General features: G+C 69.6%; 59 protein-coding genes and 1 riboswitch (1 of these 60 only partly in view). Of the genes, 55 read left to right on the top strand and 4 right to left on the bottom strand.

The genetic code is table 11. The annotated features are described in order from the left end of the window. The 45 genes from ABZV06_RS24180 to truA all read left to right on the top strand — a co-directional run. On the top strand, positions 1-208 hold the 3' end of the coding sequence (locus tag ABZV06_RS24180; RefSeq protein WP_355624349.1) for an ABC transporter ATP-binding protein. Its footprint begins 632 nt before the window's first position; the window shows 208 of its 840 coding nt (coding positions 633-840); the start codon falls outside the window, past its left edge; its stop codon occupies positions 206-208. Then, positions 205-894: a hypothetical protein gene (locus ABZV06_RS24175; RefSeq protein ID WP_355242188.1), complete on the top strand. Its 690-nt coding sequence runs from the start codon at positions 205-207 to the stop codon at positions 892-894. Before ABZV06_RS24180 ends, ABZV06_RS24175 begins: the two co-directional genes overlap by 4 nt. Positions 895-1231: 337 nt before the next feature. Beyond that, positions 1232-1780 carry a 50S ribosomal protein L10 gene (gene rplJ / locus ABZV06_RS24170; RefSeq protein ID WP_355242184.1) on the top strand — a complete coding sequence of 183 codons (549 nt, stop codon included), beginning with the start codon at positions 1232-1234 and terminating at the stop codon, positions 1778-1780. 54 nt (positions 1781-1834) lie between these two features. Continuing rightward, a complete protein-coding gene (gene rplL / locus ABZV06_RS24165; RefSeq protein ID WP_355624346.1) occupies positions 1835-2221 on the top strand; it encodes a 50S ribosomal protein L7/L12 in 387 nt (128 codons plus the stop codon). A 571-nt stretch (positions 2222-2792) separates the two neighbouring features. Then, positions 2793-6224 (top strand): DNA-directed RNA polymerase subunit beta, encoded by a 3432-nt coding sequence (locus ABZV06_RS24160; protein ID WP_355242178.1) that lies wholly within the window; start codon positions 2793-2795, stop codon positions 6222-6224. 80 nt (positions 6225-6304) lie between these two features. Further along, positions 6305-10192 carry a DNA-directed RNA polymerase subunit beta' gene (locus ABZV06_RS24155; protein WP_355242175.1) on the top strand — a complete coding sequence of 1296 codons (3888 nt, stop codon included), beginning with the start codon at positions 6305-6307 and terminating at the stop codon, positions 10190-10192. Positions 10193-10285: 93 nt separating this feature from the next. Further along, the gene (locus ABZV06_RS24150) at positions 10286-10654 is read left to right on the top strand and encodes a hypothetical protein (RefSeq protein WP_355242172.1); all 369 of its coding nucleotides are present in this window, start codon (positions 10286-10288) and stop codon (positions 10652-10654) included. 772 nt (positions 10655-11426) lie between these two features. Continuing rightward, positions 11427-11807 (top strand): hypothetical protein, encoded by a 381-nt coding sequence (locus ABZV06_RS24145; RefSeq protein ID WP_355242360.1) that lies wholly within the window; start codon positions 11427-11429, stop codon positions 11805-11807. Between the two features lie 510 nt (positions 11808-12317). Beyond that, the gene (gene rpsL, locus ABZV06_RS24140; RefSeq protein WP_007465318.1) at positions 12318-12692 is read left to right on the top strand and encodes a 30S ribosomal protein S12; all 375 of its coding nucleotides are present in this window, start codon (positions 12318-12320) and stop codon (positions 12690-12692) included. A 1-nt stretch (position 12693) separates the two neighbouring features. Continuing rightward, positions 12694-13164 (top strand): 30S ribosomal protein S7, encoded by a 471-nt coding sequence (gene rpsG, locus ABZV06_RS24135; protein ID WP_030489583.1) that lies wholly within the window; start codon positions 12694-12696, stop codon positions 13162-13164. A gap of 76 nt (positions 13165-13240) precedes the next feature. After that, a complete protein-coding gene (gene fusA / locus ABZV06_RS24130) occupies positions 13241-15337 on the top strand; it encodes an elongation factor G (protein ID WP_355242168.1) in 2097 nt (698 codons plus the stop codon). A gap of 214 nt (positions 15338-15551) precedes the next feature. Continuing rightward, the gene (gene tuf / locus ABZV06_RS24125) at positions 15552-16745 is read left to right on the top strand and encodes an elongation factor Tu (protein WP_355242165.1); all 1194 of its coding nucleotides are present in this window, start codon (positions 15552-15554) and stop codon (positions 16743-16745) included. A 350-nt stretch (positions 16746-17095) separates the two neighbouring features. After that, on the top strand, positions 17096-17404 hold the full coding sequence (rpsJ, locus tag ABZV06_RS24120) for a 30S ribosomal protein S10 (protein WP_007073037.1): 309 nt from the start codon (positions 17096-17098) through the stop codon (positions 17402-17404). A gap of 11 nt (positions 17405-17415) precedes the next feature. Next, the gene (rplC, locus tag ABZV06_RS24115; RefSeq protein WP_355242162.1) at positions 17416-18081 is read left to right on the top strand and encodes a 50S ribosomal protein L3; all 666 of its coding nucleotides are present in this window, start codon (positions 17416-17418) and stop codon (positions 18079-18081) included. Next, positions 18078-18728, top strand: a complete 651-nt coding sequence (rplD, locus tag ABZV06_RS24110) for a 50S ribosomal protein L4 (RefSeq protein WP_030329890.1) — start codon at positions 18078-18080, stop codon at positions 18726-18728. Before rplC ends, rplD begins: the two co-directional genes overlap by 4 nt. After that, a complete protein-coding gene (gene rplW, locus ABZV06_RS24105) occupies positions 18725-19027 on the top strand; it encodes a 50S ribosomal protein L23 (RefSeq protein WP_088998352.1) in 303 nt (100 codons plus the stop codon). Before rplD ends, rplW begins: the two co-directional genes overlap by 4 nt. 12 nt (positions 19028-19039) lie before the next feature. Then, positions 19040-19879: a 50S ribosomal protein L2 gene (gene rplB / locus ABZV06_RS24100; protein ID WP_355242158.1), complete on the top strand. Its 840-nt coding sequence runs from the start codon at positions 19040-19042 to the stop codon at positions 19877-19879. A gap of 12 nt (positions 19880-19891) precedes the next feature. Then, the gene (rpsS, locus tag ABZV06_RS24095) at positions 19892-20173 is read left to right on the top strand and encodes a 30S ribosomal protein S19 (RefSeq protein ID WP_007465299.1); all 282 of its coding nucleotides are present in this window, start codon (positions 19892-19894) and stop codon (positions 20171-20173) included. 42 nt (positions 20174-20215) lie between these two features. Continuing rightward, a complete protein-coding gene (gene rplV / locus ABZV06_RS24090; protein WP_007465297.1) occupies positions 20216-20674 on the top strand; it encodes a 50S ribosomal protein L22 in 459 nt (152 codons plus the stop codon). Beyond that, a complete protein-coding gene (gene rpsC / locus ABZV06_RS24085; protein WP_007465294.1) occupies positions 20674-21543 on the top strand; it encodes a 30S ribosomal protein S3 in 870 nt (289 codons plus the stop codon). Before rplV ends, rpsC begins: the two co-directional genes overlap by 1 nt. Before the next feature lie 3 nt (positions 21544-21546). Then, entirely contained in the window at positions 21547-21972 is a 426-nt protein-coding gene (gene rplP, locus ABZV06_RS24080; protein WP_053653940.1) for a 50S ribosomal protein L16, read from the top strand. Further along, positions 21972-22208 (top strand): 50S ribosomal protein L29, encoded by a 237-nt coding sequence (gene rpmC / locus ABZV06_RS24075; RefSeq protein WP_007465283.1) that lies wholly within the window; start codon positions 21972-21974, stop codon positions 22206-22208. The genes rplP and rpmC overlap by 1 nt, the downstream gene beginning before the upstream one ends. Further along, positions 22205-22483 (top strand): 30S ribosomal protein S17, encoded by a 279-nt coding sequence (gene rpsQ, locus ABZV06_RS24070; protein WP_355242152.1) that lies wholly within the window; start codon positions 22205-22207, stop codon positions 22481-22483. The genes rpmC and rpsQ overlap by 4 nt, the downstream gene beginning before the upstream one ends. A gap of 93 nt (positions 22484-22576) precedes the next feature. Continuing rightward, positions 22577-22945: a 50S ribosomal protein L14 gene (rplN, locus tag ABZV06_RS24065; RefSeq protein ID WP_007465279.1), complete on the top strand. Its 369-nt coding sequence runs from the start codon at positions 22577-22579 to the stop codon at positions 22943-22945. Next, a complete protein-coding gene (gene rplX, locus ABZV06_RS24060) occupies positions 22942-23262 on the top strand; it encodes a 50S ribosomal protein L24 (RefSeq protein WP_355242147.1) in 321 nt (106 codons plus the stop codon). The genes rplN and rplX overlap by 4 nt, the downstream gene beginning before the upstream one ends. Continuing rightward, positions 23262-23828, top strand: coding sequence for a 50S ribosomal protein L5 (rplE, locus tag ABZV06_RS24055; RefSeq protein WP_355050758.1), 567 nt, complete (start codon positions 23262-23264; stop codon positions 23826-23828). Before rplX ends, rplE begins: the two co-directional genes overlap by 1 nt. Before the next feature lies 1 nt (position 23829). After that, positions 23830-24015: a type Z 30S ribosomal protein S14 gene (locus ABZV06_RS24050; protein WP_007073023.1), complete on the top strand. Its 186-nt coding sequence runs from the start codon at positions 23830-23832 to the stop codon at positions 24013-24015. A 115-nt stretch (positions 24016-24130) separates the two neighbouring features. Then, the gene (gene rpsH / locus ABZV06_RS24045; RefSeq protein WP_007465270.1) at positions 24131-24538 is read left to right on the top strand and encodes a 30S ribosomal protein S8; all 408 of its coding nucleotides are present in this window, start codon (positions 24131-24133) and stop codon (positions 24536-24538) included. A 16-nt stretch (positions 24539-24554) separates the two neighbouring features. Beyond that, a complete protein-coding gene (gene rplF / locus ABZV06_RS24040; protein WP_355242142.1) occupies positions 24555-25097 on the top strand; it encodes a 50S ribosomal protein L6 in 543 nt (180 codons plus the stop codon). Beyond that, positions 25094-25483 carry a 50S ribosomal protein L18 gene (gene rplR / locus ABZV06_RS24035; protein WP_030329901.1) on the top strand — a complete coding sequence of 130 codons (390 nt, stop codon included), beginning with the start codon at positions 25094-25096 and terminating at the stop codon, positions 25481-25483. The genes rplF and rplR overlap by 4 nt, the downstream gene beginning before the upstream one ends. A 33-nt stretch (positions 25484-25516) precedes the next feature. Next, positions 25517-26131, top strand: a complete 615-nt coding sequence (rpsE, locus tag ABZV06_RS24030) for a 30S ribosomal protein S5 (protein WP_007465263.1) — start codon at positions 25517-25519, stop codon at positions 26129-26131. Next, positions 26131-26313: a 50S ribosomal protein L30 gene (gene rpmD, locus ABZV06_RS24025; protein WP_030329904.1), complete on the top strand. Its 183-nt coding sequence runs from the start codon at positions 26131-26133 to the stop codon at positions 26311-26313. The genes rpsE and rpmD overlap by 1 nt, the downstream gene beginning before the upstream one ends. After that, positions 26313-26756, top strand: coding sequence for a 50S ribosomal protein L15 (rplO, locus tag ABZV06_RS24020; RefSeq protein ID WP_355242137.1), 444 nt, complete (start codon positions 26313-26315; stop codon positions 26754-26756). The genes rpmD and rplO overlap by 1 nt, the downstream gene beginning before the upstream one ends. A gap of 232 nt (positions 26757-26988) precedes the next feature. Then, positions 26989-28317 (top strand): preprotein translocase subunit SecY, encoded by a 1329-nt coding sequence (gene secY / locus ABZV06_RS24015; protein ID WP_355242134.1) that lies wholly within the window; start codon positions 26989-26991, stop codon positions 28315-28317. After that, positions 28318-28971 (top strand): adenylate kinase, encoded by a 654-nt coding sequence (locus tag ABZV06_RS24010; protein ID WP_088950228.1) that lies wholly within the window; start codon positions 28318-28320, stop codon positions 28969-28971. It begins immediately after the preceding gene. Positions 28972-29059: 88 nt separating this feature from the next. Then, positions 29060-29911: a type I methionyl aminopeptidase gene (map, locus tag ABZV06_RS24005; protein WP_355242131.1), complete on the top strand. Its 852-nt coding sequence runs from the start codon at positions 29060-29062 to the stop codon at positions 29909-29911. A gap of 193 nt (positions 29912-30104) precedes the next feature. Continuing rightward, positions 30105-30680 (top strand): DUF1707 domain-containing protein, encoded by a 576-nt coding sequence (locus ABZV06_RS24000; protein WP_355624352.1) that lies wholly within the window; start codon positions 30105-30107, stop codon positions 30678-30680. Positions 30681-31028: 348 nt separating this feature from the next. Beyond that, positions 31029-31250, top strand: a complete 222-nt coding sequence (infA, locus tag ABZV06_RS23995; protein WP_007073013.1) for a translation initiation factor IF-1 — start codon at positions 31029-31031, stop codon at positions 31248-31250. A gap of 91 nt (positions 31251-31341) precedes the next feature. Next, a complete protein-coding gene (rpmJ, locus tag ABZV06_RS23990) occupies positions 31342-31455 on the top strand; it encodes a 50S ribosomal protein L36 (RefSeq protein ID WP_043965539.1) in 114 nt (37 codons plus the stop codon). A 261-nt stretch (positions 31456-31716) separates the two neighbouring features. After that, the gene (rpsM, locus tag ABZV06_RS23985) at positions 31717-32097 is read left to right on the top strand and encodes a 30S ribosomal protein S13 (protein ID WP_007465236.1); all 381 of its coding nucleotides are present in this window, start codon (positions 31717-31719) and stop codon (positions 32095-32097) included. An 87-nt stretch (positions 32098-32184) separates the two neighbouring features. Then, positions 32185-32592 carry a 30S ribosomal protein S11 gene (gene rpsK, locus ABZV06_RS23980; RefSeq protein WP_030329919.1) on the top strand — a complete coding sequence of 136 codons (408 nt, stop codon included), beginning with the start codon at positions 32185-32187 and terminating at the stop codon, positions 32590-32592. A gap of 13 nt (positions 32593-32605) precedes the next feature. Further along, a complete protein-coding gene (gene rpsD / locus ABZV06_RS23975) occupies positions 32606-33232 on the top strand; it encodes a 30S ribosomal protein S4 (protein WP_007465229.1) in 627 nt (208 codons plus the stop codon). A gap of 98 nt (positions 33233-33330) precedes the next feature. Further along, complete coding sequence (locus ABZV06_RS23970) at positions 33331-34353, top strand: DNA-directed RNA polymerase subunit alpha (RefSeq protein ID WP_007465227.1); 1023 nt, start codon at positions 33331-33333, stop codon at positions 34351-34353. Positions 34354-34387: 34 nt separating this feature from the next. Next, positions 34388-34948, top strand: coding sequence for a 50S ribosomal protein L17 (gene rplQ / locus ABZV06_RS23965; protein ID WP_355242124.1), 561 nt, complete (start codon positions 34388-34390; stop codon positions 34946-34948). A 70-nt stretch (positions 34949-35018) separates the two neighbouring features. Then, entirely contained in the window at positions 35019-35849 is an 831-nt protein-coding gene (gene truA, locus ABZV06_RS23960) for a tRNA pseudouridine(38-40) synthase TruA (protein ID WP_355242121.1), read from the top strand. Positions 35850-35953: 104 nt separating this feature from the next. Here truA and ABZV06_RS23955 read toward each other — a convergent pair whose 3' ends face one another. Continuing rightward, positions 35954-37006, bottom strand: coding sequence for a hypothetical protein (locus ABZV06_RS23955; RefSeq protein ID WP_355242118.1), 1053 nt, complete (start codon positions 37004-37006; stop codon positions 35954-35956). Between the two features lie 102 nt (positions 37007-37108). On the opposite strand from ABZV06_RS23955, the gene ABZV06_RS23950 reads away from it, so the two are divergent. Genes ABZV06_RS23950 through ABZV06_RS23940 form a run of 3 tightly spaced genes read left to right on the top strand, consistent with a single transcriptional unit; the run spans position 37109 to position 40435 of the window. Beyond that, on the top strand, positions 37109-37714 hold the full coding sequence (locus ABZV06_RS23950) for a methyltransferase (protein ID WP_355624342.1): 606 nt from the start codon (positions 37109-37111) through the stop codon (positions 37712-37714). A 41-nt stretch (positions 37715-37755) separates the two neighbouring features. After that, complete coding sequence (locus ABZV06_RS23945) at positions 37756-39435, top strand: ATP-binding cassette domain-containing protein (RefSeq protein ID WP_355624339.1); 1680 nt, start codon at positions 37756-37758, stop codon at positions 39433-39435. Between the two features lie 37 nt (positions 39436-39472). Next, complete coding sequence (locus ABZV06_RS23940; RefSeq protein ID WP_355242109.1) at positions 39473-40435, top strand: aldo/keto reductase; 963 nt, start codon at positions 39473-39475, stop codon at positions 40433-40435. Between the two features lie 129 nt (positions 40436-40564). On the opposite strand, the gene ABZV06_RS23935 is transcribed toward ABZV06_RS23940, so the two are convergent. Together ABZV06_RS23935 and ABZV06_RS23930 are read right to left on the bottom strand one after the other, a co-directional pair. Next, positions 40565-41116: a hypothetical protein gene (locus ABZV06_RS23935; RefSeq protein WP_355242106.1), complete on the bottom strand. Its 552-nt coding sequence runs from the start codon at positions 41114-41116 to the stop codon at positions 40565-40567. A 69-nt stretch (positions 41117-41185) separates the two neighbouring features. Beyond that, positions 41186-47041, bottom strand: a complete 5856-nt coding sequence (locus ABZV06_RS23930) for a ThuA domain-containing protein (RefSeq protein ID WP_355624336.1) — start codon at positions 47039-47041, stop codon at positions 41186-41188. Between the two features lie 290 nt (positions 47042-47331). After that, positions 47332-47441: riboswitch (TPP riboswitch) on the top strand. Between ABZV06_RS23930 and thiE the strand changes: the two genes are divergently transcribed. From thiE to thiC, 7 genes are all read left to right on the top strand, one after another. Then, positions 47436-48059 carry a thiamine phosphate synthase gene (gene thiE / locus ABZV06_RS23925; RefSeq protein ID WP_355242099.1) on the top strand — a complete coding sequence of 208 codons (624 nt, stop codon included), beginning with the start codon at positions 47436-47438 and terminating at the stop codon, positions 48057-48059. (Overlaps the previous riboswitch by 6 nt.) Continuing rightward, on the top strand, positions 48056-49150 hold the full coding sequence (gene thiO / locus ABZV06_RS23920) for a glycine oxidase ThiO (protein ID WP_355242096.1): 1095 nt from the start codon (positions 48056-48058) through the stop codon (positions 49148-49150). Before thiE ends, thiO begins: the two co-directional genes overlap by 4 nt. Beyond that, positions 49150-49350 (top strand): sulfur carrier protein ThiS, encoded by a 201-nt coding sequence (gene thiS / locus ABZV06_RS23915; protein WP_355242093.1) that lies wholly within the window; start codon positions 49150-49152, stop codon positions 49348-49350. Before thiO ends, thiS begins: the two co-directional genes overlap by 1 nt. Then, complete coding sequence (locus ABZV06_RS23910; RefSeq protein ID WP_355242090.1) at positions 49347-50126, top strand: thiazole synthase; 780 nt, start codon at positions 49347-49349, stop codon at positions 50124-50126. The genes thiS and ABZV06_RS23910 overlap by 4 nt, the downstream gene beginning before the upstream one ends. Then, a complete protein-coding gene (locus tag ABZV06_RS23905) occupies positions 50123-50797 on the top strand; it encodes a thiamine phosphate synthase (RefSeq protein WP_355624333.1) in 675 nt (224 codons plus the stop codon). Before ABZV06_RS23910 ends, ABZV06_RS23905 begins: the two co-directional genes overlap by 4 nt. Continuing rightward, on the top strand, positions 50794-51579 hold the full coding sequence (thiD, locus tag ABZV06_RS23900; RefSeq protein ID WP_355242084.1) for a bifunctional hydroxymethylpyrimidine kinase/phosphomethylpyrimidine kinase: 786 nt from the start codon (positions 50794-50796) through the stop codon (positions 51577-51579). The genes ABZV06_RS23905 and thiD overlap by 4 nt, the downstream gene beginning before the upstream one ends. A 17-nt stretch (positions 51580-51596) precedes the next feature. Continuing rightward, positions 51597-53189 carry a phosphomethylpyrimidine synthase ThiC gene (thiC, locus tag ABZV06_RS23895; protein WP_355242081.1) on the top strand — a complete coding sequence of 531 codons (1593 nt, stop codon included), beginning with the start codon at positions 51597-51599 and terminating at the stop codon, positions 53187-53189. Between the two features lie 106 nt (positions 53190-53295). Here the strand turns inward: thiC and ABZV06_RS23890 are convergent, their stop codons facing one another. Further along, the gene (locus tag ABZV06_RS23890) at positions 53296-56322 is read right to left on the bottom strand and encodes a hypothetical protein (RefSeq protein WP_355624330.1); all 3027 of its coding nucleotides are present in this window, start codon (positions 56320-56322) and stop codon (positions 53296-53298) included. Positions 56323-56427 lie beyond the last annotated feature (105 nt).

The raw sequence follows: 56427 nt of genomic DNA, 5'->3' as shown, positions 1-56427 counted from the left end.
CATCGCGGTGGTCGAGGTCGCAGTGCCGGCCGCGCGGGTCGCCGGCACCGTCGCCCGCCTGCGGGCCGAGGGGCATCAGATTCTTCGGGTACGCGCCGACGCCTCCACCGCAGCACCCCAGGCGCAACGACCCACCCCGTCGACGTCGACGGCGCGACCGGGAGCGGCCGACGCGGTGGTCGAGCCGACCACGGGGGAGGGCCGGTGAGCGCCCTGGTGCGGATGCGCCTGGCCGGCTTCCTGCGTACCGGGCGAGCGTTGGCACCCCTGCTCGCGGGCCTGGTCGTACTCGGCACGCTCTACGGCGGCGGCCGGTCCCAGCCGGCGGAGGCGTACGGCGTCTCTGCCGTGGTGCTCTTCCCGGTGCTCGCGTGGCAGACCAAGATCCTGTTGGACATCGAGCCGGACGTACAGCGCCGGCTCGCCCAGGTGACCGTCGGGGTGGCCCGGGAGCGGCTGTCCGGCCTCCTGGCGGCCGGTGTGGCGGCGCTGGTCGCGGTGGCCGTCGCGCTGGCCTTTCCGTGGCTGGTGGGCGGGGTCACCGGCCCGGTCGAGCCGGGGGACCGGTCGGTGCTGGTCGGCGTCGCGCTGGGGTTGTGGGCGCACCTGCTCGCCGTACCCGCCGCTGTCGCTCTCGGCGCGCTGGCCAGCCGGGCGTCGGTGGGCGGTGCCGCGTACGGCGTCGCGGTGCTGGCGCTCGGCGGTGTCGGCGCGGTGGCGCTCGGCCTGCGCGGCTCGGTCGCGCCCTGGCTGGTACCGCCGATCATGGCGACCGCACGGACGACCGCGGGCGACGCCGCCGCGCTGACCCTGCTCGGGCTCACGGTCTGGGCGTTGGCGTGGAGCACGGCGGTCACCGTCGCCTACCTGTGGCGGCGCCGGGCCCAGGGTTGAGCGGCACCGGTGACGTGACCCGGCTCACCGGGGGCGATTTGGCGCTGGTGGTGCCGGCGCGTAGTCTTCAGGTGTCATCCGTGTTGTTGCGGATGGAGAACCACCCAGAGACCGCTGGTCACCGTGTTTTGGCACGGTCGAAGGTCCCGCGACATCGGGCGACCCGCGTAGGGCGGCAAGCGTAACTCGGCAGTGAGCATGGTCCGCCGACCATGACGATCCGCCGGCCCTCGCCCCGTGCGCCCTGCGCCGGGGCTTTTCGTTGTCGTGCTGCCTCCGCCCCCGCTTCGGCTTCGGCCGGTCGGGGACCAGCCTCGAGTAACGAGAGAGGAGGGACATGGCGGACAAGCCGATCCGAGCCGACAAGGCCACGGCCGTCGCTGAGCTGACCGAGAGCTTCCGCAGCGCGGGCGCCACCGTGCTGACCGAGTACCGCGGTCTGACGGTTTCCCAGCTCACCCAGCTGCGGCGCTCGCTCGGTGCCGAGACCAGCTACACGGTCGCGAAGAACACGCTGGCGAAGCGTGCCGCGACGGACGCGGGCATCACCGGCCTCGACGAGCTGTTCACCGGTCCTACCGCGCTGACTTTCGTTTCGGGCGACGTCGTCGAGGCGGCGAAGGGGCTTCGTGATTTCGCGAAGGCCAACCCGAAGCTCGTCATCAAGGGCGGTGTCTTCGAGGGCAAGGCCATTTCCGCGGCCGAGGTCACGAAGCTTGCCGACCTGGAGTCCCGCGAGGTGCTGCTGGCCAAGCTGGCCGGCGCGATGAAGGGCAACCTGAGCAAGGCCGCGGCCCTGTTCCAGGCCCCGCTCGCCAAGGCCGCCCGTGCGGCGGCCGCCCTGGCGGACAAGAAGCGCGAGCAGGAGGGCGCCGAGGCGGCCTGAGGCCCTCCCGGCGCACACGTTCTTACTTAACAGATTCAGGAAAGGACGCCAGACATGGCGAAGCTCAGCACTGACGAGCTGCTCGACGCGTTCAAGGAGATGACGCTGATCGAGCTCTCCGAGTTCGTGAAGCAGTTCGAGGACACCTTCGAGGTCACCGCTGCGGCTCCGGTCGCGGTCGCCCAGGGTGGCGGCGGCGGTGCCACCGCGGCTCCGGTCGAGGAGGAGAAGGACGAGTTCGACGTCATCCTCGAGGCTGACGGCGGCAAGAAGATCCAGGTCATCAAGGTCGTGCGTGAGCTGACCGGCCTGGGCCTCAAGGAGGCCAAGGACGCGGTCGAGTCCGCGCCGAAGGCCATCCTGGAGAAGGTCAACAAGGAGACCGCCGAGAAGGCGAAGACCAAGCTCGAGGGTGAGGGCGCCAAGGTCACCCTCAAGTGACCTGACGTTCCACAGGCGCGTACCCGGCTCGGTGAGCTGGGGCACGATCGCGTCGCGGCGGGCGGTGATCCGACACGGGTCACCGCCCGCCGTGTTTCGTGGATCCGGCGACAACCGTCCTGAGCTGGGCACCGATGGTCGTCGACGGGCCAGGAGGACGAGCGTCCGGATCGCCCTCAGGTGGGAAAGAACCGACGACCCGGATACCGGCCCTTGACGTGGCACCGGCCTGCCAGGCACGCTGACACCAGCAAGACACCGCGCTTGCGACGGCCACGATGTGGGTAATGGCAGCGACGGCACCATCGGTCGCGGTCACCCGAGCGGCCCAGTGGGGAGTTGCGTTCTGAGCGGCCCGGCAGACCCCGGTTCACGGGGGCCGAGGCGCGTTCCGCGAACGACCTGCGGGGTGGGCTGGACAGCGGTTAGCCTCTCGGCTACACTGCTAGTTTGCGCTGCCTTCCGACTTGACCCCTGCTCGGAAATGTCCGTTTACGGATAATTCTGGTGGGGTCATTGGAGTGCACGCGTACCAGCCGTTCTGCAGCACCGGTCCTCGGAAGGACGCATCTTGGCAGCTTCCCGCCCTGCGAAGACCAGTCGTACGTCGAGCGCATTCGCTCCCCGCCGAGTTTCATTCGGCAGGATCACCGAACACCTCGAGGTCCCCAACCTCCTTGCCATCCAGAACGAGTCCTTCGACTGGCTCGTCGGCAACGAGGCTTGGCAGGGCCGGTCGGCGGACGACCCGCACGCACGCTCGGGTCTCGCGGAGATCCTTGAAGAGATCAGTCCCATTGAGGACTTCTCCGGCACCATGTCACTCTCCTTCTCGGCGCCGCGCTTCGACGAGGTCAAGGCCTCGATCGAGGAGTGCAAGGAGAAGGACCTGACCTACTGCGCTCCGCTCTTCGTGACCGCGGAGTTCACCAACAACACCACTGGCGAGATCAAGAGCCAGACGGTGTTCATGGGTGACTTCCCGATGATGACGCCCAAGGGCACCTTCGTCATCAACGGCACCGAGCGCGTCGTGGTCAGCCAGCTCGTCCGGTCTCCGGGCGTGTACTTCGACAAGCAGCCGGACAAGACCTCCGACCGCGACCTCTCCAGCGTCAAGGTCATCCCGAGTCGGGGTGCCTGGCTGGAGTTCGACATCGACAAGCGCGACACGGTCGGCGTACGTATCGACCGTAAGCGCCGGCAGGCCGTCACGGTCCTGCTCAAGGCCATCGGATGGTCGGCCGAGCGGATCCGTGAGAAGTTCGGCTGGTCCGAGCTGATGATGACCACGCTCGAGAAGGACCACATCGCCGGCGCCGACGAGGCCCTGCTAGACATCTACCGCAAGCTGCGCCCTGGCGAGCCGCCGACGCGCGAGAACGCCCAGACCCTGCTCGACAACCTCTTCTTCAACCCGAAGAGGTACGACGTCGCCAAGGTCGGGCGCTACAAGTTCAACAAGAAGCTCGAAGTCAACGTGCCGATCACCACCGGCACGCTGACCGAGGACGACATCGTCGCCACCGTGGAGTACCTGTGCCGGCTGCACGCCGGTGAGGACAGCTACGAGGCCGACGACATCGACCACTTCGGCAACCGGCGCCTTCGTACCGTGGGCGAGCTGATCCAGAACCAGGTTCGGGTCGGCCTCTCCCGGATGGAGCGTGTCGTCCGCGAGCGGATGACCACGCAGGACGTCGAGGCGATCACGCCGCAGACCCTGATCAACATCCGCCCGGTGGTGGCGGCGATCAAGGAGTTCTTCGGTACGTCCCAGCTGTCCCAGTTCATGGACCAGACCAACCCGCTGGCGGGCCTGACCCACCGGCGTCGGCTGAGCGCGCTCGGCCCGGGTGGTCTGTCCCGGGAGCGGGCCGGCTTCGAGGTCCGCGACGTGCACCCGTCCCACTACGGCCGGATGTGCCCGATCGAGACGCCGGAAGGCCCGAACATCGGCCTGATCGGCGCGCTGTCCACCTTCGCCCGGGTCAACCCGTTCGGCTTCATCGAGACGCCGTACCGGAAGGTCGTCGAGGGTCGGGTCACCGACCAGATCGACTACCTGACCGCGGACGAGGAGGACCGGTTCGTCAAGGCCCAGGCCAACGCGCGCCTGAAGGCGGACGGCACGTTCGCCGAGGAGCGGGTGCTCTGCCGTCGTAAGGGCGGCGAGACCGAGGACGTCGTCCCCGGTGCCGTCGACTACATGGACGTCTCGCCCCGGCAGATGACCTCGGTCGCGACCGCCATGATCCCGTTCCTCGAGCACGACGACGCCAACCGGGCACTGATGGGCGCGAACATGCAGCGCCAGGCGGTGCCGCTGGTCAAGGCCGAGGCGCCGCTCGTGGGTACGGGCATGGAGTACCGGGCCGCGGTCGACGCTGGCGACGTGGTGGTCGCCGAGGTCGGCGGTGTGATCGAGGATCTCTGCGCCGACTACGTCACCATCCACCAGGATGACGGCCACCGCCGGACGTACCTGCTGCACAAGTTCCGCCGCTCCAACGCCGGCTCCTGCGTCAACCAGAAGCCGGTCGTCTTCGAGGGCGACCGCGTCGAGGCCGGTCAGGTCATCGCCGACGGTCCGTGCACCGACGAGGGCGAGATGGCACTCGGACGCAACCTGCTGGTGGCGTTCATGTGCTGGGAGGGTCACAACTACGAGGACGCGATCATCCTGTCGCAGCGCCTCGTGCAGCAGGACGTGCTCACCTCGATCCACATCGAGGAGCACGAGGTCGACGCCCGGGACACCAAGCTCGGTCCGGAGGAGATCACCCGCGACATCCCGAACGTCAGCGAGGAAATGCTCGCCGACCTCGACGAGCGCGGCATCATCCGGATCGGCGCCGAGGTCGTCCCCGGCGACATCCTGGTCGGCAAGGTCACGCCCAAGGGTGAGACCGAGCTGACCCCGGAGGAGCGGCTGCTCCGCGCGATCTTCGGTGAGAAGGCGCGTGAGGTTCGGGACACCTCGCTGAAGGTGCCGCACGGCGAGACCGGCACGGTCATCGGTGTGCGCACGTTCTCCCGCGAGGACGGCGACGAGTTGCCGCCGGGTGTCAACGAGCTGGTCCGGGTCTACGTCGCCCAGAAGCGCAAGATCCAGGACGGCGACAAGCTCGCCGGCCGGCACGGCAACAAGGGCGTCATCTCCAAGATCCTGCCGGTCGAGGACATGCCGTTCCTCGAGGACGGCACTCCGGTCGACATCGTGCTCAACCCGCTCGGTGTGCCGAGCCGGATGAACATCGGCCAGGTTTTGGAGACCCACCTCGGTTGGGTCGCCAAGACCGGTTGGAAGGTCGAGGGTGACGACGCCGAGTGGAAGCGCCAGCTCCGCTCGATCGACGCGCACGAGTCCGAGGGTGACACCAACGTGGCCACCCCGGTCTTCGACGGTGCCCGCGAGGAGGAGATCTCCGGTCTGCTCGAGTCGACCCTGCCCAACCGGGACGGCAAGCAGCTGATCGGTCGTACCGGTAAGGCGCAGCTGTTCGACGGTCGTTCCGGTGAGCCTCTGCCGGACCCGATCGCGGTCGGTTACGTCTACATCCTGAAGCTCAACCACCTGGTCGACGACAAGATCCACGCTCGGTCGACCGGCCCGTACTCGATGATCACGCAGCAGCCGCTGGGTGGTAAGGCGCAGTTCGGTGGTCAGCGTTTCGGTGAGATGGAGTGCTGGGCGATGCAGGCGTACGGCGCTGCCTACGCCCTGCAGGAGCTGCTCACGATCAAGTCCGACGACGTGCTCGGCCGGGTGAAGGTCTACGAGGCCATCGTCAAGGGCGAGAACATCCCGGAGCCGGGCATCCCGGAGTCGTTCAAGGTGCTGCTCAAGGAGCTGCAGTCGCTGTGCCTCAACGTTGAGGTGCTCTCCAGCGACGGTGTGGCCCTGGAGATGCGCGAGACCGACGACGAGGTGTTCCGGGCCGCGGAGGAGCTGGGCATCGACCTGTCCCGGCGCGAGCCGAGCTCGGTCGAAGAGGTGTAAGTGGTGCGGGTTGGGGGTCCTCCGGGGCCCCCAACCCTCGCCCGTGATCTAGCTGTAAAGACGACGACATAGGGGACATAGTGCTCGACGTCAACTTCTTCGACGAGCTGCGCATTGGTCTCGCCACGGCCGACGACATCCGTCAGTGGTCGCATGGCGAGGTCAAGAAGCCTGAGACGATCAACTACCGCACCCTGAAGCCGGAGAAGGACGGACTCTTCTGCGAGAAGATCTTCGGTCCGCAGCGGGACTGGGAGTGCTACTGCGGTAAGTACAAGCGCGTCCGGTTCAAGGGCATCATCTGCGAGCGCTGCGGCGTCGAGGTGACCCGCTCCAAGGTCCGTCGTGAGCGGATGGGGCACATCGAGCTCGCCGCTCCGGTGACCCACATCTGGTACTTCAAGGGCGTTCCGAGCCGGCTGGGCTACCTGCTGGACCTCGCCCCCAAGGACCTCGAGAAGATCATCTACTTCGCCTCGTACGTCGTGACGAGCGTGGACGCCGAGTCGCGTCACCGCGACCTCTCGACGATCGAGAACGAGATCCTCGCCGAGAAGCGGCAGTCCGAGAACAGCCGCGACTCGGAGATCGAGAAGCGGGCCGCCAAGCTCGAGGCCGACCTGGCCGAGCTGGAGGCCGAGGGTGCCAAGGCGGACGTCCGGCGCAAGGTCAAGGAGGGCGGAGAGCGCGAGATGCGCCAGATCCGCGACCGGGCCCAGCGCGAGATCGACCGCCTGGACGAGGTGCTGGACACCTTCCGCAAGCTGGAGCCGAAGCAGCTGGTCACCGACGAGCTGCTCTACCGCGAGCTGCGCGACCGGTTCGCTGAATACTTCACCGGCTCGATGGGTGCCGAGGCCATCAAGGCGCTGGTCCAGAACATGGACCTCGACGCGGAGGCCGAGAGCCTGCGCGAGACCATCCGGTCCGGTAAGGGCCAGCGGAAGATCCGGGCGCTCAAGCGGCTCAAGGTCGTCGCGGCGTTCCTGAACACCCGCAACTCGCCACTCGGCATGGTGCTGGACTGCGTTCCGGTCATCCCGCCGGACCTGCGCCCGATGGTGCAGCTCGACGGCGGCCGGTTCGCGACCTCGGACCTCAACGACCTGTACCGCCGCGTGATCAACCGGAACAACCGCCTCAAGCGACTGATCGACCTCGGTGCTCCCGAGATCATCGTCAACAACGAGAAGCGGATGCTCCAGGAGGCCGTCGACGCGCTGTTCGACAACGGCCGTCGCGGCCGGCCGGTCACCGGTCCGGGTAACCGTCCGCTCAAGTCGCTGTCCGACATGCTCAAGGGCAAGCAGGGCCGGTTCCGCCAGAACCTGCTGGGCAAGCGCGTCGACTACTCCGGCCGTTCGGTCATCGTGGTCGGCCCGAAGCTCAAACTGCACCAGTGCGGTCTGCCCAAGCAGATGGCGCTGGAGCTGTTCAAGCCGTTCGTGATGAAGCGGCTGGTGGACCTCAACCACGCGCAGAACATCAAGTCCGCCAAGCGGATGGTCGAGCGTCAGCGCCCGGTCGTGTGGGACGTGCTGGAAGAGGTCATCGGCGAGCACCCGGTGCTGCTCAACCGGGCGCCGACCCTGCACCGCCTGGGCATCCAGGCCTTCGAGCCGCAGCTGGTCGAGGGCAAGGCCATCCAGATCCACCCGCTGGTCTGCACCGCGTTCAACGCCGACTTCGACGGTGACCAGATGGCGGTGCACGTGCCGCTGTCCGCCGAGGCGCAGGCCGAGGCGCGGATCCTGATGCTGTCGTCGAACAACATCCTCAAGCCGGCCGACGGCAAGCCGGTCACCATGCCCACCCAGGACATGGTCATCGGTCTGTACTACCTCACCCACCTCACCCCCGGTGAGAAGGGCGAGGGCCGGGTGTTCAGCTCGGACGCCGAGGCGCAGATGGCCTTCGACAACGGTGAGCTGGGCCTGCAGGCGCCGGTGAAGATCCGCCTGCGTGGCGTGGTCGGCGTCGACAACGGCTCTGGCGCCGAGGCGTGGACCGCCCCGGAGGGCTGGGTCGAGGGTGACCCGCTGACCGTGGAGACCACCCTGGGCCGGGTGCTGTTCAACGAGACGCTGCCGCAGGGCTACCGCTTCGTGAACTACGAGATCCGCAAGGGTCAGCTCTCCGCGATCGTCAACGACCTCGCCGAGCGCTTCCCCAAGGTGGCGCTGGCCGCCACCCTGGACGGGCTCAAGGAGGCCGGTTTCCACTGGGCCACCTGGTCCGGCGTGACGATCGGCATGGAGGACGTCATCGCTCCGCCGCGCAAGGCGGAGATCCTGGCGAAGTACGAGAAGGAAGCCGACCGGATCGACAAGCAGTACCAGCGTGGTCTGATGACCGCCGAGGAGCGTCGCGGCGAGCTCATCGAGATCTGGACCAAGGCGACCAACGAGGTCGCCAAGGAGATGGACACCGCGCTGCCGCAGGAGAACCCCCTGTGGGTAATGATCAACTCGGGTGCTCGCGGTAACCTGCTCCAGCTCCGGCAGATCGCGGCGATCCGTGGTCTGGTGGCCAACCCGAAGGGCGAGATCATCCCGCGGCCGATCAAGGCCAGCTACCGGGAGGGTCTGTCCGTGCTGGAGTACTTCATCTCCACGCACGGTGCCCGTAAGGGTCTCGCCGACACCGCGTTGCGGACCGCCGACTCGGGTTACCTGACCCGTCGTCTGGTGGACGTCTCCCAGGACGTGATCATCCGCGAGGAGGACTGCGGCACCGACCGGGCAATCCCGATGCAGATCGGCGAGAAGCTCGACGGCAAGCTCGTCGTCCACACCCACGCCGAGACCAGCGTGCACGCCCGGACCCTGGCCGACGACATCAAGGGGCCGGACGGCACCGTGGTGGCCGAGCGCGGCCAGGACATCAACTCCATTGGGGTCGACAAGATCGTCGCCGCTGGTGTGGAGACGGTCCGGGTGCGCAGCGTGCTCACCTGCGAGTCGAAGCTGGGCGTCTGCGCGGCCTGCTACGGCCGTTCGCTGCCGACCGGCAAGTCGGTCGACATCGGTGAGGCCGTCGGCATCATCGCTGCCCAGTCCATCGGTGAGCCGGGTACGCAGCTGACGATGCGTACCTTCCACACCGGTGGTGTCGCGGGTGAGGACATCACCCAGGGTCTGCCGCGTGTGCAGGAAATCTTCGAGGCCCGGGTCCCGAAGGGTAAGGCGCCCATCGCCGACACCCCCGGTCGGATCCGCATCGAGGACGGCGAGCGCTCGCGGAAGATCATCGTGGTGCCGGACGACGGCAGCGAAGAGATCGTCTACGACAAGATCTCCAAGCGCGTCAAGCTCCGGACCCACGACGGCGGCCACGTCGCGGTCGGCGAGAAGCTGACCGAGGGCACCATCGACCCGCACGAGCTGCTGCGGATCATGGGTCCGCGGGCGGTCCAGGTCCACCTGACCAGTGAGGTCCAGGAGGTCTACCGCTCGCAGGGTGTGCTCATCCACGACAAGCACATCGAGATCATCATCCGCCAGATGCTCAAGCGGGTGACGGTCATCGACTCCGGCTCGACCGAGTTCCTGCCGGGCGTGCTGGTCGACCGGGCGCTGTTCGAGTCGGAGAACCGCCGACTCGTGTCGGAGGGTGGCGAGCCCGCCGCCGGCCGTCCGGTGCTGATGGGTATCACCAAGGCCTCGTTGGCCACCGACTCCTGGCTCTCCGCGGCCTCCTTCCAGGAGACCACGCGGGTGCTGACCGACGCTGCGATCAACTCGCGCAGCGACTCGCTGGTCGGCCTCAAGGAGAACGTGATCATCGGTAAGCTCATCCCGGCCGGTACGGGCATCAGCAAGTACCGCAACGTCCGGGTCGAGCCGACCGAGGAGGCCAAGGCCAAGGTCTACTCGATGACCGGTTACCCGGAGACCGACTACGGGTTCGGGCCGGCCAGTGGGCAGGCTGTGCCGCTGGACGACTTCGACTTCGGGTCGTACCGCTAAAGCACCGATACCGACGAGGCCCCCGGCAGCCGCCGGGGGCCTCGTCGTGTGCGGACCGCCCTGGCAGCGGTCCGGGTTGGGCATGATGGAGACATGACGACCGCATCCGGGCAGGTGTCCGTCGCCTCTTCGGGCCTGCGCCACCCGCTCGACCCGGACCCGGCCCGTGCCACCAAGGCGCGGGCGGTCTTCGCGCTGGGGCTGCTCGGCATGCTGACCGGGCTGTTCATCGGTGGGGTGGTACCCGCGACGGTGGCGCTCCAACTGGCTCGGCAGGCCCGGCGGGAGGCGTACGCCTCGGGGGGTTTCCTGACCGGAAGCGTCTGGCTGCGACGGGGGGAGCGGCTGGCCTGGACCGGTCTCGTGCTGGTCGCGGTCAGCGTGGTCGTCGTCGTGGTGATCGGCGTGGTCCGGCTGGCCGGCGCGCCGTTGGGCCACGACTACCCGGCGAACATGGACTGACCATCCGGCGACCGCGCCCGGCGCGGACGGCGCCGTCTCCGGCGGTAGCCTGGCCGGTGTCCGCCGCGCGCGCTGGCGGCCCTCTCGACAGGAGAATTTCGTGACGGAACCGGCGCGGCCCCCGGCGGACGAACCAGCCGGGCATCCTGGCGAGCCGGCTCCGGACGCGGCTTCCCGCACGCCGGCTCCGGACGCGACTCCCTCTGCGCCGGCTCCGGATGCGCCGTCGTCCGTGCCGGTGTCAGGCGCGGCGTCCTCCGAGCCGATCTCGGACGCGGCTTCCTCCGCGCCGGCTTCCTCCGCGCCGGCTTCGTCGGCCGGTAGTGCGTGGGTGCAACCCGAAGCGGGTGGGCAGGCGGCCCCGAGCGTGGGCGACCCCGACCCGGGTGCACCGCCCTCGGGATGGGGTCCGCCGCCCTCGCCGGCGTGGGGTCCGCCCACGGCCCAGTGGGGCGGGGTCTATCCGCCCGGTTACGGGCAGCCCCATCCCGCCCCCGGAACACCGCCGCCGTACGGCTGGGCCCAGCCACCGTCGCAACCGGCCGTGCCGCACGGCTGGGGCCAGCCGTGGTCGGGGCCCGGTGCGCCCGCCGGTTGGGGGCACCCGCCGTCGCAGCCTGCCGTGCCGCACGGCTGGGGCCCGCCGTCGTCCGGGCCGGGCACGCCCGGCGCCTGGGGGCAGCCGGCGCCGGGGCAGTTCCCGGGTTGGGGTACGGCCGTGGCGCGGCCGGTGCCGCCGCCCACCGACGATCAGCGGCGGCCGCCGAAGCGGGTGGAATCGGTGCCCGGCACCCCGTTCGGCGTGGTGCACCTGGACGTGCCGCCGGTCACCGCCGGGTTGGCTACCGGGTCGCTGGTGGCCGGCATCGCCTCGATCCTGGTCTCGCTGCTGGTGATCTGCATCGGTGTGGCCTTCGGGGCCGACGGTGGTGTGTGGGTCTCCGGTGCCTTCACGGTGCTGGGGGTGCTGGCGGGGGTGGCGGCGATCGTCACCGGCCTGCTCGGTCGGCGGCAGATCCGCCGGCCGGCTGCCCCGTCGGGGGTGCGGTTCACCGGCCGAGGGCTCGCGGTGGCCGGCATCAGCTGTGGCGCGGCGGGCGCGCTGCTCAGCCTGTTGGGTCTGGGGCTGGGGTTGCTGATCAGCCTGACGTGACTTCGGGCCACCGGGCCGCAGCCATGGCGCCGGTGGGGGCGTGGGGCCCTGGGTGCCTGCCCGGGGGCGACGGGTGCTTCGGTGGGGAAGCCGGTACACTTGTATCGGTAGGTGCCCATCGCGGGCGACGAGGCGGGACGCGATCCGGCCGGCGAGTGTGAGACGTTCGCCGACCCATTCCGTTTTGACCTGGGCGGCTGTGGTAGGTACTCTTTCCCCTTGTGCCCGGGCGTGCCCGGGCAACTCGTGCGTGCGCTGGTTCCGGAGTCCGGACGGCGGCACGACAAGCCAAAGATCCGGAGCGGGGCGATCCGCGTGCCGGTGACAGAAATCCGGTACGCCCGCGACAGCGTCCGTACCGGAACCGTGAGTTGGGCGACACGCCCGACCGCGGGTGCCGGGGCCTCCGCAAGGTGACCCTGGCTGGAATGTAGGAGAGCCGGTCATCAGGCCGGCTAACGAGCAGACGGCGCGGCCGCAGACAGCGGCCGAAGGGAGCGGAGAAACCCGGTGCCCACCATTCAGCAGCTGGTCCGAAAGGGCCGTCAGGCCAAGACGACCAAGACCAAGACCCCTGCGCTCAAGGGGTCTCCCCAGCGGCGCGGCGTGTGTACCCGCGTGTACACCACCACCCCGAAGAAGCCGAACTCGGCGCTGCGCAAGGTCGCTCGTGTCAAGCTCAGCAGCCAGATCGAGGTAACCGCGTACATCCCGGGTGTCGGCCACAACCTGCAGGAGCACTCGATCGTGCTCGTGCGTGGCGGCCGCGTGAAGGACCTCCCCGGCGTGCGTTACAAGATCGTCCGCGGCTCGCTGGACACCCAGGGTGTCCGCAACCGCAAGCAGGCGCGCAGCCGTTACGGCGCGAAGAAGGAGAAGAGCTGACATGCCGCGTAAGGGACCCGCTCCGCGGCGGCCACTGGTCGCTGACCCGGTGTACAACTCGCCGCTGGTCACCCAGCTGGTGAACAAGATCCTGCTGCGCGGCAAGCGTCAGCTCGCCGAGACCATCGTGTACGCGGCCCTCGAGGGCTGCCGCGAGAAGTCCGGCACCGACCCGGTCGTCACCCTCAAGCGGGCGATGGACAACGTCAAGCCGACCCTCGAGGTGCGCAGCCGTCGAGTCGGTGGCGCCACCTACCAGGTTCCGGTCGAGGTCCGTCCCACCCGGGCGACCACCCTGGGCCTGCGCTGGCTGGTGACCTACTCCCGCGCCCGCCGCGAGAAGACCATGGTCGAGCGGCTGATGAACGAGCTGCTGGACGCGAGCAACGGCCTCGGTGCCGCCGTCAAGCGGCGCGAGGACACGCACAAGATGGCCGAGTCCAACAAGGCCTTCGCGCACTACCGCTGGTAACACCTGAGGTTCCGGCGTCCCCCGGGCGCCGGAACCGCCACCAGTTGAGTCGAGACGACGATAAGTAGGGATTGAAGTGGCCGCCGCAGACGCGCTCGCCAACGTACGCAACATCGGCATCATGGCGCACATCGATGCCGGTAAGACCACGACCACCGAGCGAATCCTGTTCTACACCGGCATCACGTACAAGATCGGTGAGGTCCACGAGGGCGCCGCCGTCATGGACTGGATGGAGCAGGAGCAGGAGCGTGGTATCACCATCACCTCCGCTGCCACCAAGTGTGAGTGGAAGGGCCACACGATCCAGATCATCGACACGCCTGGCCACGTCGACTTCACGGTCGAGGTCGAGCGGTCGTTGCGGGTCCTGGATGGTGCGGTCGCGGTCTACGACGGTGTCGCTGGCGTGGAGCCGCAGACCGAGAACGTCTGGCGGCAGGCCGACAAGTACAACGTCCCGCGGATGTGCTTCGTCAACAAGCTCGACCGGACCGGCGCCGACTTCTTCCGCTGCGTGCAGATGATGATCGACCGGCTGAACGCCACCCCGCTGGTGCTCCAGATCCCGATCGGGCTCGAGGGCGACCACATCGGTGTCGTCGACCTGATCGGCATGCGCGCCCTCACCTGGCGCGGGGAGACCCAGAAGGGTGACGACTACGCGATCGAGGAGATCCCGGCCGACCTGGCCGACTCCGCGGCCGAGTGGCGCGAGAAGCTGATGGAGACCCTCGCCGACGTCGACGACTCGGTGATGGAGAAGTACCTGGAGGGCGAGGAAATCTCCGTCGAGGAGATCAAGGCCGCCATCCGGCGTGCCACCATCGCCGGCAAGGCCAACCCGGTGCTGTGCGGCTCGGCGTTCAAGAACAAGGGCGTCCAGCCCATGCTCGACGCCGTGGTCGACTTCCTGCCGTCGCCGCTGGACGTCCCGGCGATCGAGGGTACGGCCACCGACGGTGAGACCCCGCTGCTGCGCAAGCCGTCCAACTCGGAGCCCTTCTCCGGTCTGGCCTTCAAGATCCAGACGGACAAGCACCTCGGCAAGCTCACCTACGTGCGCGTCTACTCCGGCACGCTCGACTCCGGCTCCCAGGTGGTCAACTCCACCAAGGACCGCAAGGAGCGGATCGGCAAGATCTACCAGATGCACGCCAACAAGCGTGAAGAGCGTCCGTCGGCGCAGGCCGGCGACATCATCGCCGTGCAGGGTCTCAAGCAGACCACCACCGGCGACACGCTCTCGGACCCGGCGAACCCGGTCATCCTTGAGTCGATGACCTTCCCGGAGCCGGTCATCTCGGTGGCGATCGAGCCGAAGACCAAGTCCGACCAGGAGAAGCTGGGCACGGCCATCCAGCGCCTGGCCGAGGAGGACCCGACCTTCCGCGTCCAGCTGGACGAGGAGACCGGTCAGACGGTCATCTCCGGCATGGGTGAGCTGCACCTGGACATCCTGGTCGACCGGATGCGCCGCGAGTTCAACGTCGAGGCCAACGTCGGCAAGCCGCAGGTGGCGTACCGCGAGACCATCCGCCGCAAGGTGGACAAGGTCGAGTACACCCACAAGAAGCAGACCGGTGGTTCCGGCCAGTACGCCCGCGTCATCGTGAGCGTTGAGCCGCTGCCGCTGGACAACGACTCGCCGACCTACGAGTTCGCCAACGCCGTCAGCGGTGGTCGCATCCCGCGGGAGTTCATCCCGTCGGTCGACGCCGGTGCGCAGGACGCCATGCAGTACGGCATCCTCGCGGGCTTCCCGCTCGTCGGTGTGAAGCTGACGCTGCTGGACGGTCAGTACCACGAGGTCGACTCGTCGGAAATGGCATTCAAGATCGCCGGCTCGATGGTGATGAAGGACGCGGCCCGCAAGGCCGACCCCGCGTTGCTCGAGCCGATGATGGCCGTTGAGGTCACCACTCCTGAGGAGAACATGGGTGACGTCATCGGCGACCTCAACTCCCGCCGCGGCATCATCCAGGCGATGGAGGAGCGCAGCGGCGCCCGCATCGTGAGGGCTCTGGTGCCGTTGTCGGAGATGTTCGGCTACGTCGGCGACCTGCGGTCGAAGACCCAGGGCCGGGCTAGCTACAGCATGCAGTTCGACTCCTACGCCGAGGTTCCGCAGAGCGTCGCGAAGGAGATCATCGCAAAGGCGACGGGCGAGTAACTTCCCCGAGCAGGTGATTCGTGGTCGGTCGCGGGTGGTTTCCCCGCCCGCGGCCACCACGATCGGATCGCGTGAGACCGGGCCTGTAGGCTTCATCGCCGCAGAACCCACAAAAGCCCCCCGGCCGTCAGGCCGGAAAGGCTGTCGACAGAGTCCTAAGCGCCGACCTGGCGTGCCGGGGCGAATGAACCAGTAAGTCCACAGGAGGACACCAGTGGCGAAGGCTAAGTTCGAGCGGACTAAGCCGCACGTCAACATCGGCACCATTGGTCACATCGACCACGGTAAGACGACGCTGACGGCGGCCATCACCAAGGTCCTGCACGACCAGTACCCCGACCTGAACCCCTACACGCCGTTCGACGAGATCGACAAGGCGCCGGAGGAGAAGGCCCGCGGTATCACGATCTCGATCGCGCACGTCGAGTACCAGACCGAGTCGCGGCACTACGCGCACGTGGACTGCCCCGGCCACGCGGACTACATCAAGAACATGATCACCGGTGCCGCGCAGATGGACGGCGCGATCCTGGTGGTCGCGGCGACCGACGGCCCGATGCCGCAGACCCGTGAGCACGTGCTGCTCGCGCGTCAGGTTGGCGTGCCGTACATCGTCGTGGCGCTCAACAAGAGCGACATGGTCGACGACGAGGAGCTCCTGGAGCTCGTCGAGCTCGAGGTCCGCGAGCTCCTCTCCTCGCAGGAGTACCCGGGTGACGACCTGCCGGTCGTCCGGGTTTCGGCGCTGAAGGCCCTCGAGGGTGACCCCGAGTGGACCGGCAAGCTGCTGGACCTGATGACCGCTGTCGACACCTCGATCCCGCAGCCGGAGCGCGAGGTCGACAAGCCGTTCCTGATGCCGGTCGAGGACGTCTTCACGATCACCGGTCGTGGCACCGTCGTCACCGGTCGCGTGGAGCGCGGCGTTCTCCTGCCGAACGAGGATGTTGAGCTCGTCGGTATCAAGGAGAAGAGCTTCAAGACCAAGGTCACCGCGATCGAGATGTTCCGCAAGACCCTGGACGACGCCCGCGCAGGCGAGAACGTCGGCCTGCTGCTGCGTGGCACCAAGCGCGACGAGGTCGAGCGCGGCATGGTCGTCGTGAAGCCGGGCTCGAACACCCCGCACACGGAGTTCGAGGCGACGGTCTACATCCTCTCCAAGGAGGAGGGTGGCCGCCACACCCCGTTCTTCCAGAACTACCGTCCGCAGTTCTACTTCCGGACCACGGACGTCACCGGTGTCGTCACCCTCCCCGAGGGCACCGAGATGGTCATGCCGGGTGACAACACCACCATGTCGGTGAAGCTGATCCAGCCCATCGCCATGGAGGAGAACCTCAAGTTCGCGATCCGCGAGGGTGGCCGCACCGTCGGCGCCGGGTTCGTCACCAAGATCCAGAAGTGACCTGGGTAACCCCGATTAGACCCGCCGCCGGTCGTGCGGCATACTAGTCAGGTTGCGTAACGACAGATCGTCGCCTGTGTTCGGCTTGCGCTGAACCTCCGGGTGGCGGGACAGTCGAGCGTAGGGTGGTTGGCGGCCCAGTCGCCAACCACCCTCGCACGGCGTTCAGGTCGCGGTAGTGCGATCGGCGCCTTGACCCACCGCGCGGTCAGCACCACTCCGGAAGCTCGGGGCGGAGCCTGGCCCGAGGGCGCGACACGCCCGACCGCGGGGGTCGGCGAAGTGGGCCTGTGCCAGCCGGTGCAGGCGCCCGCAACACAGCGGCATCGAGAGAAGGAACAGAAGCCACCATGGCGGGACAGAAGATCCGCATCCGGCTCAAGGCCTATGACCACGAGGTCGTCGACTCCTCGGCTAGGAAGATCGTCGAGACGGTGACGCGCACCGGGGCGCAGGTCGCGGGCCCGGTGCCGCTGCCCACGGAGATCAACCGTTTCTGCGTTATCCGCTCGCCGCACAAGTACAAGGACTCGCGCGAGCACTTCGAGATGCGCACGCACAAGCGGCTGATCGACATCATCGACCCGACCCCGAAGACGGTCGACTCGCTCATGCGCCTCGACCTGCCGGCTGGCGTCGACATCGAGATCAAGCTGTAGGGACCGGACAAATGGACAGGCAAGTCAAGGGGATCCTGGGCGCCAAGCTCGGCATGACCCAGGTCTGGGACAACAACAAGGTTGTTCCCGTGACCGTGGTCGAGGCCGGCCCGTGCGTCATCAGCCAGGTTCGTAGCGCCGAGAAGGACGGTTACTCCGCGGTCCAGCTCGCCTACGGCACGATCGACCCGCGCAAGGTCAAGAAGCCGGTCAGCGGGCACTACGCGAAGGCGGACGTGGCGCCGCGCCGGCACATCGTCGAGCTGCGCACCACGGACGCCGGGGAATACTCGCTGGGCCAGGAGGTCACGGTCGAGGAGTTCCCGATCGGCGTCACGATCGACGTCACCGGCAAGACCAAGGGCAAGGGCTACGCGGGCCCGATGAAGCGGCACGGCTTCCATGGTCTGCGCGCCAGCCACGGTGTCGAGCGCAAGCACCGCTCGCCCGGTTCCATCGGCGCCTGCGCCACCCCGGGTCGTGTCTTCAAGGGCACCCGGATGGCCGGCCGCATGGGCGGCGTGCGCTTCACCGTGCAGAACCTCACCGTCCAGGCGGTCGACACCGAGAACAACCTGCTGCTCGTCCGGGGTGCCATTCCTGGTCCCAAGGGCGCGCTGGTTCTGGTCCGTACCGCGGCCAAGAGCAAGGTGAAGAAGGGCGGTGCGGCCAAGTGACCACCGTTGACGTGCGCACCGTCGAGGGCACCACCAGCGGCTCCGTGGAGCTGCCGGCGGACATCTTCGACGTGCAGGCCAACGTCGCGCTGATGCACCAGGTCGTGGTGGCCCAGCTCGCGGCGGCCCGACAGGGCACGCACAAGGCCAAGACCCGCGGCGAGGTCGCCGGTGGCGGCAAGAAGCCGTACAAGCAGAAGGGCACCGGTCGCGCCCGGCAGGGCTCGATCCGCGCGCCGCAGTTCGCCGGCGGTGGCGTGGTGCACGGTCCCGTGCCGCGTGACTACAGCCAGCGGACCCCGAAGAAGATGAAGGCCGCCGCGCTTCGCGGTGCCCTCTCCGACCGGGCCCGCGCCGGCCAGGTGCACGTCGTCGAGGCGTTCGTCTCGGGCGAGAAGCCGTCGACCAAGGCCGCCCTGGCCACGCTGACCAAGCTCACCGAGGCCCGTCGGGTCCTGGTCGTGCTGAGCAGCACCGACGAGCTGAACTGGGTGTCGCTGCGCAACGAGCCGCGGGTGCACCTGATCGAGTCCGGCCAGCTGAACACGTACGACGTGCTGGTGGCCGACGACGTGGTCTTCACGAAGGACGCCCTGGACGAGTTCCTGGGTGTGCCCGCCGAGACCACCGAGGAGGGTGGCAAGTGAGCACGATCGCCGACCCGCGCGACATCATCGTCGCGCCGGTCGTCTCGGAGAAGAGCTACAGCGAGCTGAACCGGAACTGGTACACCTTCCTGGTGCACCCGGACGCGAACAAGACCGAGATCAAGATCGCTATCCAGCAGATCTTCGACGTCCGCGTCCTGACGGTCAACACGCTCAACCGCCAGGGCAAGCGCAAGCGCACCAAGACCGGCTTCGGTCAGCGCAAGGCGACCAAGCGGGCGATCGTGAAGCTGGCTGACGGTGACCGTATCGAGGCCTTCGGCGGCCCGGTCAGCTGAGGGGTGTAGACAATGGCTATCCGTAAGTACAAGCCGACGACGCCGGGCCGTCGTGGCTCCAGTGTCGCCGACTTCGCCGAGATCACCCGGTCCACGCCGGAGAAGTCGCTGCTGGCTCCGTTGCCGAAGAAGGGCGGGCGTAACGCCCACGGCCGGATCACCACGCGGCACCACGGTGGCGGTCACAAGCGCCAGTACCGTCTGATCGACTTCAAGCGGGTCGACAAGGACGGCGTGCCGGCGAAGGTCGCTCACATCGAGTACGACCCGAACCGCACGGCGCGCATCGCGCTGCTGCACTACGCCGACGGCGAGAAGCGGTACATCCTCGCGCCGAAGGACATAAAGCAGGGCGACCGCGTCGAGTCCGGTCCGGGCGCCGACATCAAGCCGGGTAACAACCTGCCGCTGCGCAACATCCCGGTCGGTACGACGATCCACAACGTGGAGCTGCGTCCGGGTGGCGGGGCCAAGCTGGCCCGCTCGGCCGGCGTCGGCATCCAGCTGCTCGGCCGTGAGGGCGCGTACGCGACCCTGCGTATGCCGTCCGGCGAGATCCGGCGTGTGGACGTGCGCTGCCGCGCCAGCATCGGCGAGATCGGCAACGCCGACCAGTCGAACATCAACTGGGGTAAGGCTGGCCGTATGCGGTGGAAGGGCAAGCGCCCGACCGTCCGTGGTGTCGCCATGAACCCGGTCGACCACCCGCACGGTGGTGGTGAAGGTAAGACCTCCGGTGGTCGCCACCCGGTCAACCCGCAGGGTAAGCCCGAGGGCCGCACCCGCCGTAAGGGCCAGGCGAGCGACAAGCTGATCGTCCGCCGCCGCTACGCCACGCGTAAGCGCGGCTGAGGGAGATAAGACATGCCTCGCAGCCTGAAGAAGGGCCCGTTCGTCGACGACCACCTGCTCAAGAAGGTGGAAGTCCAGAACGACAAGGGTTCCAAGAACGTGATCAAGACCTGGTCGCGGCGCTCGACGATCATCCCCGAGATGCTCGGGCACACGATCGCCGTGCACGACGGACGCAAGCACGTCCCGGTGTTCGTGACCGAGGCGATGGTCGGGCACAAGCTCGGCGAGTTCGCGCTGACCCGCACCTTCAAGGGTCACGAGAAGGACGACCGGAAGAGCCGTCGGCGCTGACGCCGCCAGGCATACGGATAGAGGGAACAAGGGGTTACAGCGATGCCAGGAAAGGGCGACGCTCCGGTGCTTCCGGGCGCGCGGGCGGTTGCGCGGCACGTGCGCATCTCGCCGATGAAGGCGCGCCGGGTGGTCAACCTCGTCCGCGGCCTGCCCGCGAAGGAGGCGCTCACGGTGCTGCAGTTCGCGCCGCAGGCTGCGAGCGAGCAGGTGTACAAGGTGCTCGCTAGCGCGATCGCCAACGCGGAGAACAACGAGCGGCTGGACCCTGACGCGTTGCTCGTCAGCGAGGCGTTCGTGGACGAGGGCCCGACGATGAAGCGGTTCCAGCCGCGGGCGCAGGGTCGGGCGTACCGGATCCGCAAGCGCACCTGCCACATCACCGTGGCGGTCGAGGCGGTCGCGCCGGCAGCGCCGAGGAAGGCCGCGGCCAAGAAGGCCGCTCCGGCCACGGAGGCCGCACCGGCCGAAGCGCAGAGCAAGACGGAGGATGCCGAGTAATGGGTCAGAAGGTTCACCCCACTGGGTTCCGGCTCGGCATCTCGACCGACTGGAAGTCCCGCTGGTTCGCGGACAAGCTCTACAAGGACTACATCGGCGAGGATGTCAAGATCCGCCGCATGATGTCCAAGGGCCTCGAGCGTGCCGGGATTTCCAAGGTCGACATCGAGCGCACCCGCGACCGCGTCCGGGTCGACATTCACACCGCCCGGCCGGGCATCGTCATCGGCCGTAAGGGTGCGGAGGCCGACCGGATCCGCGGCGAGCTGGAGAAGCTCACCGGCAAGCAGGTCCAGCTCAACATCATCGAGGTGAAGAACCCCGAGTCGGACGCTCAGCTCGTCGCGCAGGGCGTGGCCGAGCAGCTGTCCAGCCGGGTCAGCTTCCGTCGGGCGATGCGCAAGGCCATGCAGTCGGCGATGAAGAACCCGGTCTGCAAGGGCATCCGGGTTCAGGTTTCGGGTCGCCTCGGCGGCGCCGAGATGAGCCGGACCGAGTTCTACCGTGAGGGCCGGGTTCCGCTGCACACGCTGCGGGCCAATATCGAGTACGGCTTCTTCGAGGCTCGTACCACGTTCGGTCGGATCGGTGTGAAGGTCTGGATCTACAAGGGCGACGCCGTCCCGGGCCGGGAGGCTCCGGCCGAGGCCGGTCCGTCCCGCCCGCGTCGTGGTGAGCGCGGCGACCGTCCCGAGCGTCCGCGCCGTGGTCGGTCGGGTTCGTCCGGCACCACGGCTGGTGGCACCGAGGCCGGTCGCGCTGCTGCGACCACCATCGCGCAGCAGGCCGAGACGCCGAGCGGCGAGCCGGTCGACAGCGCTGCTGTCGCCGCCGCTGCTGCTCCGGCAGAGACGCAGCAGGAGGGCTGACAGATGCTGATGCCGCGCAAGCCCCCGAAGGGCTTCCGCAAGCCGCACCACCCGGACCGCAGTGGCGCGTCCAAGGGTGGTAACCGGGTGGTGTTCGGCGAGTTCGGGATTCAGGCTCTCGAGCCGGCGTACGTGACGAACCGGCAGATCGAGTCGGCACGTATCGCGATGACTCGCCACATCAAGCGTGGTGGCAAGGTCTGGATCACGATCTTCCCGGACCAGGCCCTCACCAAGAAGCCCGCCGAGACCCGGATGGGTTCCGGTAAGGGTTCGCCCGAGTGGTGGGTCGCCAACGTCAAGCCGGGGCGGGTTCTCTTCGAGATGTCCTTCCCCAACGAGCAGACCGCGCGAGAGGCCATGCGTCGCGCGATCCACAAGCTCCCGATGAAGTGCCGCATTGTTACGCGCGAAGTGGGTGAATCCTGATGGCAGCGGGCGTTAAGGCGACCGAGCTGCGTGAGCTCTCCGAAGAGGAGCTGGTCACGAAGCTGCGGGAGGCCAAGGCGGAGCTGTTCAACCTCCGCGTACAGGCCGCAACCGGGCAGCTGGACAACAACCGGCGGTTGCAGGTCATCCGTCGGGAGATCGCCCGGATCTACACGATCATGCGTGAGCGCGAGCTGGGGCTCTCGGCCGCGCCGACTGAGGTGACTGCATCATGACCGAAGAGACTGCCACCGCCGCCGCGCGGTCGCGCCGCAAGGTCCGCGAGGGCCTGGTGACCAGCGACAAGATGGACAAGACCGTCGTTGTCGAGGTCGAGGACCGGGTTCGGCACGCGCTGTACGGCAAGATCATGCGCCGTACGGCCAAGCTGAAGGTGCACGACGAGCAGAACGCCGCTGGCACCGGTGACCGGGTTCTCATTATGGAGACCCGGCCGCTGAGCGCCACCAAGCGTTGGCGGATCGTGGAGATCCTGGAAAAGGCCAAGTAGCGAAGGCTCGAGCCCGGCGCTGCGTCGGGCGTAGGTTCCGCCAGGCTCCGGCCGCTCCGGCGGCCGGAGAACCGGCAGACATAGGAGATAGACGTGATTCAGCAGGAGTCGCGACTGCGCGTCGCCGACAACACGGGTGCTCGGGAGATCCTGTGCATCCGGGTTCTCGGTGGCTCGGGTCGGCGCTACGCGAGCATCGGCGACGTCATCGTGGCCACGGTCAAGGACGCGATCCCGGGTGCCGGTGTGAAGAAGGGCGACGTCGTCAAGGCTGTCGTCGTTCGCACGGCCAAGGAGAGGCGGCGGCCGGACGGCTCGTACATCCGCTTCGACGAGAACGCCGCCGTCATCATCAAGGACGGTGGGGACCCGCGCGGTACCCGCATCTTCGGCCCGGTGGGTCGGGAGCTGCGGGACAAGCGGTTCATGAAGATTATTTCCCTCGCGCCGGAGGTGTTGTGACCGTGAAGGTCAAGAAGGGCGACACGGTCGTCGTCATCGCCGGCAAGGACAAGGGTGCCAAGGGCAAGGTCATCGCGGCCTACCCGCGGCAGGACAAGGTCCTGGTCGAGGGCGTGAACCGGGTCAAGAAGCACACCCGAATCAGCACCACCCAGCGTGGCGCCAAGACCGGCGGCATCGTCACTCAGGAGGCCCCGATCCACGTCTCGAACGTGCAGGTCCTGGACTCCGACGGCAAGCCGACCCGCGTCGGTTACCGGTTCGACGACAACGGCCAGAAGGTCCGCATCGCGCGTAGCACCGGTAAGGACCTGTGATGACCACGGCTACCGAAAAGACCATGCCGCGCCTCAAGGAGCGGTACCGCAACGAGATCGTGGCCCAGCTGCGTGAGCAGAACAGCTACGGCAACCCCATGCAGGTGCCGCGGCTGGTCAAGATCGTCGTCAACATGGGTGTCGGCGAGGCTGCTCGCGACGCCAAGCTGATCGACGGCGCGGTCCGCGACCTCGCCACGATCACGGGCCAGAAGCCGCAGGTGCGGCGGGCGACCAAGTCCATCGCGCAGTTCAAGCTCCGCGAGGGCATGCCGATCGGCGCGAAGGTGACCCTCCGCGGCGACCGTATGTGGGAGTTCCTGGACCGGCTGCTGTCCATCGCGCTGCCGCGTATCCGTGACTTCCGCGGTCTGGACGGGCGCAAGCTCGACGGGCACGGCAACTACACGTTCGGTCTGACCGAGCAGTCGGTGTTCCACGAGATCGACCAGGACAGGATCGATCGCCAGCGGGGCATGGACATCACGGTGGTCACCACCGCCACGACTGACGACGAGGGTCGGGCGCTGCTCAAGCTCCTGGGCTTCCCGTTCAAGGAGAACTGAGATGGCCAAGAAGGCGCTGATCCTCAAGGCGGCCGCGAAGCCGAAGTTCTCGGTTCGCGCGTACACCCGCTGCCAGCGGTGCGGGCGTCCGAAGGCGGTCTACCGCAAGTTCGGGCTCTGCCGGGTCTGCATCCGGGAGATGGCCCACCGCGGTGAGCTGCCGGGTGTGTCCAAGGCTTCCTGGTAAGGGCGACCGCTTCCTGGCTCCGGCCGGGAACTCCTGTACCGATTAGGTATTGCTCTTCGCCGTAGGCCCGGGGCTGATGCCCCGGGAACCCCGGCGAGAAAGGCTGACGAAATCCATGACGATGACCGACCCGATCGCAGACATGCTCACGCGTCTGCGTAACGCCAACCAGGCGTACCACGATCAGGTGAAGATGCCCTACTCCAAGATCAAGGCGAACATCGCCGAGGTCCTGAAGGCCGAGGGTTACATCGCCACCTGGTCGGTCGAGGAGCCCGAGGAGGGCGCCGTCGGCAAGCGACTGGTCGTCGAGCTGAAGTACGGCCAGAACCGGGAGCGGAGCCTGGCCGGCATCAAGCGCGTGTCCAAGCCCGGTCTCCGGGTGTACGCCAAGTCGGACGGGCTCCCGCGGGTGCTCGGTGGGCTGGGCGTGGCGATCATTTCGACGTCCCAGGGACTGCTGACCGACCGGCAGGCCCGCAAGCGGAGTGTTGGCGGGGAAGTCCTCGCCTTCGTCTGGTAACGGGAGACTGGTAGAAATGTCGCGAATTGGACGTAAGTCGATCCCGGTGCCATCCGGCGTCGACATCACGATCGACGGGCAGACCGTCAAGGTCAAGGGCCCGAAGGGCGAGCTCCAGCACACCATCGCGGAGCCGATCACGGTCGAGCGCGCGGAGGACGGGCAGCTGAACGTCAACCGCCCGAACGACGAGCGCAAGGCCAAGGAACTGCACGGCCTGAGCCGTACCCTGGTCGCCAACATGATCGTCGGCGTGACCGAGGGCTACCGTAAGAGCCTGGAGATCGCCGGCACCGGTTACCGGGTCACTGCCAAGGGCTCGGACCTCGAGTTCGCGCTCGGGTTCTCGCACCCGGTGGTCGTCCCCGCCCCGGCGGGCATCACCTTCACGGTGGAGCGGCCGACCCTGTTCCACGTGGCCGGCATCGACAAGCAGCAGGTCGGTGAGGTCGCCGCCAACATCCGGAAGATCCGCCCGCCGGAGCCCTACAAGGGCAAGGGCGTCAAGTACCAGGGCGAGGTCATCCGCCGCAAGGCTGGAAAGGCAGGTAAGAAGTGAGCGCCACGCTGCTCAAGCGCCGCCGCGGCGTCGCCGCCAAGCGCGCCGTTGGGCGTGCGCGTCGGCACTTCCGCGTCCGCAAGAACGTCAGCGGTACGGCCGAGCGTCCGCGCCTGGTCGTCACCCGTTCGCTGCGGCACATGGTCGCCCAGATCGTCGACGACACCAAGGGTCACACCCTGGCGTCGGCGTCGACCCTGGACGCCTCGCTGCGCGGTGCGGAGGGCGACAAGAGCGCCCTCGCCGGCAAGGTGGGCGCCCTGCTCGCCGAGCGGGCCAAGGCCGCCGGCGTCTCCAAGGTCGTCTTCGACCGCGGTGGCAACCGGTACGCGGGGCGAGTCGCCGCGCTTGCCGACGCTGCCCGCGAAGCCGGGCTCGAGTTCTAACAACCCCGTCACGAGAGATAAGGAAGGCTGCTGATGCCAGGTCAACAGCGCCGTGGCGGCGGGTCCGGTGGCAACGAGGGTGGTCGCCGCGACAACCGCCGTGAGGGCGGCCGTGGAAACGCGCCCGTCGAGAAGACCCCGCACCTTGAGCGGGTCGTCGCGATCAACCGCGTCGCCAAGGTCGTGAAGGGTGGTCGTCGCTTCAGCTTCACCGCCCTGGTGATCGTGGGCGACGGCGACGGCACGGTCGGCGTGGGCTACGGAAAGGCCAAGGAGGTGCCCGCGGCGATCGCCAAGGGTGTCGAGGAGGCCAAGAAGCACTTCTTCAAGGTTCCGCGGATCGGCCAGTCGATCCCGCACCCGGTGACGGGTGAGGACGCGGCCGGCGTGGTGCTGCTCAAGCCGGCCTCGGCCGGTACGGGTGTCATCGCCGGTGGTCCGGTGCGTGCCGTGCTGGAGTGCGCGGGTATCCACGACGTGCTCTCCAAGAGCCTCGGCTCGTCCAACCCGATCAACATCGTGCACGCCACCGTGGCGGCCCTGAAGGGGCTTGAGTCCCCCGAGCAGGTCGCGGCGCGTCGTGGCCTGCCGGTGGAGGACGTCGCGCCGGCCGCCATGCTGGCGTCGCGTGCGGGGGTGGCGCGCTGATGGCACGCCTGAAGGTCACCCAGCTCCGGTCCGGTATCGGGACCAAGCAGAACCAGCGTGACTCGCTGCGTTCGCTCGGTCTCAAGCGGATCAACGACGTGGTGGTCAAGGAGGACCGGCCCGAGATCCGCGGCATGATCTTCACGGTCAACCACCTCGTGAAGGTCGAGGAGGTCGAGTAATGACGATCAAGGTGCACCACCTGCGCCCGGCGCCCGGTTCCAAGACCGCGAAGACCCGTGTGGGTCGCGGTGAGGGTTCCAAGGGCAAGACCGCCGGTCGCGGTACCAAGGGCTCCAAGGCCCGCAAGAACATCTCGGCGGCGTTCGAGGGTGGGCAGATGCCCATCCACATGCGGCTGCCGAAGGTGAAGGGCTTCAAGAACAGGTTCAAGGTGGTCTTCCAGGTGGTCAACCTGGACCGGCTCGCCGAGCTGTTCCCGAACGGCGGCCAGGTCGGCCCGCTCGAGCTGGTTGAGGCCGGCGCGGTCCGCAAGGGCCAGCCGGTCAAGGTCCTCGGCACCGGGGACCTTGGCGGGGTGGCGCTCCAGGTGTCGGCGCACGCGTTCAGCGCGTCGGCCAAGGAGAAGATCGCCGCCGCCGGTGGCTCCGTCACCGAGCTGTAAGGCGTACGACCTCGGCGCCCGTCCAGTTGCGAGCAACTGGCGGGCGCCTAGGTCTGCCTGGGGCCCATGCGCCCGGTAATATCGGAATCGGTTTATGTAGCCGGGCGCACCTGCCCGGAGCGGGACAGGGCTGTTAGAGTCCCATCCCAGCCATGGATTCCGGGCACTCGCCCGGGATGCACCCCGACCCGCCAGGGATCACCGGCGGCCCGCCTCGCGCAGGAGGAAGAAGTTGCTGTCCGCCTTTCTCAGTGCGTTCCGTACGCCTGACCTGCGCAAGAAGCTGCTGTTCACAGTAGGCATCATCGCGGTCTACCGGCTGGGTGCCACGCTGCCCAGCCCGGGCGTCTCGTACGGCAACGTGCAGAAGTGCCTTGACTCCATCTCGGGCGATACGACGGGCCCGCTGAATCTGCTCAACCTCTTCTCCGGCGGGGCGCTGCTCCAGCTCTCGGTCTTCGCGCTGGGCATCATGCCCTACATCACCGCGTCGATCATCCTGCAGCTGCTGACCGTCGTGATCCCGCGCCTCGAGCAGCTCCGCAAGGAGGGCCAGGCCGGCCAGGCGAAGATCACGCAGTACACCCGCTACCTGACGCTGGGCCTTGGTGTGCTCCAGGCGTCGGCGTTCGTGGCCCTGGCCCGTTCCGGCCAGCTGTTCCAGAACCGTTGCGACCAGTTCCCGATCATCCCCGAGGGCACCGGCATCCCGGACTGGTTGACGCTGGCCATCTTGGTGATCACCATGACCGCCGGCACCGGCATGGTCATGTGGCTCGGCGAGCTGATCACCGACCGCGGTGTCGGCAACGGCATGTCGGTCCTGATCTTCACCTCGATCGCGGCCCGGCTGCCCGGCGAGGGCTGGCAGATCAAGACCAGCAAGGGCTGGGACATGTTCGCCCTGGTCATCGCGCTGGTTCTGGTGGTCATCACCGCGGTCACCTTCATCGAGCAGGCGCAGCGCCGGATCCCGGTGCAGTACGCCAAGCGGATGATCGGCCGGCGGATGTACGGCGGCACCTCGACCTACATCCCGCTCAAGGTCAACCAGGCGGGTGTCATCCCGGTCATCTTCGGCTCGTCGCTGCTCTACCTACCGCAGCTGGCTCTCCAGTTCTTCGACCAGAACGACCCCGGCAAGATCCAGGCCTGGATCCAGAACAACCTGGTCGCACCGGCCAGCCCGATCTACATCACGGTCTACTTCCTGTTGATCATCTTCTTCACGTACTTCTACGTGTCGATCACGTTCAACCCGACCGAGGTCGCGGACAACATGAAGAAGTACGGCGGGTTCGTGCCGGGCATCCGTCCGGGCAAGCCGACCGCCGACTACCTGGACTTCATCCTCAGCCGGATCACCCTGCCGGGCGCGCTCTACCTGGGCATCATCTCGATCCTGCCGAACTTCTTCTTCATCTGGCTGGACAACCAGCAGTACCAGAACTTCCCGTTCGGTGGCACCGCTGTGCTCATCATGGTCGGCGTCGGTCTGGAGACCGTGAAGCAGATCGAGAGCCAACTGATGCAGCGGAACTACGAAGGGTTCCTGCGGTAGATGAGACTCGTTCTGGTTGGCCCGCCCGGCGCGGGCAAAGGCACACAGGCCGAGTTCATCGCCGCACACCTCTCGGTGCCCAAGATCTCGACCGGGGACATCTTCCGGTCGAACGTCACCCAGGGCACGCCACTCGGTGTCGAGGCAAAGCGCTACATGGACGCTGGCGAGCTGGTCCCGGACGAGGTCACCATCAACATGGTCCGGGATCGGCTGGCCGAGCCCGACGCCAGCGAGGGCTTTCTGCTCGACGGCTTCCCGCGGACCACTCCGCAGGCCGCCGCTCTGGACAAGCTCCTCGCTGACCTGGGCACCGCGCTGGATCTGGTCCTGGAGCTGGTGGTCGACGACGACGAGGTGATCCGGCGGCTCTCCGGCCGGCGTACCTGCCGGGGTTGCGGCAAGATCTGGCACGTCGAGTTCGACGCCACCACCCGTCCGGGCATCTGTGACCGGTGCGGCGCCGAGCTGTTCCAGCGCGACGACGACAAGCCGGAGACCATCGCGACCCGTCTGCGGGAGTACAGCGAGAAGACCGCCCCCCTGGTCGACTACTACGGCGCCCAGGGCAAGCTGGTCGGGATCGACGCCACGGGCCCCGTGGAGGACGTCACCACCCGGGCCATCGACGCGCTGCGGTCGTACGGCGGCTGAGGTCCCGCCGCATCGCGGCGGATAGAGTGCGAACAGCGGGGTACGCGAGACGTGCCCCGCTGTTTCGGCAACGAAAGGTAACCGCTCCATGCGTCGTCCCCAGCTGGACATCCAGCTGAAGACCCCTGACCAGATCGAGATGATGCGCGCCGCCGGTCTGGTGGTCGCCGAGGCCCTGCGTCGCATGCGCGAGGCGGTGGCGCCGGGCGTGAGCACCGCCGATCTGGATGCCATTGCCGAGTCGACGATCCGGGAGGCGGGTGCCGTCCCGTCGTTCAAGGGGTACCACGGCTTCCCGGCGTCGATCTGTTCCTCCGTGAACGAGCAGATCGTGCACGCGATCCCCGCGCCGGACCAGGTCCTGGCCGACGGCGATCTCATCTCGATCGACTGCGGCGCGGTGCTGAACGGTTGGCACGGCGACTCCGCGATCACCGTCGGGGTCGGTGACGTCGATCCGGCGCTGCTGAAGATGGCCGAGGTCGCCGAGGACGCCATGTGGGCCGGCATCGCCGCCGCTGCCCGCGGTGCGGCCAACGGCAAGGGCCGCCTCACCGACATCTCGCACGCCGTGGAGACCGCCGTTCGCAAGGGCGGCCGTTACGGCATCGTCGACGGCTACGGCGGGCATGGCATCGGCACTGAGATGCACCAGGATCCGCACGTGCTCAACCATGGCCGGCCGGGCAAGGGGCCGCGTCTGGTCCCCGGCATGGCGCTGGCGATCGAGCCGATGATCACCATGGCCTCGCCGCGCACGGTCGAACTGGCCGACGGCTGGACGGTCGTCACGCGGGACGGGTCGATAGCGGCGCACGTCGAGCACTCGATGGCGCTGTTGCCCGACGGCGTCTGGGTGCTCACCGCCTTCGACGGGGGCCGAGCCCGCCTGGGTGGCCTCGTGACGGCCCGCCAGCCCGCCGAGTCGACGACCTCCTGACCTCCGGCCCCGCCGGCGACCCTCGCCGCGTGACGCCAGCGCCAGCGTGTCGATCGACTCCGTATCGCCGCTGTGGCGGCATCAGATCGCTGGATCACCCTGAGATCGACGATGTGGTCCCGGGGCCGCCCGGCGGGTCGGGCACCGCTGGCGCGGCGGTGGCATGCTTGCCGGCATGGGCGGGCGCGACGAGATGCGGGCGGCGGACGCGGACCGGGAGACGGTGGCCGAGCGGTTGCGGGTAGCGCTCAACGAGGGCCGTCTGGACCTGCACGAGTACGACGAGCGGCTGCAACGGGCGTTTGCCGCGCGCACGTACGGCGAGTTGGACGCGCTGCTGACCGATCTGCCGCCGGTGATGCCGAAGCAGCGGTCTGCCCTGGAGGCGGTGCCGGCCGCCGGTGTGCCGGTCGGCAGTCCCGACGAGCCGGCCGCCGGTGTGGTGCGCAGGGTGACCGCCCGGTGGTTGGCTGAGGTCTGGTTGCCGTACCTGCGGGTGATTGCCGTCGTGGTGACCGTCTGGGCGGTGACCTCCCTGCTCAGTGGCGAGCTGCTGTACTTTTGGCCGGTCTGGGTGGCCGGGCCGTGGGGGGCGGTGCTGGCGATCCGCACGGTCGCGGGCCTGACCCGGGGTGAGCCACGACGTGAGGCCATCGAGCGGGAGCGCCGCCGCCAGCGCAAACGAGCCAAGCGCGAGCGCCGCCGCGAACTGCGACCCACCGACCCAGACGAACCACACGATCCCCCCAGAACCCCCAGAACCCCCTGACCACCCCACCCACCGCCCGACCACCCCCCACCCCCCGCCCCACCCACCCAGCCACCCCCACCGTCGATCATGAAGTTGTTGTCGCGACACGCCGTGATTGAGGGCAACAACTTCATGATCAACGCGGTTTGGCGGCGCGGTTGAGCGCGGGTGGGGTGGCCGGTTTTGCGGCGGCCCGCAGGCGGGCGTACACTTTCAGATCGGCGCACAGCGTCCACTCCGGCATGCCCACCCTGCGCTTCGGTGGGAGCTGGAGCCGCGGCTGGCGCGGGCTTCTGATTCTGATCAGATTTCCGTGTAAGACGTTGTGGGCCGCCCGGAGCAATCGACGTCAGGACAGCGGAGGACATGCCGAAAAAAGACGGAGCCATTGAGATCGAGGGTCGGGTCATCGAGCCCCTGCCGAACGCCATGTTCCGGGTAGAGCTCGCGAACGGCCACAAGGTGTTGGCTCACATCAGCGGCAAGATGCGGCAGCACTACATCCGCATCCTTCCGGAGGACCGGGTCGTCGTCGAACTTTCGCCGTACGACCTGACCCGCGGGCGCATCGTCTACCGCTACAAGTAGTCCTGACGACGGCCGGGAAGTCCCGTGTCCGTCTTCGACGTCCGGTGTCGCGCATGGCGCGTCCCCGGGCCAGATGGGAAGTAAGGCAACCGTGAAGGTCAAGCCGAGCGTCAAGAGGATCTGCAACAAGTGCCGGGTTATCCGCCGGCACGGCCGGGTCATGGTCATCTGCAGCGACCCGCGCCACAAGCAGCGCCAGGGCTGACTCAGTCCCACCGGCCGTGATACGGCCGGTCGGATCGGTCCCGGCCGCAGATCCAGGCAGCACAGCACATGCTCGTCCCAGCCGCGAGCGGTACGCAGCGCGTACTCAATCGTGGTTGACCCCCGGTCGGAGGCCGGGGCCCGCTTGGGCAGCGACCGATCCCGGTCGCCGGCGCTGACAGCGTCGGAAGGACGGGACGGCCGGTAGCGGGGTGGGGCGGGTCCACACCTCCGCCACACATCACGAGGAGTACGCCCGCACATGGCACGTCTAGTCGGCGTGGATCTCCCCCGCGAGAAGCGGATGGAGATCGCGCTCACCTACATCTTCGGGGTCGGTCGCACCCGCGCCCTGGAGACACTCGCCGCTACCGGCATCTCGCCGGACAAGCGCGCTCGGGACCTCACGGACGAGGAGCTCGTGCAGCTCCGCGACCACATCGAGGGCAACTACAAGGTTGAAGGCGACCTGCGCCGCGAGGTCGCCGCTGACATCCGCCGCAAGGTCGAGATCGGCTGCTACGCCGGCATCCGGCACCGCCGGGGCCTGCCCGTGCGTGGCCAGCGGACCAAGACCAACGCGCGGACCCGCAAGGGCCCGAAGCGGACTGTCGCCGGCAAGAAGAAGCCCGGCAAGAAGTAGTTCTTACCCGGATGACGGGGTCGGCCGCCGTCGAGGCGGGCCAGGCCGCAACCCAGTCCGGAAAGTCAACTAGGAGCGCACAGACTTATGCCACCGAAGGCTCGTGCCGGAGCCGCTGTAAAGAAGGTCCGGCGCAAGGAACGCAAGAACGTCGCCCACGGGCAGGCGCACATCAAGAGCACGTTCAACAACACCATCGTGTCCATCACGGACCCGACCGGTGCGGTCATCTCCTGGGCCTCCGCTGGCCAGGTGGGCTTCAAGGGCTCCCGCAAGTCGACTCCGTTCGCCGCGCAGCTGGCCGCCGAGGCCGCCGCGCGTCGCGCCATGGAGCACGGCATGCGCAAGGTCGACGTGTTCGTCAAGGGCCCCGGCTCCGGCCGGGAAACCGCCATCCGTTCGCTGCAGGCCGTGGGCCTCGAGGTCGGGCAGATCGCCGACGTCACCCCGCAGCCGCACAACGGGTGCCGTCCGCCGAAGCGTCGCCGGGTCTGAGAGGTAGAGAGAGATGGCTCGTTACACCGGTGCAGACTGCCGCCGTTGCCGGCGGGAGAAGATGAAGCTGTTCCTCAAGGGCAGCAAGTGCGATGGTCCGAAGTGCCCGTTCGAGTCCCGGCCGTTCCCGCCCGGGCAGCACGGCCGCGGCCGCACGAAGGAGACGGAGTACCTGCTCCAGCTCCGTGAGAAGCAGAAGGCCCGTCGTGTCTACGGCGTGCTGGAGAAGCAGTTCCGCGGTTACTACGAGGAAGCCGTCGGCAAGCAGGCCAAGACCGGTGAGGTCCTCCTGCAGATCCTCGAGTCGCGGCTGGACAACGTCGTTTACCGGGCCGGCTACGCCCACTCGCGGGACATGGCCCGCCAGCTGGTCAAGCACGGTCACTTCACGGTGAACGGCAAGAAGGTCGACATCCCGTCGTACCGCGTCAAGGAGCACGACATCATCGAGGTCCGGGGTAAGAGCAAGGAGCTCACCCCGTTCGTGGTGGCGCAGGCTCAGGCCGGTTCGAAGACGGTGCCGGCCTGGCTGGAGGCTATCCCCAGCCAGATGAAGGTGCTCGTGCACTCCCTCCCGGCCCGGCAGGTCATCGACACGCAGGTCCAGGAGCAGCTGATCGTCGAGCTCTACTCCAAGTAGTCGGGCTCGTTGCGGTGGTCCGCCCTTCGGGGCGGGCCACCGGAACAGTTTGTGTCGCGGACGTCAAATAGCGGGCGTCCCGGAAGAGAAGAGACAACATGCTCATCAGCCAGCGACCCTCCCTCTCCGAGGAGTCGATCAACGAGACCCGGTCGCGGTTCGCCATCGAGCCGCTCGAGCCGGGCTTCGGCTACACGCTGGGCAACTCGCTGCGGCGCACGCTGCTGTCGTCGATCCCGGGTGCGGCGGTCACCTCGATCAAGATCGACGGCGTGCTGCACGAGTTCACCACGATCCCCGGTGTCAAGGAGGACGTGGTCGAGCTCGTCATGAACATCAAGGAGCTGTGCGTCAGCTCCGAGCACGACGAGCCGGTCAGCATGTACCTGCGCAAGCAGGGCCCGGGCGACGTGACGGCGGGCGACATCCAGCCCCCGGCCGGCGTCTCGGTGCACAACCCGGACCTCAAGCTCGCGACCCTGAACGGCAAGGGCCGGCTCGACATGGAGCTGACCGTCGAGCGGGGCCGGGGCTACGTGACGGCCGCACAGAACAAGCAGTCCGGTGCCGAGATCGGCCGCATCCCGGTGGACTCGATCTACTCGCCGGTGCTGAAGGTGACCTACCGCGTCGAGGCGACCCGCGTCGAGCAGCGCACCGACTTCGACCGGCTCATCATCGACGTCGAGACCAAGCCGTCGATGGGTCCGCGCACCGCGCTGGCCTCCGCCGGTTCGACGCTGGTGGAGCTGTTCGGGCTGGCCCGTGAGCTGGACGAGACGGCCGAGGGCATCGACATCGGGCCGTCCCCGCAGGACGCCCAGCTGGCGGCTGACCTCGCTCTGCCGATCGAGGAGCTGGACCTGACCGTCCGCTCCTACAACTGCCTCAAGCGCGAGGGCATCAACTCCGTTGGTGAGCTCATCGGGCGTACCGAGGCCGACCTCCTCGACATCCGCAACTTCGGTCAGAAGTCGATCGACGAGGTCAAGATGAAGCTCGCCGGGATGGGTCTCGGGCTGAAGGACTCGGCTCCGAACTTCGACCCGGCGCACGTCGTGGACACCTTCGGCGAGGCCGACTACGACACCGACGACTACCGCGAGACCGAGCAGCTCTAGTCCGCGCTGCCGCCACAACTGAGGAGCACCAAAAATGCCCACGCCCACCAAGGGCCCCCGCCTCGGCGGCAGCCCCTCGCACGAGCGGCTGATGCTCGCCAACCTGGCCACCGCGCTGTTCCAGCACGGCAAGATCCAGACCACCGAGACGAAGGCCCGGCGGCTGCGTCCGCTGGCCGAGCAGCTCATCACCAAGGCCAAGCGCGGCGACCTCGCCTCGCGGCGGCGGGTGCTGGGTGTCGTCAAGGACAAGGACGTCGTCTACGCCCTGTTCGACCAGATCGCGCCCCGGTACTCCAACCGCCCCGGCGGTTACACCCGGATCGTGAAGACCGGTCCGCGCAAGGGTGACAACGCGCCGATGGCCATCATCGAGCTGGTGGAGGAGCTTCAGGTCGCCGAGCCGAAGGCGAACAAGAAGACCGCCGCCCGCAAGGCCGCGCAGCAGGACAAGGTCGAGGCGCTCGCCCCGGCCGAGGAGGCTCCGAAGTCGGCCGACGTCGACCAGGACTCCGAGGCGCCGGTGTCGGCCTCCGGTGACACCGCCGAGGCGCGCGAGGACAGCGACCTCGCCACCGAGGAGAACAAGGCCTGACCTCGGGCATCAGTGCGGGCCCGGCACCCCTTTCGGGGTGTCGGGCCCGACCCGTAACAGGAGGTACGAGGTGGACGAGCGGATTCGGCTGCGGCTGGACGTCTCGTACGACGGCGCGGCTTTCTCCGGCTGGGCGCCCCAGCCGACGCGGCGGACCGTCGCCGGGGTGCTCGTCGAGACCCTGGATCTGGTCCTGGGAGCGGGCACCGCGACCGGTCTGACCGTCGCGGGTCGGACCGATGCCGGGGTGCACGCCTCCGGTCAGGTCTGCCACCTGGACCTGCCCGTCGAGGTGTGGCGGGAGCACGAGGGACGGCTGCTGCGCCGGCTGGCGCGGCTGCTCCCCACCGACGTGCGGGTGCGGGCGATGACCGAGGTGCCCGCCGACTTCGACGCCCGCTTTTCGGCCACCTTCCGACGGTACGAGTACCGGGTGACCGACGCCCCGTACGGCGCGGAGCCGCTGCGCCGGCACGAGGTGTTGGCCTGGCCGCGCGCGCTGGACCTGGCGGCCCTGAACACCGCTGCCGAGGGTCTGGTGGGTGAGCACGACTTCGCCGCGTACTGCCGGCGCAAGGAGAACGCGACGACGCTGCGCGAGGTGACCCGACTGGACTGGCGGCGTGACCCGGACGGCGTCCTGGTCGCCACCGTGCAGGCCGACGCGTTCTGCCAGGCGATGGTGCGCAGTCTCGTGGGGGCGATGCTCGCGGCCGGCGACGGTCGCCGGCCGGTGCGGTGGCCGGGCAGTCTGCTCGACCGGCAGGAGCGTTCCAGCGAGGTGACGGTGGCTCCGGCGCACGGGTTGACGCTGGTGGCGGTCGGCTACCCGGACGACCCGGCCGACTACGCCCGACGCGCGGACCTGACGCGTCGGCTGCGCGTACCGGTCGAGGGCTGACGACTGTCGCATCCGATCGGCACCGGGACCCACGCGGGCCGGGCCGGGACGACGACGGGTGTGCCACCTTCTCGGCGGCACACCCGTTGAGACGCGGTGGCGGATCAGTCGCCGGGCAGATCGTCGTCCCCGCTGCCGTTCTGGCTGCCGCTTCCCTGGGTGGGCGCTGGCGTCGGCTGCTCGGCCGTGCCGGTCTCGGCTCGCCGTTGCAGGACACCGCGGCTCAGGTGTACCTCGATCATGTCGAACAGGATTTCCCGGATCCTGGTGTCGCCGGACCTGACCGCGGTGCCGTCGGCGCGGACCACCAGCGCGTACGCCAGGTAGTGGCCCCGGACCTGCCAGCCGACCCGTGCCGGAGCGCTGGTCAGCGCGTCGGTGTCGGCGCCGTCGGTGAGGCCACGGAACCGACCCTGCCGGTCGTCGAGGATCTGCCGGATTCGGTCCCGAGCCCGCTCGGCGCTGACCTTGTCGGTGAGGTTGAACAGGCCGGTGGTGATCAGGTGGTCGCCGCCGGGAGCCCGCAACGTCGCCCGGACGACCTGGTTGCAGCCGAGCAGGACCAGCAGGTTGGCGACCTCGTCGGTGGCGGCGACGGCACAACTGCCGCTGGACTGGGTCTTGAGCACCTGGTAGGCGGCCTGTCCGTCGGCAAGTTTGAGTTCCTTGCCGGGGAAGAGTTCCTTCGCGGTGAGCGGCGCCTGGTCGGTGAACCGGGAGTCCAGATCCTGCCGTTGGGCGGGAGCCGACGCGGAGGCGTTCGGCTGGTACGTCGGGGTGGGCTGAGGGTCCGGATCGCGATCCGCCAGGAGCGCGGCGGCGCCCAGGCCGCAGAGCGCGAGCAGCACGAGGACGGCTGCGCCGCCGACCAGTACCTGCCAGAGCCTCCCGCCCCCGCGCCGCGCGGGCGTCTCCACCGGTTGGGCCGACGTGTAGACCTGGCTGCGGGGAGCCGCGATCGGGGCGCTGACGCGGGCGGGCGGCGGCGGTTGGGTCGACGGCAGCACCAACTGGTTGGGTCGGGGCAGCGACGGCGCGGGGAACCGCGACGGTGAGGGACCGGCTGGCGGAGGCGGACCGGCGCCGAGCACGTCCAGGTCGGACCCGGGCTCGGGGTCCTCGAATGCGTCCTCTTCGGACTCGTACCGATACACCATGTCGCCCAGAGTAGGAGTGATTGTCCCTTTAGGGGATAATATTGGGGAAATGTAGGTGTGGGCAGTGTCGTGACCCGCCGGAGCCGGTGCGAGAATTGCCGCGTGACCGGCGACCACTACTTCACCGCGCAGCCCGCCAGCGACGCACCGGCGCGCGAGGTCGAATTCTCCGTCGCCGACCGCGACTACCGGCTCGTCTCGGCCGGTGGTGTCTTCTCCGCCAGCCGTCTCGACCCCGGCACCGCCGTACTCCTGCGCAAGGCCGACCTGCCCGCCGCCGACACCACCGGCGACCTGCTCGACCTCGGCTGTGGGTTCGGCCCCATCGCGTGCGTCCTGGCCGACGTGGCACCGGCGAGCACCGTCTGGGCGGTCGACGTCAACGCCCGCGCCCGCGACCTCACCACCGCCAACGCGGCGAGGATCGGTGCCGGCGACCGGGTCCGGGTGAGCGCGCCGGACGACGTACCGGCGGATCTGACGTTCGCCGAGCTGTGGTCCAACCCGCCCATCCGCATCGGAAAGGACGAGCTGCACGAGCTGCTGCTGCGCTGGCTGCCCCGACTCGCCCCGGACGGCGTGGGGTGGCTGGTCGTCGCCCGGCACCTCGGCGGCGACTCGCTCCAACGCTGGCTCACCAACCAGGGCTGGCAGGTCGAGCGGCACGCCAGCCAGAAGGGCTTCCGGGTGCTGCGCGTCACCCGGTAATTGGATGTCCCTGGCGGCCCCGGCTGGGGCAGTATCCCCGCGTGGGATACGTGGACGTGGCAGCGGTCGGGCACAGCCTGCCGGACGGTCGGGAACTCTTCGCCGACGTGTCGTTCCGGGTCGGTGAGGGGGCCAAGGTCGCCCTGGTCGGGCCGAACGGCGCGGGCAAGACGACGCTGCTGAGAATGGTCGCCGGTGACCTGCCGATCCAGACGGGCGGCGTCGCGCGCGCCGGCGGGCTGGGCGTGATGCGGCAGTTCATCGGCATGATCGGTGACGAGACGACGCTGCACGACCTCGCCCTGTCGCTGGCCCCGCCGGCGCTGCGCGACGCCGGCCGCCGGCTCGGCGAAACCGAGGCGGCCATGCGGGCGGCCGAGGCCCACGGCAAGTTCAGCAACACCGCGGGCAAGGCACAGCTGGCGTACGCCGACGCGCTGGGCGCCTGGGGCGAGGCCGGCGGGTACGACGCCGAGGTGCTGTTCGACACCGTCGCGACCATCGTGCTCGACCAGCCGTGGGACGCCGTTCGGGAGCGGCCGGTGCGCACGCTCTCCGGCGGGCAGCAGAAACGGTTCGCCCTGGAGCTGCTGCTGCGCGGCCCGGACGAGGTGCTGCTGCTCGACGAGCCGGACAACTTCCTCGACGTGCCCGGCAAACGGTGGCTGGAGGCGCGGCTGCGCGAGTCGACGAAGTCGGTGCTCTACGTCTCACACGACCGCGAGTTGCTGGCCCAGACCGCCGACCGGGTGGTGGCCGTCGAGGGCGGCAGCGCCTGGGTGCACCCGGGTGGCTTCGCCAGTTGGTACGAGGCGCGGGTCGCCCGGCACGCCCGCCTCGACGAGCTGCGCCGACGCTGGGACGAGGAACACCAGAAGCTGCGCGAGCTGATGCTGATGTACAAGCAGAAGGCGGCGTACAACGACGGGTTGGCCTCGCGCTACCAGGCCGCGCAGACCCGGCTGCGCAAGTTCGAGGAGGCCGGGCCTCCGCCCGTACCCCCGAAGGACCAGGACATCCGGATGCGGCTGACCGGCGGGCGGACCGGCAAGCGCGCGGTCGTCTGCGACAAGCTCGAGCTGGACGGCCTGACATTCCCCTTCGACCTGGAGATCTGGTACGGCGACCGGGTGGCGGTCCTCGGTGCCAACGGCACCGGCAAGTCGCACTTCCTGCGGCTGCTGGCGCGCGGTGGCAGCGACCCGGACCCGGCGAACGGGCCGGTCGACGGCGCGGGTGCGCTCGCCCCGGTGGCGCACGACGGTGTGGCCCGGCTCGGCGCGCGGGTCCGTCCCGGGCACTTCTCGCAGACCCACGACCGACCGGAGCTGATGGGGAAGACGCTCGTCGAGATCCTGTGGCGGGGTGACGAGCACCGCCAGGGGATGGACCGGCACGCGGCAATGGGGGTGCTCAGCCGGTACGAGTTGGCCGGGCAGGGTGACCAGCGCTTCGGCACCCTCTCCGGTGGGCAGCAGGCCCGTTTCCTGGTGCTGCTGCTGGAGCTGTCCGGGGCGACTCTGCTGCTGCTCGACGAGCCGACCGACAACCTCGACCTGGCGAGCGCCGAGGCGCTGGAGGTCGGCCTGAACGCCTTCGAGGGGACGGTGATCGCGGTCACCCACGACCGGTGGTTCACCCGCTCCTTCGACCGGTTCGTGCTGTTCCGCAGTGACAACGAAGTGGTGGAGACCCCGGAACCCGTCTGGGACGTCGGCTGATCGGTCGTCGGGCAGGAGGGCGTCCGGCCGGCATAGGGTGGATCTCGTGACTGAGATGACCTATCGCCGGCTGGGCGACTCCGGGCTCGTGGTGTCCGTCGTCGGAATCGGCTGCAACAACTTCGGCCGCAAGCTGGACCTCGACGGCACGCGAGCGGTGGTGGACGCGGCCCTGGACGCCGGGATCAACCTGTTCGACACCGCCGACATCTACGGCGAACCGCAGGGTGGCTCGGAGGAGCTGCTCGGGCAGGCGCTCAAAGGCCGCCGGGACGACGTCGTGGTGGCCACCAAGTTCGGCATGGACATGAACGGCCTCAACGGGCCCGACTTCGGCGCCCGGGGCGCGCGGCGCTACATCGCCCGCGCGGTCGAGGCGTCGCTGCGTCGGCTCGGCACCGACCACATCGACCTCTACCAGATGCACGAGCCCGACCCGGGTACGCCGATCGACGAGACCCTCGCCGCCCTGGACGACCTGGTCCGCGACGGCAAGGTGCGCTACCTGGGCAACTCCAACTTCGCCGGCTGGCAGGTCGCCGACGCGGACTGGGTCGCCTCGTCCAACGGCCGGGCCCGCTTCATCAGCGCGCAGAACCACTACAGCCTGCTGGAACGCTCGGTGGAGGCCGAGGTGATCCCGGCCTGCGAGCGGTTCGGCCTCGGCATGCTGCCGTTCTTTCCGCTCGCCAACGGCCTGCTCACCGGCAAGTACAAGCGCAGCGAGCAGCCGCCGGCCGGCAGCCGCCTCTCCGGCGGTGGCCGGTACGCCGACCGGCTCGCCGCCGCGGACTGGGACACCATCGAGGCGATCGAGGCGTACGCGAACGAGCGGGGTCTGACGATGCTCCAGGTGGCGATCGGTGGGCTGGCCGCCCAGCCGGCGGTGACCTCGGTGATCGCCGGTGCCACCACCGCCGAGCAGGTGCACGCCAACGCCGCCGCCGGCACCTGGGAGCCGACCGACGACGACCTGACGGCCCTGCGCGACATCCTCTGAGCCCGGTGCCGTCCCGGTTCCGTCGCTCGACGGCTCGCCGCGCTTGATCCACTCGCGTTCCTTGAAGTCGGGGTGACCTGTTGCGCTGGACACCCCGACCTCAGGGAAGCCGAGTCGATCACGAGTCGGTCAGATGGTGGTGCGGCGGCGGCCGAACAGCATGGCCACCCCCATCGCCAGGGCGACGACGACCAGGCCGGCCGCCGCGTACGGCCACCAGCCCGTGCCGCCCGCGCCGTCAGCCGTTCTGGTCACCGCGACCGGCTCCGGCGGGGGCGGAGACTGCGCGGCACGGGCCTGCACCGTTGCGGTGGCCTCACCCGGCAGTGGGGCGGGGGAGTTCACCGTGACCTTCCAGGTGCCGGCGGTGAGCACCGGACCGCTGCTGTAGAAGCCCTGCCCCTCAGGCTGCGGCTCCAACTGCACCGGCCCGATTTCCTGCCCGTCCGGGCCGGTGGCGGTGAGGATCAGTCGCACCACCCGGTCCAGCCGACGCCCGTCGGGGTAGGTGGCCTGGATGGTGACCCCCTCGGCGCCGTCGCCGGCCACCATGAGTTTGAGCTTGTCGGCCTGCCCTGCCCGGGCGGCCTGAGCAGCCTGAGCGGCCGCGGGGGCAGCGGCGAACACGGTCAGGGTCAGTCCGACCAGGACGGCGGCGACCACCGTGCGGATACGCGTCATGGACGTCCACTCCCTCATGAGCGAGGCCCCTCCCCGACACCGGAGCGTCGGGAAGGGGCCTCGATCGGATCAGAGCTGGCGACCGGGTGCCAGCCGGGTGGCGTCGCCACCGAGCCGGCCGGTGCCCTTGACCGGCTCGCCGTCATTGGCCTTGACGCCGGCCTTGCTGGCCGTACCGCCGAGCCGCACGATCATGGCGTCGGCGTCCCGGGTGAGGGTGTCCCGGATCTCGGCCTCGGCCACCAGGGTGGCGTCGGTGGCGAGGTCCCGGAACTGGGTCAGCTGCTTGACCGCCTTGTTGTCGTTGCCGGCCGCCTCGGCCTGGCGGGCCGCGTCGAGCTTGGCCGTCAACTGCTTGTGCGCCTTGGCCGACAACCGTCCCGTCGCCTTGAACCGGTCCAGCAGGAACTGCATGTCCCGGAACGAGGTGGTGACGAAGAACCGGACGTTCGAGGTCGTCGTGTTGCCGGCCTTGTCGGTCGCGGTGACGGTCAGCTCGTGCAGGCCGAGCGACAGCTCGTACATGGCCTGCAGGGTGCCGCTGGCGTACGCCTTGCCGTCGAGCTGGCCGACCACGGACGCGATGCCCGAGGTCGGGTCGACGGCCTGCCACGACACCCGTACGTCCTGGCTGTCGCCGTAGAGCTGGCCGTCGGCGACACCGGAGACCAGCAGCGTCGGCTTGGTGCCGTCGATCTTCAGGATCGCCGACTTGAGCGTCTCGACGTTGCCCGCCTTGTCGGTCGAGCGGTAGAGCAGCTCGTGCTGCCCGTCACCGGTCACCGCGACCGGCTCCGAGTACGGCGTCCACGCGCCACCGTCCAGCGACCACTCGACCGTCTTCACACCGGAACCGGCGTCGGTCGAGGTCAGCACCACCGGGATCGTCCCGTTGTGCCAGCCCGCGTCGTTCGCCGGAGCGAACGTCGCCGTGGTGACCGGTGCGGTGGCGTCGATCTTGACCGAGACGGTCTTCGTCGACTCCACGTTGCCGGCCTTGTCGGTCGAGCGGAACCGCAGCTCGTGCTCGCCGTCGCCGCTGATCGCCACCGGCGCGGTGTAGTCCGTCCAGGCGGTCGCGGAATCCAGCTGGTACTGCGTACCGGCCAGTCCGCTGCCACCGGCCTCGTCGGCGGCGGTCAGGGTGACCGTCACCGGCCCGGTGTACCACCCGTCGGTGGGGGTGCCCGACACCGCCGCCGTCGTCACCGGAGCGGTCTCGTCGACCGCCCTGGTGCTGAGCCGGAAGTAGTCGAACGCGGCCGTCTTCGACGCCGTCTGGTTGGCGCCGAGGGTGAACAGACCGACCTTCGGGGTGGCACCCACCGCGCTGTTGGTCAGCGCCTGCAACGCGGTCCAGGTCGTCCCGTCGGTCGAGTACGACGCGGTGAAGGTGTCACCGGTGCGGGCCAGCCGCAGGTACCACACCGCCGAGGTCAGGCTGGCTGCCTCCGGCTGCGGGTTCTGCACCACCCCGGCGATCTCGCTGCGGAACTCGATCCGCCGCGTCACCGCCTGGCCGGCCTGGTTGTCCGCGATGAAGTCGAACTTCACATAGTTGTCGTCGTCGGCCTGCACGAGCAGACCGGCCTGCTGGTACTGCTCGTTCAGCAGGCTGCCGTCGACCTTCGTCTCCAGGGTCCAGTCACCCGAGGGCGCGGTCTGGAGGATGAAGTTCTTCGGCCCGGTGTTGTCGGTGCCGTAGATGTCACCGTTGGGCACGTCGATCCGCAGCGCGCCATCGGTCACCCGGTAGCCGTTGGGGTCCTCCCGCAGGATCGCGTCCCACCGGCACTTGTCCAGCGTGCTGCCGGTGAACTCGTCCGACGGCTCGACCGGGCCGGCCGGAGCGTCCGGCGTGACCACGAACGAGTCGAACGCCGCGTCCACCACGGGCGCCTCGGTGCCTCCGTTGAGCGCGAAGACCCCGATCCGCGGGTTGGTGATGCCGGCGAGCGCGGCCGAGCGGCCGACCGGGGTGAACGTCTGCCCGTCGCCCGAAACCGCGGCGGTCAGGTTCGTCCCGTCGCTGGTGATCCGCAGGTACACGGTGTCACCCGCCGGCGCGTCAGCGGCGTCGGCAGCGTCGTTACGCGGCGTCGCGGCCGTCTCGGAGATGAACTCCACCCGACGGCTGCCGTTGTACAGCAGGTCCACCTTGGCGTAGTTGTCGTCGTCGCCGTACACCAGCAGGCCCGCCTGCTGGTAGTTGGCCGTCACCGGAAGCGTGACCTTGGTGGTCATCTCCCAGGCACCCGTCGGCGCCGCCTGGAGCACCAGGTTGGTGGCGTCGTTGCGAGCGCCGTAGAGGTCACCCACCGAGGTGGGCAGCTTCAGCGCGCCGCCACTGAGGGAGTAGAGCTGGTTCTCCCGGACCACGCTGGTCCACCGGCCCTTGTCCAACGTGTTGCCGTTGAAGTCGTCCGAACGCGCCCCGAAGCAGGACGTGTCCGGCGCGGTCACCCGCACCGGCACCGTTGCGTACGACTTGGCACCCTTGCTGTCGGTCACCGTGAGGGTGGCCGTGAAGGTGCCGACGCTGGTGTACGTGTGGCTGGCGTCCAGGGTGGACGCCGTACCGCCGTCACCGAAGTCCCAGGCGTACGTCAGCGGGGTGTCGCCCTCGGCGTCGGTGGCCGTGCCGTCGAAGGCGACGGTGACCGGCGCGGTACCGGTGGTCGGGGTCGCGGTGGCGGTGACCACCGGCGGCCCGTTCTCGGTGACGCCGCGACCGACGAAGTCCATCCAGTTGACGTTGAACAGCGAACCCGTTCCGCCGTTCGGGTCGCGGGCCACGAAGTACAGCGAGCCGCTCGCGGCACCGGTGACCGGCGCGCTCACGTCCGTGTACGTCTGCCACGCTCCGGTCGTCGGAACGGTGGCCGTGGCCACGATCGGTCCGTCGACCGCACCGGCGTGGACCTCGATCCGACCGCCGGCGGCGGCGGATGCGGCCCGGAACCGGATCTCGGTGATGTTGGTGAGGTTCGCCGGAACGAGCGACCACCAGTCGCCGTCCTCGATGAACGCGATGCTCTGGCCGCCACCGGCGGTGTCGGTCGCGGCCTCCCGCTGCACGCCGGCGTCTCCACCGCCGGTGCTGCCCGCAACCCGTCCGGTGGCCGTGAAGTACTCGGCCTGCTTCTGCTTCGGCTGCAGGATCTCGATCTGCCGGCCGGTGAGCGCGCCGGACCCGCCAGCCCCACCCTTGTCGGTGTACGTGGCCTCGAAGACCGCGAACACGTTGGCCTCGGCGCCGTGCCCGGAGGCGAGCGACGTCTGGACCGTGCCGGTGCAGCCGGTGTGCTGCTCCAGCGGGTGGGCGTGCTCGTCGTGACCGAGCAGCACCTGGAGGTTCACCTTGGTGCAGTCGATCTGCCCGTCCTCGGGGTCGGTCACCGTGACCGTGTAACGGACCTGGTCACCCCAGTTGAAGAAGCCACCGTCCGGCGGGAAGTCGATCTTCACCGTCGGTGCGGTGTTGCCCACGGTGACCGGCACGTTGGCGACCGCGGTGCGGCCCTTCGGGTTGGTCACGGTGAGCTGGGCGGTGTAGTTGCCCGCCGTGGCGTACGTGTGCGTCGGGTTGGCCTCGGTGGAGGTCTGCCCGTCGCCGAACGTCCACGCGTAGGTGAGCGCGCCGCCGTCCGGGTCCCGGGAGCCGGCGCTGGAGAACGTCACCGTCAACGGCGCCGGACCCGAGGTCGGGTTGGCGGTCGCCGCCGCGATCGGCGCACGGTCACCGGCGGTGTAGTCGATCCGGTAGACCCCGGAGTCGTCGTTGTTACCGCCGAAGCCGCTACCCCACTCGATCAGGTACAGCGCGCCGTCCGGACCGAACTCGAAGTCCATCGGGCGGATCATCGACATGCCGGGGAGGAGCTGGTTGATGTCCACCAACGACTTGCCGTCGGCGGTCATCTGCATCGTGTACATCTTGTTCTGGTTCCACTCGCCGAGCAGCGCCTTGCCGTCGAAGTAGGCCGGCCACTTGCGGGTCGAGTTGAGGTTGGCGTCGTACCGGTAGGCCGGACCGCCCATCGGGGCGCCACCGCCGCCGATCTCCGGGTACCGCGCGTCACCGGCGTAGCCGTAGTCGACGGTGGCCGGAACGACCGGCGGGAGGTTGGTCAGGCCCGTGTTGTTGGGCGAGTTGTTGACCGGCGCGGCGCAGTCGAACTTCGGACCACTCGGACCGGACGGGAACGTGTAGTCGTTGTACGCCTCGTTCGTGCCCGTGCAGTACGGCCAGCCGTAGTTGCCGGGGGTCACGACGTTCCACTCGACCAGGCCACGAGGGCCCCGGTTCGGGTTGTCCGCGTTGGCGTCCGGCCCGTAGTCCCCGACGTACAGCGTGTCGGTCTTCGGGTCGGTGCCGATCCGGAACGGGTTCCGAAAGCCCATCGCGTAGATCTCGGGACGGGTCTTCTCGGTGCCCGGGGCGAAGAGGTTGCCGGACGGAACCGTGTACGTCCCGTTGTCCTCCGGGTGGATCCGGATCACCTTGCCGCGCAGGTCGTTCGTGTTGGCCGAGGTGCGCTGCGAGTCGTAGTCCTGGCGACCCGCCCGCTCGTCGAGCGGCGCGTACGCGTTGGACTCGAACGGGTTGGTGTTGTCACCGGTGGCCAGGTAGAGGTTGCCGGCGCTGTCGAACGTCATGCTGCCGCCCGCGTGGCAGCAGGTGTTGCGCTGGGTGTCGACCCGCAGCACCTGCTTCTCGCTCGCCAGGTCGATGGTGTCGCCGGTCACCGTGAACCGGGACAGCAGGTTGCGCGTGACGTTGTCGTTCGGGGCGTAGTACAGGTACACCCACTTGTTGGTGGCGAAGTCCGGGTCGAGCCGGATGCCGATCAGTCCGTCCTCGTTGCCGGTGAAGACGTCCAGGTCGACGGCGGTGACGGTGTTGCCGGTGTCCGGCTTGATGATCTGGACCCGACCGTCGCGCTCGATGTAGAAGACCCGCCCGTCGGGGGCGATGTCCAGCTCCATCGGGTTGCTGGTGTTGCTGTCCAGCGTGACCTTCTCGAAGCTGGAGGTCTTCGACGCGCCACAGTCGGCGTCGACCACGCCGGCCGCCGTCTGGATGCCACCGAGCAGGTGCTTGAGGAACTCGGGCTCGGCGTACGACTCACGGGTGTGCCCGCCGCCGGTGTACCAGGAGCGGCCACCGTCGAAGTCCTGACACCACGCCGTCGGGTGGTCGGCGCCCATCGCGCCGGCGCCCGGGGTGTAGCTCTTTTCGTCCAGGCTGGCCAGGACGTGCACGTCCGACCGGGGGTTGGTCTGGAAGTTGTACCACTCGTCGAACCGGGACCAGCGCTCCGGCAGTCCGGTGGTGGACGGGTGGGCCGGGTCCTCCACCTTGACGGTGGCCTGCTGGTTCTGCGGGTGGTTGGCGAAGTACGCGCCGACCAGGTCGCCGTACCAGGCCCAGCTGTACTCGGTGTCCGAGGCGGCGTGGACGCCGACGTAACCGCCGCCGGCCTTCACGTACCGCTCGAAGGCCGCCTGCTGGTCGGCGTTCAGGACGTCACCGGTGGTGGAGAGCCAGATCACAGCCTTGTACTTGGCGAGGTTGGCGTCGCTGAACGCGGCACCGTCCTCGGTGGTGTCCACCGTGAAGCCGTTGGTGGCACCGAGTTGCTGGATGGCGGCGATGCCGGTGGGGATGGCGTCGTGCCGGAAACCGGCGGTCTTCGAGAAGACCAGGACGGAGTAGGGGTCGGCCGCTGCGGCCTTCGCTGCCTTCGGTGGTGTCTTCTGCACCACCTTGGAGAAGGGAGTCGCGGCTTGCGCGTCTCGCGGTGGGACCTGCGCTGCGACCGGAGCCGCCTGCGCCGGAGACCCGATCAGGGCCGTCGACGCGAGCGCGAGGGACAACAGGGTAGCGGTGAGTGGTACGGGGGCACGACGAGAACGGGACACGCCGCCTCCAATGTCGCGGTGGACAGGACTCGCGGGGCCGGCTCGCCGAAGACCGTCCCAGATGGAGCCGGTGGAGACGCCGTGCCAGGGCGTCCACGCCGGCATTTTGTCGATTCGCTGAACAAATTAGTTCTGCTGCATCGATGTCCGGCAAGATGCCGGCGGGTAACGGTTCTGCAACGGCGGGCGACATTCCGAACAGGACCGGAGAAAGTACCCCGATCGATCTCTCGCGCCGCGGCGGCGGGCTCTCCCTTGGCAGGGGAGGCGATGTGTCGTACGGTGACACGCAAGTAACCCACGGGAGCCCGGTGTACCGGGCTGAGAGGGGGGCTGACAGCCCCCGACCGTCGAACCTGATCCGGGTAATGCCGGCGCAGGGAGGAGCGTTGCCGTGCCGTCCCTCGGCCGACTGCATCTGATCACCGACACCCGACCCGGGCGCGATCCACTCACCGTGGTCCGGGCCGCCCTCGCGGCGGCCCGCGCCGACCTCGTCGTGCAGGTCCGGGTGGAGGACTCCGCCACCGACCGCGAGGCGTACGACCTGGCCGCCCGGGTGCTGGCGCTGTGCGCGCCGTACGGCGCGACGTGCCTGGTCAACGACCGGCTGCACGTGGCGCTCGCGGTGGGCGCCGCCGGTGGCCACGTCGGCGCCGACGACCTACCGGTCGCCGCGGCCCGGCACGTGCTCGGCGCAACCGGCGTGCTGGGCGCCACCGCCCGCGAGCCGAGGACCGCGATCGAGGCCGTCGTCGCCGGGGCCAACTACCTGGGCGTCGGCCCGTGCCACGCCACGAGCACCAAGGTCGGTCTGCCCGACCCCATCGGGACCGTCGGGATACGCGACGTCGCCGACGCCGTCGACGTGCCGGTCATCGCGATCGGCGGGGTGACCGCCGACCGGGTGCCGGCGCTCCGGACCGCCGGGGCGTACGGGGTGGCGGTGGTCGGGGCGATCTGCTCGGCCGCCGACCCCGCTCGGGCGACCGCCGAACTGCTGCGGGCGCTGGCGTGACGCGTACCGAGGTGGCGGTGGTGGGCGGGGGCCCGATCGGGCTGGCCGTCGCGTGGCGCTGCGCCAGCCGGGGCCTGCGCGTCGAGGTACACGACGCGGCACCCGGATCGGGGGCGTCGGGCGTCGCCGCCGGGATGCTCTCTCCGGTCGCCGAGGCGTACTTCGGTGAGCGTGGGCTGACCGAGCTGCTGGTGGCCTCCGCCGCCCGTTGGCCCACGTTCGCCGCCGAGCTGACCGAGGACAGCGGCACCCTCATCGGCTACCGGACCGAGGGCACGCTGATGGTCGGGCTGACCGGTGACGACCTGGCCGAGGCCCGCCGGCTCTGGGCGTACCAACAGGGTCTTGGTCTGCCGGTGACGCCGCTGCGCCCCACCGAGCTGCGCGACCGCGAGCCGGCGCTCGCCCCGCGGGTGCGCGGCGGCGCGCTCGCGCCCACCGACCACCAGGTCGATCCCCGGCTGCTGGTACCGGCGCTGCGCACGGCCGCGCGGCGGGCCGGCGCGGCGTTCGTGCCGCGACCGGTCCGGCGGCTGTCCGACGTGGACGCGAGGGTCACCGTGGTCGCGGCCGGCTGCGGTGCCGCCGCCCTCACCGGACTGCCCGTGCGGCCGGTGAAGGGCCAGATCCTGCGGCTGCGTGCGCCCGGCGGCGTCGCGCCGGGCTTCCGGCACGTGATCCGGGGGTACGCCGACGGCGAGCACGTCTACCTGGTGCCCCGCACCGACGGCGAGGTGGTGCTCGGGGCGACGGTCGAGGAGCGGTCGGACACCACAGTCACCGCCGGCGCGGTGCAGCGACTGCTGCGCGCCGGTGTCGACCTGCTACCCGAGCTGGCCGAGTACGACCTGGTGGAGGCCGTCGCCGGTCTGCGGCCCGGCACCCCGGACAACGCGCCGATCCTGGGGCCGCTGCCCGGCCGGCCGGACGTGCTCGCCGCCACGGGACACCACCGGCACGGCATCGTGCTCACCCCGGTCACCGCCGAGGCGATCACCGACCTGGTGCTCACCGGAGTGCCCGACCCGCTGCTCACCGGGTTCGGTGCCGACCGGTTCGCCGGCCCGATGCGCGGTTTCGAGGAGGAGTGATGAAGTTGACGGTGAACGGGACCGGGCGCACTGTCCCCGGCGGCGCGTCGGTGGCCGATCTGGTCGGTGACGTCGCGCCGCACCAGCGTGGCGTCGCGGTCGCGGTCAACGGCGAGGTGGTGCCCCGGACCGGCTGGCCGGTCACGGAGCTGCACGACGGCGACCGCGTCGAAGTGCTCACCGCCGCGCAGGGCGGGTGAGCGGCGTGCCGTTCGAACTGGGTGGGGCGACGTTCGGCTCGCGGCTGATCCTGGGCACCGGTGGGGCCGCGAACCTGCACGTACTGGAACAGGCGATCCGGGCGTCCGGTACGGAGCTGGTCACGCTGGCGCTGCGCCGGGTGGACACCGCGCCGGGCACCGGGGGAGGGCTGCTGGAACTGCTGGACCGGTGCGGGGTACGGCTGCTGCCGAACACCGCCGGCTGCCACACCGCGACCGAGGCGGTGAAGGTGGCCCGGCTGGCGCGCGACGCGTTCGACACCGACTGGGTGAAGTTGGAGGTCATCGGCGACGAGCGGACGCTGCTGCCCGACGGGGTGGAGCTGCTCCGCGCCGCCGAGGAACTCGTCGCGGACGGCTTCACGGTGCTGCCGTACACCAGTGACGACCCGGTGCTCGCCCGCCGCCTCGCGGACGTGGGCTGCGCTGCGGTGATGCCCGCCGGCGCGCCGATCGGTTCGGGGCTCGGCATCGGCAACCCGCACCACATCCGGCTGATCCGGCAGAGCGTGGACGTGCCGGTGATCCTCGACGCCGGCATCGGCACCGCGTCCGACGCGGCGCTGGCCATGGAGCTGGGCTGCGACGCGGTCCTGCTGGCCAGCGCGGTCACCCGGGCCGCCGACCCGGTGGCGATGGCGACGGCGATGCGGTACGCCGTCGAGGCCGGACGCCTCGCCGCGGGCGCGGGCCGGATCGCCCGGCGTTTCCACGCCCTGCCCTCCACTCCCGACGAGGGAAGACCGGACCTGTGACGGGGTTGGTGCCGCCGGGGGTCGTCCTGTTGACCGACCGGCTGGTCGCCACGGGCGGTCTCGAACGTGTCGTGGCGGGGGCGGTCGCCGGGGGAGTGCGTTGGGTCGTGCTGCGGGAGAAGGACCTGCCCCGCGCCGAACGCGCCGCTCTCGCCGTCGACCTGCGCGCGATCCTCGCCGACGTCGGCGGGACCCTCGTCGTGGCCGGCCCGGACCCGTTGGGCGGCGACGCCGTCCACCTGCCGGCCGCCGGCCCGTACCCGCCGCCGGCCCACCGCCTTGTCGGCCGCTCCTGCCACAACGAGACCGAACTGAACCGCCTGACCACCGAGCACTACGCCACAATCTCCCCGATCTGGCCCACCCGGACAAAGCCCGGCTACGGCCCACCCCTGGAAGTCGCCGGCCTGCGCGCGCTCGTCGCGGCCAGCCCGGTGCCCGTCCTAGCGCTCGGGGGGGTGGAGACCCCGGAACAGGTAACGGCCTGCGTCGAGGCAGGAGCCGCAGGAGTAGCCGTGCTCGGAGCACTCATGCGAGCAGAGAACCCCCAAGAAGCAGCCCGCCGACTGAGCAGAGCCTTCCAAGAGGCGATCACCCAGGAGGTTCAAAGAAGCCGGCATGGGCGCACGGAGGTCCCGCAGCCCCAAAGCGCAACCAAAGAGGAAAGATGACCCCGACGACAACCCTGACCATCGCCGGCTCCGACTCCGGCGGCGGCGCCGGAATCCAGGCGGACCTCAAGGTCTTCGCGGCGCTCGGCGCGTACGGCACGAGTGTCCTGACAGCGGTCACCGCGCAGAACACCCGGGGTGTCGACGCCGTCCTGCCGCTGCCGCCGCGCACGGTCGCGGAGCAGTTGGACAGCGTGCTCGTCGACTTCACCGTGGGCGCGGTCAAGACGGGGATGCTCGGCACGCCGGCCGTCGCCGACGTGGTGGCCCAGGCCGCCCGGGACGGCCGGTTGCCCCAGCTCGTCGTCGATCCGGTGCTGGTCGCCACGAGCGGCCACCGGCTGGGCGTGGTGGGCGCGGTGGAGCGGCTGCTCCCGTACGCGCGGGTGGCGACGCCGAACTGCGCGGAGGCCGCGGCCATCACCGGACGCGGCGTGGACGACGTGCCCGCGATGGTCGTGGCCGCCGAGGCCCTGGCCGCCGGCGGTCCGGAGTACGTGGTCGTCACCGGTGGTGACGTGGGTGGGGACGAGGCGGTCGACGTGCTGTGCGGCGGTGGTGTCACCACCCTGCTGCGCGCGCCCCGGGTGGACACCCGGCACACCCACGGCACCGGTTGCTCGTTCTCGGCGGCCATCGCCGTGCGGCTCGCGCTGGGCGATCCGGTGCCGGCGGCCGTGCAGGTCGCCAAGGAGTACGTGTTCCGCGCGCTGACCGGCGGGCGGAGTTGGGAGCTGGGCGCGGGGCGCGGACCGCTGGATCACTTCGGCTGGTCCGCCTGATCACCAGGGAGGTTGTCATGCAGGCACGAGGCAAGGTGTACGTCGAGGGTTCGCGGCCGGATGTGCGGGTGCCGTTCGCGGAGGTGGCGCTGACCGGCGACCATCCGCCGGTGCGGCTCTACGACACGTCCGGCCCGGGATCGGACCCGCAGGTGGGGTTGCCACCGCTGCGCGGCCCGTGGATAGCCGAGCGGGGTGACGTGGCGCCGGTGCGGGGCGCGGGGACGCCGTTGGCCGGGATGGACGGTCGTCGTCCGACGCAGCTCGCGTACGCGCGGGCCGGCGTGGTGACGCCGGAGATGGAGTTCGTGGCGATCCGGGAGAACGTCGACCCGGAGCTGGTGCGGGCCGAGATCGCCGCCGGTCGGGCGGTGCTGCCGCTCAACGTGAACCACCCGGAGTGCGAGCCGGCGATCATCGGGAAGGCGTTCCTGGTCAAGGTGAACGCCAACATCGGCACCTCGGCGGTCAGCTCGTCGGTGGCCGAGGAGGTCGAGAAGTTGACCTGGGCCACCCGCTGGGGCGCGGACACGGTGATGGACCTGTCCACCGGCAAGCGGATCCACGAGACCCGCGAGGCGATCGTGCGGAACTCGCCGGTGCCGATCGGGACGGTGCCGATCTACCAGGCGTTGGAGAAGGTCGGCGGCGACCCGGTGAAGTTGAGCTGGGAGGTGTTCCGGGACACCGTCATCGAGCAGGCCGAGCAGGGCGTCGACTACATGACGGTGCACGCCGGGGTGCTGCTGCCGTACGTGCCGTTGGCCGTGGACCGGGTCACCGGGATCGTCTCCCGGGGTGGCTCGATCATGGCGGCCTGGTGCCTGGCGCACCACGAGGAGAACTTCCTCTACACCAACTTCGCCGAGCTGTGCGCGATCCTTGCCCGCTACGACGTGACGTTCTCGCTCGGCGACGGGCTGCGGCCCGGCTCGATCGCGGACGCCAACGACGAGGCGCAGTTCGCCGAACTGCGCACCCTCGGCGAGTTGACGACTGTCGCCTGGGAGCACGACGTCCAGGTGATGATCGAGGGCCCGGGCCACGTGCCCATGCACAAGATCAAGGAGAACGTGGACCTCCAGCAGGAGTGGTGCCACGAGGCCCCGTTCTACACGCTCGGGCCGTTGACCACCGACATCGCGCCCGCGTACGACCACATCACCTCCGCCATCGGCGCGGCGATGATCGGCATGTTCGGCACCGCCATGCTCTGCTACGTCACTCCGAAGGAGCACCTCGGCCTGCCGGACCGCGACGACGTGAAGGCCGGCGTGATCGCGTACAAGATCGCGGCGCACGCGGCCGATCTGGCCAAGGGTCACCCTGGCGCGCAGGAGTGGGATGACGCGTTGTCGAAGGCGCGGTTCGAGTTCCGCTGGGAGGACCAGTTCAACCTCTCGCTGGACCCGGAGACCGCTCGGTCGTACCACGACGCGACCCTGCCCGCCGAGCCGGCGAAGACGGCGCACTTCTGCTCGATGTGCGGTCCGAAGTTCTGCTCCATGAAGATCACGCAGGAGCTGAAGGAGTACGCGGCCCGTGGCATGAAGGACAAGTCGGAGGAGTTCGTCTCCGGCGGCGGAAAGGTCTACCTACCGCTGGCCTGACGGAGCGGCCGCTTCGGCCTGGTCAACTCTGGTTCCGGGAAGTCGGGGTGTCCTGGCCGGCAGGAAGGCCCGGATTCTCGGAACCAGAGTCAATCAAGCTGGTCGTTCACTCGCGGTGGTGACGGCCGGTGGAGCGCAGCGAGCGACGGCCGTTCTCCGGCTCGGGTTCGTTGTCGGTGACCGGCTTGCTGAGGCCGGCGACCCAGTCGACGAACTCCTCGTCCTGCGCGGGCAGCGGCTCCGCCGCGTCGGGCGCGGGCCGACTCTCTTCGTCGGCCCGCACCCGGTTACGCCGGAAGAGGCCGCCGAGCCGCCCCCGCCGGGAGGACTGCCGCCCGTCGTCGGTGGACGCCCGCGCGGGATCGTCCGCCGGCTCGACACTGTCGGCGGTGGTGGACGCGCCGCCCTGCTCCGGTACGACCGGGGTGATCGACGGCGGCACGATGGACCTCGCCAGGGCGGCCATCGCGCTGGCCTGGTCGGTCCGGCCGGTCCTGCCGAGGGGCTGGCCCGGCGTGCTGACGGCTGGTCCGGTGGTGTCGGCGGTCGTGGCGGGCGATGCGCTTCCCTCGGGCGCGCTGGTGTTGTGGTCCGGCGTACCGGTGCTCTGATCCGGTGTTCTGGCGCGGCGGGTGGTGTCGAAGGCGTCCCAGGTGGGCACGCGGCTCAGGTCGGGCAGGGGTGCCCGGTGCCGGAAGCGGGGCGTCCAGTCGGTCGAGTCCTCGGCGCTCGCGGGCGTGTCCGCGGTCGGCGGTTCCGGGTCGGTCGACGCCGTGGCCCAGGACGGGGTGGCCGACCAGGCGGGAGCCGCCGGCGTCCACCGGTCGCCCCCCGCGTCGCCGGCAGTGGGCTCGCCGAACAGCGACGTGCCGGCGCGGCCCTCGGTCGTCGCCTGTTCGGTGCGGCGGCCCACCCTGGACTTCGTGACCGGCGTGGAACCTTCGGCGGTCTCGGCGAGCCGGCTCGCATCCTCTTCGGCGGTCTGGGCCTGCGAGTCGGTTCCGGCAATCCGTGCCGCTTCGCCAGGCTCGGCGCTTCCACTCTCGGCGGAGGGGCGCGGCGTGTCCTGGTCGAGCGGCCTATCGGTGTCGACGCCTGTCACGTCGGCGCTCTTGCCGGCGCGGGTCGTCCGCTTGGCGCGTCCGCCGGTCGCTCCCTCGGTGCTCGTCCCGGTGGGTGCCGTTCCGGCCGTGGCCGTCGCGCTGGCGCTCGTCTCGGTGGGTGCTGTTCCGGTCGGTGCTGTTCCGGTGGCTGCGGCCGTGCCGTCGTCGGCGGCGGTTGTCGAGGTGGCGGCCGGGACGGACTTCGGCTTGCGCGCGCGACGCGGCTTGGGCGGGGACGCGTCGGCGGCCCGGTCGCCCGCGCTGTCCGCGCTCGACGTGCCTGCCACGTCCACGACCTGCGGATCCGTGCTTCGCATGCTCGGCGTGCCCGCGTTGGCCGCGACCGGCTCGCCGGTGCCGCCCGTGCTCGGCGTGCCCGTGCTCGGCGTGCCCGTGCTCGGCGTGCCCGTGCTCGGCGTGCCCGTGCTCGGCGTGCCCGTGCTCGGCGTGCGGGCGCTGGCCGTGGTCGGAGTGACGGTGGTGCCCGCGACCGGAGTGCCGGTCGCACCGGAGCTGTCCGTGGTGAGCGGAGCATCGGTGGCGAGCGGGGCCACGGTGCCGCTGATCGTCGTGCGGTCGCTGCCCGGCGCGTTGCGGCCAGGCGTGTCGCTGTTACTCGCGCTGTCGCCCACCGCGTCGGGCGTCGGGCTGACGGCTGTCGTCCCGGCCGTGGGGGGCTTCGCAACGGCACGGACCGGGTCGGCGGCACCGGCGGTCGCGTCCTCGTCGTGACTCGACGGCTGCCGCCCGGCGGTGAACTCGCCGGTCGGGTCGGTCAGCCAGGAGGCGCGGGGCGGCGTGGGGTCGTGCCGCCCGCTGGCGGCGGACGCGTCCCGGGTCGCGGCGTCCCCTGCCGACTCGGCGGTGTCGGACCGCTGGCGGGGGCCGGCGGGTCGAGGGGCCTGGCCCGGGCGCGTCGCCTCGGCGGGGACCGGGCCGTGCTGGCCGCTCGCGGTGGCAGACGGCCAGTCCCAGTGGGCGGGGACGGTGCGTACACCGGGGGTGTCGTCACCGGCGCGCGGACCCGGAGCCGTCTCGACCAGCTGTCCGCCGGCGTGCCCGGAGTGGTCCTCGGTTCGATCCGTCGACGTCACCGGCTCGCTGCCCGGCAGCGTCGGGCCGGCGGGCAGCGGGCGCAGGATGTCGGTCGGCGTGATCGCCTCGGAGTCGGCGGCGCGGACGCCGAGAGGCCAGCGCAGCAGGGCGGCGGCCGTCGCGCCGAGGGCGCCAGCGAGGACCGCGATCAGCGCTGCGTAGTAGGGGGTCGTCTGGTAGCGGTCGACGGCGTCGCCAGGGCCCGCGGCCAGGTACGCGAATGCCACCAGCACCGGACCGGCCACCCCGGTCGCCGCGCTGATCAGCGGGACCTGGCCGCGCCAGCGGGCCAGTCCGGCGGTCGCCGCTCCCGCGAGCAGCGCCACGATCGGCAGCAGGAGCAGCGCCAGGCTCTGCGCGGCGGCGGCGTCCAACCAGTTCGGTTCGAGTACGCCGAGTCGGACCGTGGGCAGCGGACCGGTCGTGCCGAGCGACGGCAGGACGGAGATCAACGCCAGCAGCCAGATCGTCCCCGCCACGGCCGCCATGTTCCAGCCCAGTCCCGGTCGGAGCAGTACGGCGATGGCCGCCCCCGCTCCGACGACCGCCCCGAGGATGGCGCAGATGCCGACCGCCCAGACCGGGTCCACCGAGATCAACTCGGCGGCTCGGGCGGGCTGCATGCAGAGCGGGGCGACGGCTGTCGCGCCGAGCGCGGCGGCGCCACCGATGGCCAGGTGCCGGCCGGTGCTGGCCGGCGGGGTGTCCCGGCGGGCCAGACGTCCGGTCAGGACGGCGCCGGCGACGGCGGCGTTCGCGGCGAACCAGCCCACCCAGACGAGCTGGGCCGGCCACTGGTTGACGGTCGAGCCGGTGAAGGCGCCGGTGAGCCGGACGATGCCGAAGCCGTACGCGACGCCGAGTTGGCCGGCTCCGGCCAGCACGCTCACCCCGAGCGCGGTGAGCAGCAGTCTGCCCCAGGTCCGATAGGCCATGTCCGGCACGTTACGCACCTGGTACACCCGATCGCCACCGGCGCGCCGCGCGGCGCGCCGGTGGCGATCGGCGGGTCTACTTGAGTTCGACCAGTCAGATCGGAA

Source organism: Micromonospora sp. NPDC005172, from assembly GCF_040608555.1.
Taxonomy (GTDB): Bacteria; Actinomycetota; Actinomycetes; order Mycobacteriales; family Micromonosporaceae; genus Micromonospora.
Note: the sequence above shows the minus strand (reverse complement) of the source record. Positions and strands in the feature narration are given on the sequence as shown.

Excerpts from the sequence above, each read along its gene's own strand:
- rpsE (WP_007465263.1), top strand. The coding sequence starts at position 25,517 with ATGCCAGGTCAACAGCGCCGTGGCGGCGGGTCCGGTGGCAACGAGGGT.
- rpsC (WP_007465294.1), top strand. The coding sequence starts at position 20,674 with ATGGGTCAGAAGGTTCACCCCACTGGGTTCCGGCTCGGCATCTCGACC.
- rpsM (WP_007465236.1), top strand. The coding sequence starts at position 31,717 with ATGGCACGTCTAGTCGGCGTGGATCTCCCCCGCGAGAAGCGGATGGAG.
- rpsG (WP_030489583.1), top strand. The coding sequence starts at position 12,694 with ATGCCGCGTAAGGGACCCGCTCCGCGGCGGCCACTGGTCGCTGACCCG.
- rplF (WP_355242142.1), top strand. The coding sequence starts at position 24,555 with ATGTCGCGAATTGGACGTAAGTCGATCCCGGTGCCATCCGGCGTCGAC.
- ABZV06_RS24150 (WP_355242172.1), top strand. The coding sequence starts at position 10,286 with ATGACGACCGCATCCGGGCAGGTGTCCGTCGCCTCTTCGGGCCTGCGC.
- rplP (WP_053653940.1), top strand. The coding sequence starts at position 21,547 with ATGCTGATGCCGCGCAAGCCCCCGAAGGGCTTCCGCAAGCCGCACCAC.
- rplB (WP_355242158.1), top strand. The coding sequence starts at position 19,040 with ATGGCTATCCGTAAGTACAAGCCGACGACGCCGGGCCGTCGTGGCTCC.
- rpsK (WP_030329919.1), top strand. The coding sequence starts at position 32,185 with ATGCCACCGAAGGCTCGTGCCGGAGCCGCTGTAAAGAAGGTCCGGCGC.
- rplO (WP_355242137.1), top strand. The coding sequence starts at position 26,313 with ATGACGATCAAGGTGCACCACCTGCGCCCGGCGCCCGGTTCCAAGACC.
- ABZV06_RS24000 (WP_355624352.1), top strand. The coding sequence starts at position 30,105 with ATGCGGGCGGCGGACGCGGACCGGGAGACGGTGGCCGAGCGGTTGCGG.
- thiC (WP_355242081.1), top strand. The coding sequence starts at position 51,597 with ATGCAGGCACGAGGCAAGGTGTACGTCGAGGGTTCGCGGCCGGATGTG.
- ABZV06_RS23935 (WP_355242106.1), bottom strand. The coding sequence starts at position 41,116 with ATGACGCGTATCCGCACGGTGGTCGCCGCCGTCCTGGTCGGACTGACC.
- rplJ (WP_355242184.1), top strand. The coding sequence starts at position 1,232 with ATGGCGGACAAGCCGATCCGAGCCGACAAGGCCACGGCCGTCGCTGAG.
- ABZV06_RS24010 (WP_088950228.1), top strand. The coding sequence starts at position 28,318 with ATGAGACTCGTTCTGGTTGGCCCGCCCGGCGCGGGCAAAGGCACACAG.
- ABZV06_RS23890 (WP_355624330.1), bottom strand. The coding sequence starts at position 56,322 with ATGGCCTATCGGACCTGGGGCAGACTGCTGCTCACCGCGCTCGGGGTG.
- rplV (WP_007465297.1), top strand. The coding sequence starts at position 20,216 with ATGCCAGGAAAGGGCGACGCTCCGGTGCTTCCGGGCGCGCGGGCGGTT.
- thiS (WP_355242093.1), top strand. The coding sequence starts at position 49,150 with ATGAAGTTGACGGTGAACGGGACCGGGCGCACTGTCCCCGGCGGCGCG.
- rpsQ (WP_355242152.1), top strand. The coding sequence starts at position 22,205 with ATGACCGAAGAGACTGCCACCGCCGCCGCGCGGTCGCGCCGCAAGGTC.
- rpsD (WP_007465229.1), top strand. The coding sequence starts at position 32,606 with ATGGCTCGTTACACCGGTGCAGACTGCCGCCGTTGCCGGCGGGAGAAG.
- rplC (WP_355242162.1), top strand. The coding sequence starts at position 17,416 with ATGGACAGGCAAGTCAAGGGGATCCTGGGCGCCAAGCTCGGCATGACC.
- rpmC (WP_007465283.1), top strand. The coding sequence starts at position 21,972 with ATGGCAGCGGGCGTTAAGGCGACCGAGCTGCGTGAGCTCTCCGAAGAG.
- thiD (WP_355242084.1), top strand. The coding sequence starts at position 50,794 with ATGACCCCGACGACAACCCTGACCATCGCCGGCTCCGACTCCGGCGGC.
- rplE (WP_355050758.1), top strand. The coding sequence starts at position 23,262 with ATGACCACGGCTACCGAAAAGACCATGCCGCGCCTCAAGGAGCGGTAC.
- rplQ (WP_355242124.1), top strand. The coding sequence starts at position 34,388 with ATGCCCACGCCCACCAAGGGCCCCCGCCTCGGCGGCAGCCCCTCGCAC.
- rpsJ (WP_007073037.1), top strand. The coding sequence starts at position 17,096 with ATGGCGGGACAGAAGATCCGCATCCGGCTCAAGGCCTATGACCACGAG.
- rpsH (WP_007465270.1), top strand. The coding sequence starts at position 24,131 with ATGACGATGACCGACCCGATCGCAGACATGCTCACGCGTCTGCGTAAC.
- rpsS (WP_007465299.1), top strand. The coding sequence starts at position 19,892 with ATGCCTCGCAGCCTGAAGAAGGGCCCGTTCGTCGACGACCACCTGCTC.
- rplL (WP_355624346.1), top strand. The coding sequence starts at position 1,835 with ATGGCGAAGCTCAGCACTGACGAGCTGCTCGACGCGTTCAAGGAGATG.
- ABZV06_RS24050 (WP_007073023.1), top strand. The coding sequence starts at position 23,830 with ATGGCCAAGAAGGCGCTGATCCTCAAGGCGGCCGCGAAGCCGAAGTTC.
- ABZV06_RS23970 (WP_007465227.1), top strand. The coding sequence starts at position 33,331 with ATGCTCATCAGCCAGCGACCCTCCCTCTCCGAGGAGTCGATCAACGAG.
- infA (WP_007073013.1), top strand. The coding sequence starts at position 31,029 with ATGCCGAAAAAAGACGGAGCCATTGAGATCGAGGGTCGGGTCATCGAG.
- map (WP_355242131.1), top strand. The coding sequence starts at position 29,060 with ATGCGTCGTCCCCAGCTGGACATCCAGCTGAAGACCCCTGACCAGATC.
- rpmD (WP_030329904.1), top strand. The coding sequence starts at position 26,131 with ATGGCACGCCTGAAGGTCACCCAGCTCCGGTCCGGTATCGGGACCAAG.
- ABZV06_RS23955 (WP_355242118.1), bottom strand. The coding sequence starts at position 37,006 with ATGGTGTATCGGTACGAGTCCGAAGAGGACGCATTCGAGGACCCCGAG.